Here is a 57671-nt window from a genome sequence, read left to right as displayed (position 1 = left end):
TCCTGCTGGAAAACGATTCGATTCCGGTTCCGAAAATCAGACGTCAGTCGCTGCACCATTTACAAATCAAAGGCGCACGGGAAAATAATCTCAAAGAACTCGATGTTACCATTCCACTGAACACGTTAACGGTCGTTACGGGCGTCAGCGGCTCGGGGAAATCAACATTGATCCGTAAAATCCTTTATCCTGCGCTAATGCGTATGAAGGGAGAATTCAGCGAGGAAGTTGGGAAGTTCGACGAGCTCACGGGCAGCATTGACCGCATTGAAGCCGTGGAAATGATTGACCAAAATCCAATTGGAAAATCATCCCGTTCTAACCCCGTTACATACATTAAGGCTTACGATTATATCCGTCAGATGATGGCCGATCTGCCATTGTCGAAAGCACGGAGCTATAAACCTTCCCATTTCTCTTTTAATGTGGATGGCGGGCGCTGTGAAATTTGCCAGGGCGAAGGCCAGGTAAAGATTGAAATGCAGTTTATGGCCGACATTTACCTTAAATGTGAAGGCTGTAATGGCAAAAGATTTAAGCAGGAAATCCAGGAAGTGCGTTACCATGATAAAGACGTGGCCGAAATCCTGGATATGACCGTGGATGAAGCCATTGAATTTTTCAAGCCTACTGAGCCAAAGTTGGTTGAAAAACTAATGCCTTTGCAGGAAGTAGGGCTGGGTTATGTAGGGTTGGGACAATCTTCGAACACATTATCGGGTGGGGAAGCGCAGCGTGTGAAGCTGGCGTCGTTCCTGGGAAAAGGCTCTTCCAACAAAGGAAAAACCCTTTTCATCTTTGACGAACCCACAACCGGTCTGCATTTTCATGACATTAAGAAGCTTCTGAAAGCCATTAATGCATTGGTAGACCAGGGCGATAGCGTGATCATCATCGAGCACAATATGGAAGTGATCAAAAGCGCCGACTGGATCCTTGATCTTGGTCCGGAAGGCGGCGATGGCGGAGGTTACCTTACATTTGCCGGAACGCCGGAGGAAATGGCTAAGATCGACGACAATTACACAGCCACATTCCTGAAAGACAAAATCTGATCAAATAGCCTGATTACAGCGAAGAATCGTAGATTATGCAGTAAAGACAATAGGGAAAAGCCTTATTGAACCGAAACCAAATGCGATTCTTATGAAGTTATATAAAACAGAAAACGGCATCCTGCTGGAAAGGGACGATCTTTTTTATCGTTTGCATGAAACCGACTGGGACGTTGCTGTGAACCGCGACGATCTGTACGATTGGCTTGAAATACAAATTGAAAGCCTCATTCCGATCACTTTTACAGACGATCTTCCCATGCCCGAAATCCTGGCGCCCATTGGTTCGCAGGAAGTTTGGGCTTCGGGCGTAACCTATTTCAGAAGCCGCACGGCCCGCATGGAAGAATCCGAAAAAGCAGGCGGCGGAAGCTTCTACGATCGCGTTTACGAAGCCGAAAGACCCGAGCTTTTCTTCAAATCGACCGCTTGGCGGGTTGTAGGCAACCACGGAACCGTCCGCATCCGCCGGGATTCTACCTGGGATGTGCCCGAGCCAGAACTCACATTATTTGCTTCCTCGTCGGGAACATTGGTGGGTTACACCATTGGAAATGATATGAGTTCCAGAAGCATTGAAGGCGAAAACCCGTTGTATTTGCCTCAGGCTAAGTCTTATACGGGAAGCGCAGCCATTGGTCCGTGCCTGTATGTGCCGGAATTTCCGCTTGGCGAGAACACGGTGATCGACATTGCCATTGTCCGCTCTGGAGAAGAAGTTTTCAGCGGCGAAGTGACATTATCCCAGATGAAACGCAAGCCCGACGAACTGCTTCGTTACCTTTTCCTCGAAATGGCTTTCCCGCACGGCGCTTACCTCATGACCGGCACCGGCATCATCCCCCCATCCGATTTTACATTACAACAAGGCGATATTATTCACATTTCCATCGAGCCCATCGGCACATTGACCAATGTGGTCGGCTGAAAACGAGAAAAGCTGCAACCTTACCAGTTGCAGCTTTTTAATTCATGGTGAATATTAGGTCGGATCAGCTTGGCAATCCGATGAATGCGTAAATCGTGCAGCGAACGAATGAGATCAGTTTTGTAACAATTGAATCATCGGCATCACTGTTTTGCTCACTTGAAAAGAACGAAGAAGGACCTGCTTCCAGGATTCTTTCATTCAATGTCATCGGCTCGGAATTGCTTGTAAACTGAGCAGTAATTGCCGTAACGCGTTTCACACTTGCGTGGTGCTTCACAACATTTGCCGGTTTTGCCTTTTTCGCAACAATGCGTTCGCTTGGCTGCACGCACTCTTTGCCTGCCTGTAACTTTTTGTGGGCTACAAACATGTTGTGCGAGTAGCCGGTTGCGCCAGCTTGCAAGCTGAACAAAACTAGGAGTGTTACTATTTTAAGTGTTTTCATGGCTATGTTTCGGTCGTTCAGAAGAAAAATCAGGATGCGATTTCGATGTAACTAATTGACTGTACAAATATATATGTTTTCCTAGGTATCTTGCAATACATAGTACCTTGTTTTTAACAATTTTTAGCAAATATTTTTTACAGACTAAAAATGTTGAACGGCAGATGCTTCGTATTAACAGATGTAAAGGTAATTCAAAAGGTTGCAGCGGCTGACCAAAAAAAGACGAAACGCGTATTTTACCGGCTGAAATGTAGTAGTTACCCGATAAAACAAAAACGCCGGACTCGAAGGCCCGGCGTTTTTCATATAACATTCTGATTCTCTTACTTCTCTCTGAAAAAGATTGTAATAGGAACCCCTGAAAAATCGAAGTTCTCGCGCATCCTGTTTTCCAGGTAACGCAGGTAAGGTTCTTTCACGTGCTTCGGATTGCTGCTGAAAAACACGAACGTCGGCGACGGCGTGGGCAGCTGGATCATATATTTGATGTTAATATACTTGCCTCTATCAGCCGGCGGCGGATATCTTTCAATTTCAGCCTGCATCACCTCGTTCAATTTCGAAGTCGTGATTTTCTTGGTTTTGTTTTTGTAAACCTCCATCGCCTTCTCCATCACCTGGTGAATGCGCTGCTTTTCAACAACGGAAGCGAAAATGATAGGCATGTAGTTCATCGGCGCCAGTCTTTCCAAAAGCGCTTTTTTGAATGTATCGGCCGTTTTGGAATCCTTTTCAACCAAGTCCCACTTATTCACCATGATCACAATGCCCTTCTTCGCCTTATCAGCTTGACCGATAATGTTCATATCCTGACCTTCGAGGCCTAATGTCGCATCCAAAAGAATGATACAAACATCCGATTCCTCCATCGCCTTCACCGAACGCAATGTAGAATAATATTCAATGTCTTCGTTAACGCGTGATTTGCGGCGAAGTCCGGCAGTATCCGTCAAGATAAACTCCATTCCAAAAGCATTATAATGCGTGTGAATGGCGTCGCGCGTTGTGCCCGCAATGTCCGTCACGATGCTTCTGTCCGTGCCTGTAAGCACATTCAGGAAGGAAGATTTACCTACATTCGGCCTTCCCATGATCGCAATACGCGGGATTCCAGCCTCGGGATCTTCAATGCCCGGCGTTTCGAAATGTGTGATCACCTGATCCAGCAATTCACCCGTTCCGAAACCAGTTTGTGCGGAAATAGCGAAAATCTGATCGCCAAGCCCTAACTCGTAAAATTCAGCCGCAGACTGGTAACGCTCCTGCGTTTCGGCTTTGTTAGCAACCAGATAAACCGGCTTCTTAACGCGTCTAAGCACATTTGCGAAATCTTTGTCCAGATCCGTAAGTCCCGTCATCGTGTCCACCATGAACAAAACCACCGTGGATTCTTCCAGTGCAAGCTCAACCTGCTCGCGAATTGCGCCTTCAAAAATATCTTCTGAACCAACGACATAACCGCCGGTGTCGATTACCGTAAAATATTGATCGGTCCATTCACCGTAACCATAATGACGGTCACGGGTAACGCCGCTCTGGTTGTCCATAATAGCCTTACGACTTTCCGTAAGGCGGTTAAATAATGTGGATTTGCCCACATTCGGACGCCCAACAATTGAAATAATATTTGCCATTTTGTATTAATTAATGTGGTCCAAACGGTTCGCAATCAACCGTCCTTCTTTCTTTTATTATAAATTATTCGTCGTAGCCAAACTGTCGCAGCTTGTTTTCCTTGCTTCTCCAATCCGGCTCAACCCGCACATGTTGTTCCAGAAACACTTTTTTACCAAAAAACGCTTCCATATCAATCCTCGCCTGCGTCCCGATTTTTTTCAGCATTTCGCCTTTTTCTCCTATAATGATCCCTTTCTGGCTTTTGCGTTCCACAAGGATTTCCGCGCGGATGACGATCATGTCGTCCCGTTCTTTAAATTCTGTAATTAAAACTTCGGAGCTGTATGGAATTTCCTGGCGATAATTAAGGAAGATCTTTTCGCGGATCATTTCGGAAGCAAAGAAACGCTCCGGCTTATCGGTTAGTTCATCCTCGCCAAAATACGGCGGATGGAATGGTAATCTGGTAATCACTGCGTCAAAAAGCGTCGCAATGTTCGCCTGGTGCAAGGCCGAAATAGGCACAATCGCATCCGGTTCAAGCGCCGCCTGCCATTCCGCCATTTTCGCATCAACGTGCTCCTGATCCGATAAATCTATTTTATTCAAAACCAGCACCACCGGCGCATCGGCACGTTTCAGCAACGGCAAAACCTCATGATCAGCCACTTTCTCTCCGATCTCGGCCACGAACAAAACCACGTCTGCATCTTCCAATGAGCCCTTTACAAAAGTCATCATCGAATCGTGCAGCTTATAGGCCGGCTTGATGACACCCGGTGTATCCGAGTAAACCAGCTGAAACGGGATATCTTCATGCTTACCATTCAGAATGCCCATAATGCGATGCCGCGTGGTCTGGGCTTTCGAGGTTATAATTGACATCCTTTCGCCCACCAGAACGTTCATTAATGTGGATTTACCAACATTTGGCTTACCAATAATGCTGACGAAACCGGCGCGGTGGTTGCGGAAAGGAACTGCTATTTCTGTCTTTTCTTCCATGTGTTACTTAAAAATCACACAAAAGTACGGTTTTCCGCCCATGAAATTGCTATAAAAGGTTGTGAAGGAGGGTAATTACAAAAAAACTTCAATTATTTATCGGTCAAAAGTTGCGTCATATCCAGTATAGTCGTATGTTTGCACTCCAATTCAACAACACCGCGGGATGGAGCAGTTGGTAGCTCGTTGGGCTCATAACCCAAAGGTCGCTGGTTCGAGTCCAGCTCCCGCTACAAGAAAAAGGTCGCAAACGAAAGTTCGCGGCCTTTTTGCGTTTTCGGGGCAGTTGGTAATTCGCTGGGGTCGAACGCGACTCCGATCATAACCCAAACGTCGCTGGTTCGAGCGGCAGGCGTCCCTGTCCAGCTCCCGCTACAAGAAAAAGGTCGCAAACGTGAGTTCGCGGCCTTTTTGCGTTTTTGGGCAGTTGGAGATCTTCAACACAAGGATCTTCCCAAAATTTAAATCAAAACATTACCAGGCAAATAAGCAGAAAACGGCTGTCCGTGTCTTTTATCATTACGCCATGATAAAGTCGGATTTCCTGAGGGTTGATCCGTTTTCGTACACGTTTCAATAGGTGTTTTCAATGAGGTTCGTTGCCAGCAATATTCAAAAAGAGCAGAAAGAGATTGCTTTGTGGCATGAGATGCTGGCTGGGAATGTTGCGGCTTTTGAAATGCTGATTGATGTTACCTATGATCTTTTGTTTCAATATGGAAATAAATTCTGCCGGGATAGGGAGCTGATTAAGGATTGCATTCAGGATGTGTTTCTAGAAATTTGGGAGAAAAAAGGCAGTCTTAATCCTGATATTCCGCCCAAAGCCTACCTGCTGGCTTCATTAAGGCGCCGACTGCACCGGATGGTTCAGAAAAACCGGATGCTATTTCTTGACCATTTGCTGCCTGACGAAGGTTTCGACATTGGTTTTTATGCAGAACATTCATTTATAGAGTCCGAGCACGACCAGCAGCTTGCTTCCCAAATCACGCATATGCTCAACGGATTGCCCAAAAGGCAAAAAGAGGCGGTTTACCTGAAATTTTTTGAAGATATGGACCGGGATGAGATCGCTGCCATTATGGAAATTCACCCGCAGTCGGTGTCTAACCTGCTGCAAACTGCCTTTAAATTCCTCAAAACACAATGGCGGTCCGTTGTATCGCTATTCCTTCTGCTTCGGTTTATCGTTTAATCAGACCCAAGCTTTCGCCTTCCCAATAAATTTTTAAAAAAAGATAAAAAAATACAGTATCAGATCCTGTGTGTTGTCTAATGCTATTTAAATGACAACATTTTGACATGGATCAATACCATAATTTTACTTTGGAGGATTTTCTTTGGGACCCGGCTTTTCGGAACTGGGTGCTGAAACCGACCAGAGAAGATGAGGAAAACTGGCAAAACTGGTTGGCAGCCCATCCCAACAAAACGGAAATGGTCCGCAGCGCCCGCGATCTGGTGCTTGCAATTGCACCAACTTCGGCTCTTCTGTCAAATTTTGAAAAGGAAAATGCAGTTCGCCAGATCATTGGAAATATCAAAAGCGAAGACGAATTTGTTGAGACTTCCCGGAAAATACGCCTATTCCAGCCCTTAATGAGCATTGCCGCCGTGCTGATGGTCGTAGCCGGTCTGAGTTACACTTTCTGGACTTACAGCCACAAGCAGCAAATCAATTACGACGAGCTGGTCTCAACGGCAGCCGACCCGCTCATTGAAAAGACAAATCTGACCCAAAAGCCTTTATTGATCTCACTAGCGGACGGTAGCAGCCTGCAACTTGATCCGGGCAGCAAAGTGAGTTATCCCGCAGATTTTAAAACAGGAAAAAGAGAAGTTTACCTTTCCGGAAAAGCGTTTTTTGACATTGCTAAAGATCCATCCCGGCCGTTTTTTGTATATGCTAATGAAGTGATTACCAAAGTTTTGGGCACGAGCTTTACTGTGCGGTCCTATGCAAACGAAAAGGAAGTTTCGGTGGCAGTGAAAACCGGGCGCGTTGCCGTTTTCACGCGGAAAGATCCGGAAATCAATGAAAAAAAGCATTCCAGGGAACTGACGGGCGTGGTGATCGAGCCTAATCAGCAAATTGTGGTGGTACGTGAATCGGTAAAAATCACCAAAAGCCTCATTCCCAGCCCGGAATTGGTGGATAGCAATGTTAGCCCTCACAATTTTGAATTTGATGAAACACCCGTTTCCAATGTCTTCGCGGAATTGCAGAAGGCTTATGGCATTGAAATCATTTTTGACAAAAACGTCATGAACGGCTGCCCTATCACGGCGCGGCTTACGGAAATGACATTATACGAAAAATTAGACCTTGTATGCAAGGCAGTTGGCGCACGTTACGAGCTCATCGACGGCCGCATTATCATTGAAGGAGAAGGTTGTAAGGATCATTAAAAAAATGGCCGGTAATGGTGGAACATTACCGGCTGTGTAAGTAACCCCCGAAGTTTTGCCGACTGTCATCCTTGGAAAGATGCGGGGGAAAGTTTTTGCCAATAATCAATTAACAAAACTGTTCAAAACTATGAAAATACCAGTACAGTTCAATCGTAAACTGTTGTTTCTTATGCGGATAAGTTTGGTTCAGCTCGTGATTTCACTGTGGTTCATCGGGACGGCCACGGCTGTGGACGTGCGCGCCCAGGAGTTGCTGACCAAGAAAATCAGTTTGCAAGCGCAGGAGCAGGATGTAAAAAAAGTGCTCAGCCTCATCGAAAAGCAGGCTGGCGTCCGGTTTATTTTCAGCTCAAAAGTGATCCAGTCAAGCAGGAAAGTGACGGTTCAGCAATCGAACCAGGAGCTTTCCAAAGTGCTTAATGATTTCCTGGTTCCGCTGGGGCTTACTTATGAAGTTTCGGGAAAAAATATTGTGATCCGGCCATCGGAAGCGCCAAAACCGGCGACGGATAATGCGGAAGCCTCGCTAAAACCGGAATTTTCAAAACCTGCCGAGATCACCATTAAGGGGAAAATCACCGATTCGGAAACGAAGGAGCCTTTGCCGGGTGTAAACATTCTGATCAAGGGTACGCAATCGGGCACGTCCACGGACGCTACGGGAAGTTATACATTATCTGTGCCGGATGCCAACACAGTTTTAGTGCTAAGCTTTGTGGGTTACGAGCCGCAGGAAGTGAAAGTTGGCAGCCGCACGGAGATCGACATTATGTTGAAAACGGATCAGAAATCACTCGAAGAAGTGCTTGTCGTGGGTTATGGAACAGTAAAGAAAAGTGACGTTACGGGTTCTGTTTCTTCTGTAAAATCCCAGGAATTGACGGCATATCCCGCATTAGGAACGGTTCAGGCATTGCAGGGACGCGCGGCCGGGGTTCAGATCCAGTCAAATAATGGTGAGCCGGGGTCCAATTTCAAAGTGCGGATCAGGGGCGGGACTTCTATCAATGCGAGCAGCGATCCTATTTATGTGGTGGACGGCTTTGTGGGCGGCGCCATTCCGCCTCCGGAAGACATTGAATCGATTGAAATATTAAAAGATGCTTCTGCCACAGCCATTTATGGTTCGAGGGGAGCGAATGGGGTGATTATGGTTACGACTAAAAAAGGTCAGTCGGGTAAGCCAAAGATTGAGTTTAACACTTCATTTTCTACGCAAAAAGAAATCAACAGGCTGGACCTGCTCAATGCGAGCCAGTTTCTGGATTACGTAAAAGAAGTGCGGCCCAATGTGGTTGACCAGGGTGCGGACACGGATTGGCAGGATGAAGTTTTCCGTCGCGGCGGGATTCAAAACCATCAGCTTTCGGTGGCTGGCGGAAGCGAGGCTGTGAAATATTATGTATCTGGGGCCTATTATGATCAGAAAGGCGTCATTCTGAATTCGGATTACAACCGGTTTTCGATCACGAGTAACATTGACATTCAGGCTGCCAAGCGTTTGAAACTGGGACTTAACATGTTTGCACAACGCGTTTCACGCAATCAGTCGCGTACGCAGGAAGGTTCGAGCGGACTTACGCCGGGAGTAACTTCCTCTGCATTCAAATTTGAACCCGATCAGCCGATCATGGGTGCTAACGGCCGTTTTACGGTGGCGCGCTTAAACGACCCGATCGATAACCCTTACGCCATCGCCACGCAATTGCAGAATGAATCACTCAGTGACCGCGTGCAGGGCAACCTTTATGCAGAATACAGCTTTTGGGACGATTTGAAATTCCGCATCACATTAGGCGCGACTACAAACAGTGGCAGAGCGGGCGAATTCACCCCTACAACATTGAACGACGGTCGTAATGTAGGCGGGTCGGCATCTGTTATCGGCACAAAAAGCACATTGCTGCTCAACGAAAACTATTTGACCTACACCAAAAAAATAGGCACGAACCATGACCTTTCGGCCATGCTCGGCTATTCCTATCAAACGTCTTCGAGCGAAAGATGGGGCGGAACGGGCCAGTCATTCATTACGGATGCGGTTTCTTACTGGAACCTCGGCGGCGCTTCGGTGTGGCAGAGTCCGGTTTCCAGCCTTACCGAATGGCAGCTGGCTTCCTATTATGCGCGGTTGACTTACGGCTTGCTGGACCGTTATCTTTTCACGGCCAACATTCGTCAGGACGGTTCTTCGAATTTTAGTAAAAATCACAAATGGGCAACATTCCCTTCGGGCGCATTCGCATGGAAAATTTCCAGCGAGCCTTTTATGCAGAATGTAACGACAATCAGTCAGTGGAAATGGCGTGTGAGTTATGGATTGACTGGTAATCAGGCTATTGAGCCCTATCAGACCATGTCGCGGTTCTCGAATGTGTACACCATTATCAATGGCGTGCCGGTCAATGCCGTGCGTCCTACCACCGTTGCTAACGACGACCTGACCTGGGAAACCACACACCAGTTCGACATCGGAACCGATTTCAGCATGCTGAACAACCGACTGAACATTACCGCAGATTACTATCGCCGCGTGACCAAGGATCTGCTTTTCAGTGTTCAACTGCCGCAATATTCTGGTTACAGCAACCAATTGCAGAACATTGGATCGGTGGAAAACAAAGGATTTGAACTTACTGTTAACACGCGAAATCTGGTGGGCGAGTTCAAGTGGAATACGGACATTAACTTCTCCCTGAACCGCAACAAAGTTTTGTCCTTACCAAACGGAACGGACATTCTGTATGCGTCGGGACCAGGGCATTTGGTGGGATTAGGTCAAACACAAATCCTGCGTGAAGGCCAGCCGGTGGGCGCTTTTTATGGATGGATTTATGACGGCGTGTATCAGGAAGGCGACAGCTTTGTTCCGGGTGGTGGTTTTGAAACGGCTGCCGGTGGTGAAAAATTCAGGGATATTGATGGCAAAAAAGATGGCCAGCTGACCGGCCAGCCCGATGGCACGCTGAACAGCGACGACCGCACGATCATTGGTAACCCGCATCCGAAATATACGTGGGGATTGAGCAACGATTTCAGCTGGAAAGGCATCGATCTTAACATATTTTTCCAGGCATCGCAGGGCAATGATATGCTTAATTATACACTGATGGAGCTGAATCTCTTGTCAGGGATTAATAATGCGACGACAGAAGCATTGAACCGCTGGACACCAACAAACACGAATACCAATGTTCCAAAAGCTATGGCAGGCCGCACAAGACGTGTGTCAACGCGCTGGGTAGAAGATGGAAGTTTTGTCCGTTTGAAAAACATTGCATTGGGCTACAACATTCCAAAATCGGTGACGGACAAGCTGCATATCAGTAAGTTGCGCATTTATGCGAGTGCACAAAATATCCTGACTTTCACGAAATACAAAGGTTTTGATCCGGAGGTGAACTACTCGTCGGACGGAAATACGGACAGTAACCGTAACCTGGGACTGGATTATGGCAGTTATCCAAATGCCAAGTCTTACACGATTGGCTTGAATGTTGGTTTCTAATTCCTGACTCTTAATTCGATTTAAAATGAAGCATTTAACAAATAAATTATTCCTTTTTATTCTCACCGCAAGCTTCTCGCTGGGCTGCGCCGATCTGGACGAAAAACCAGTGGGCTTGCTCGCGCCTGAATCTTTATTCCGAACTGCCAAGGATGTTGAAACGGCTGTTTTCGGCGCTTATGGCTGGATCGCGACGGAGCGGCTTTATGGCCGGCAGTTTGTTTCCGCATTGATGTTGCGCAGTGATATGGTCGACATTGGCGACCGTGGAACGCCGGCCGAGCGGCAGCAGGTGAATGATTTCAATATGGATGATAACAACAACATGGTCAACCAGTTCTGGCCATATTGGTATCAGACAATCAGTGCTGCTAATGCAGCCATTTCTGGTGGAGAGCAGCTTGGGCTTCCGGAGGCTGAAATCAATCCGCTGATCGCGGAAGCGCGTTTCGTGCGTGCATTTGCATATTTCAATCTGGTGCAGGTTTTTGGCGACGTTCCCTACATTGATTATTTTATCAGCAATCCCGAGGCCGTTAAGGAAATTTCCAGAACACCGGCCGCGACGGTTTACGCAAGCATTATTGCCGATCTTGAATTTGCCAAACAATGGCTGCCCGAAAAACAGCCTTCGGAAGTACGAAGCCGCGCTTCGAAGGGAACTGCCGCTTCGTATCTGGCCTCGGTGCATCTGACTTTGGCGGATTATGCCAAAGCGTACGCAGAAGCTAAATATGTGATTGATAATAAGGACAAATTCGGCTATGCCCTGGAAGCCGATTTCCAGACATTGTTCGTCGCGCCGCAAGCACCTAACATGAAAGAGCACATTTTCGATATTGATTTCCTCGGTTTAAAAAATGGGGAAGGCGGAGCTAATGACGACATTATGGCGCCTATGACGGGCGTGCGCGGCGGTGACGCGCCACGCAGCGGATGGAGCGTACTTGTGCCTTCCATGAATGTGTTCAACACCTGGGACAACCGCGATTATCGTAAAGAAGTTAGCTTCGACGATTCACTCCTCATCGGAGGCAAGCTCGTCCCATACACCGAATTCCCAAATACAAAAAGGCCACACATTGCCAAATACGCGCGTTTTGCCGGAACATCCAATTCCGAAGGGCGCTATTCCGACCACAACTACGCCGCCATGCGCTACGCCGAAATTCTGCTAATCGCCGCCGAAGCGTCCGTAGAAGTAAACGGCCCTAACGCAGAAGCGCTGACCTACATCAACGAAATTCGCGCAAGAGCCAGAAACTGGGCCGGCAAACAAACCGCCTTCCCAGCTAATGTCACAGCAGGTCTATCCAAAGCCGCCCTCATCGAGCTCATCATGGAAGAAAGACGTATCGAGCTGGCATTCGAATACAAGCGCTGGTTCGACATTAAGCGCCGTAATATGGGCGAAACGGTGTTTTCAGGGCCAAAATCACTGGAACCGCATACGAGCTTCAACCCGGCAAGGGACTATCTGATGCCGATACCAAGGGTCGAGTTGCAGGTGAACCCCAATTTAGGGCCGCAAAACCCAGGTTACTAAGCAAATCCAAGGTTGCTAAGCAAATCCCGGAGGGATATAATATCGGTAGCAGGAGAATATTTAAAACATTAAAATCCCGGAGGGATGCAACGACATGCACATCGTTACATCCCTCCGGGATTTTTTTAATGTATTAATTCACCGAATTGCTACCAATATTATATCCCTCCGGGATTTGGCCTGTTTTGGATATTATTTGTCCTAAACTCCCACAAACACAACCTATACAGTCTGGGGAAATAGGTGCACGAGGGGTAACTTATAATACTTATTCAAGCCTGGAACAGGGTTTTTAGCTTTGTCTTGAAACTTGATGAACACAAAGATGGAAGAGAACCCTCGTAAAGGAAATATATTCAGATATATCGCTTATGCCCTGATCGCTGCTGCTGTGGTGGGTTTTGGTATATACTTTTTGACGCCTAAAAAACTGACGGCTGCGGAAGGAAAGAATATGGTTTTGTTTATTGATAATCAAATTATTGACATTGACCGGAACATGAAAAGCGACATGTCGAAGGCGGATATTGCGACCCGGCTTTCATGGCATAAATCGAACACTTCGCTTTATAACGAGGTCAAAGGCAGTAAGGATAAGGTCATTAAGCCCAAGGTGGATACATTGGAAACAAAGATCATTCAGATCCAAACTAAGGAATTTCCGTCAATGCGAAAAGCTTATGCTGATTCCAAAAAAGAAGTGCTCGGAACCCAGCAGATTACCATTGCAACGTCCGGCCCGAAAAACGATACATTGATTTTGAACGGTGCATTGTTTGGCTCGGAAAAAAGCAAGGACGCGTTTTTAGATAATATTAAGCCTATTATCCAGGACCTTCGCTTCAAAAAGGTTATTTACAAATGGTCGGATAAAGATTCATCAGACTATAAGGTCAGGGCGAAACAGGACGCGGAAATCTAAAGTTACTCCACGGGCGGGCTTTCTTTCTCGGGCGTGTTCGGGAAAAGATATTTAGTGACGACCAGGAAGAATGTGGTAATATTGACCGTCGCTGTCGTGATCAAAGCAATAAGGACAGCATCAGAAAGCTGGAACTTGAAACTAATGTATTTAACTCCGGTGCGCAGGATGGGGTCAAGGAAATTGTAGCAATACACTTCACCAAGGCCATTTAACCATACAATGAGAATCACCATCACCAGCCACACGGAAACCATCCAGAAAATATATTCGGCGTATTTTTTCCGCTCCCGTATATTCTGGGATAAGCCTTCCAGACTTACCTGTTGAAGCAGCGTAAGGAAGGTTTTTTCACTAATATCTTGTTCTGTTGATTCCGGCGATGCAGCGGTTACCCAGTTGCGTAACGTATTTCTGTCGACCGACAGCTTTGACTCAGACAGCCGGGATTGGGGATTTGATTTGCTGCTCAAAATAATTTCTAATCAGGTTATCGTCAATTACACCATTCTCTCCAACCTTCTTATAAGTAACATCCCAGGGCGAATTCGTCGCGTGGGACCAGTTTGATAACGTGATGGCATCAACGTCTTTTGTAATTTCCCAGGTGTTGTTAATCGCTTCAATGGCCGAGGGCGACAGTTCAGAAAAATTGGCCAGTGGCTGCGAATTAACAGTAATCGAAGTTTTCTCTATTATAGGCGAATTGCCCCATTTTTTGTAAAGCTGATAGATCGTCGGCACAACCGGCCCGAATTTCCACGCCAGAAATTTCTCCCGGATCAGCGGATCTCCATTATTCAATGCCAGATGCAGCCCATGCGCGAAAAAGACCATTTTCTGCAACTTCATCTGCGTCACAGGATTATTTTCCTTTACGCCAAGGTTTACAAATTGCCCGGCTATTAAAACAGACGAATACATAGTGAATACGAGGTTATTAAAATCATATTGAATATACGCAATGTACACAGTATCAGCACAAATAAACGCACCAAACTTGAAAAAAAGTTTATTTAAATGCTGCAACGGACATTCCTAAGTCACTATTAGAATCGAAACGGGAAGGAAAAGTGACCTTTTCTTAACCATTAATTTTAGTTTTTGATGAAATGTTTACTAATATAATTTTTTTGTCTTACCTTCGCAAGCCCAAATTAGGGGTAGACAGAGATTTATAGCGCAATAATTTGATAATGAGATGAAACGTACCTTTCAACCATCGAATCGCAAGAGGAGAAACAAACACGGTTTCCGTGAAAGAATGTCCACTGCAAATGGGCGTAAAGTAGTAGCTGGCCGCCGCAAGAAAGGCCGTTGGAAACTGACAGTATCAGACGAAAAACGTCATAAGCAATAATTCAGGTTCGAGAACTTGAAAAATACATTTGGTAAAAATGAACGCTTATGTAGCCCCCGGGTAATCGGACGGCTGTTTCAAAGAGGTAGCACGGAAGTCAACACGTTCTACCTTTTTCCTTTTAGGGTGCTTTATATTATTGAAAAAGAGGCGCCTACTCCCCTTCCGCAGGTTTTATTTTCTGTTTCCAAAAAGTCTTTCAAACGGGCGGTCGACCGGAATCTCATCCGTCGCCGCTGCCGCGAAGCTTACCGCCTGAACAAGGCGTCGCTCCTCGCATTATCCACGGAATCAAGACCTTCCTACATTGCTTTTTTGTATCTTGCAAAAGAAATAACATCTTACGACGTTATTGAAACGGCCATGAAGCAATCGCTCAAAAGACTCGAAAAGTTGCCCCGGCCCGTTCAAAAAAATCAAAATTCCTGAACATACATGAAAAAGTATTTTCGCTCCTTCTGGCTGGCCATTCCGGTGGTGGCAGGGATTGCCTTTTTTTCGTTTAAAAAAGACGACCGCTTATTCGAAATCGCGCGCAACCTAGACATTTACGCCACATTGTTCAAGGAATTGAATGCTTATTATGTGGACGAAATCAATCCCAACCAGCTCATTAAGACCAGCATAGACAATATGCTCCGCTCGCTGGACCCTTACACGGTGTATTACGCCGAGGACGACATTGAGGATTACATGACGATGACCACCGGAAAATACAACGGCATCGGCGCGATCATCAGTTCGGCGGAAGGCAAGCATACGGTGATGATGGTTTATGAAGATACACCCGCACAAAAAGCAGGTTTGCAACTCGGCGATGAAATCGTAAAAATCAACGGCGTGGACCTTTCAGCGCGTGAGGACTTTGACACTGGAAAATTGCTGAAAGGACAAACGCAGTCCAACGTAACCCTTACATTAAAACGATACGGCGCCACCAAGCCGCTCGAAGTTTCCCTTAACCGCGATATTGTAAAAGTGACCAATGTGCCTTATTACGGCATGATCAGCGAAGATGTGGGTTACATTGATCTGAAAGATTTCACAGCAACGGCCTCCCGCGAAGTGCGCAATGCATTTCAGGAATTGAAAGGAAAAGGAATGAAATCCGTCGTGCTGGATTTGCGCGACAACCCGGGTGGTTTGCTGAATATGGCAATTGAAATCTCTAATATTTTTATTGCCAAAGGCGAAGAGATCGTTTCCACAAAAGGGAAAGTAAGCGAATGGAACAAAACTTACACCGCATATAATCCTGCACTGGACACCGAAATACCAGTCATCGTGCTCACCAACAACCGCAGCGCTTCGGCCGCGGAGATCGTTTCCGGCGTGATCCAGGATTACGACCGCGGCGTGTTAATCGGCCAGCGGACTTATGGAAAAGGGTTGGTGCAAACCACGCGTGATCTTTCTTTCAATACCAAAATGAAGATCACAACCGCCAAATATTACATCCCCAGCGGCCGGTGCATTCAAGCGATCGATTACAGCCACAGAAATGACGATGGAAGCGTTGGTAAAATCGCGGATTCGCTCATGACCGAGTTCAAAACCAAAAACGGACGTTCTGTTTTCGACGGCGGCGGGATTTTGCCAGACATTTTAACTGAAAAAGAAACTTACTCGCCACTAGCCACTTCCCTGGGCCGCAATCGTCTTTTCTTCGATTACGCAGTAAAATTCCACTTCGAGCACCCGACTATTAAACCAGCCAAAGAATTCAGTCTTTCCGATGCGGATTACGCTGCATTTACCAAATGGCTAGGTGATAAAGAATACGATTACACCACGCAGGTTGAGCGTGATCTGAATGATCTGGAAGCTTCTGCGAAGAAAGAAAAATCTTTGGAAGTAATTGAAGATCAGCTTAAAGCATTGAAATCAAAGCTGTCACATAGCAAGGATAATGATTTGCAAATCTTCAAACCAGAAATCAAAAAGATCCTGGAAGAAGAAATCATCAAGCATTATTATCTTGAAAAAGGTTTAAGAGAAGCCTCATTCAAAGAAGATCCGGAAGTGAAGGCAGCATTGGCATTGTTTAAAGAGCCGGCCCGTTACAATGATCTTTTGAAGAAGAAATAAGTTGCTTGTCCTGTCACCCTGAGCGGAGCCGAAGGGGGCGCTACTACCCAGGTGTAACGCCCCCTTCGGCTCCGCTCAGGGTGACAGAGGCTTGAAGTGATAGAGGCTGAGGGCGACAGTGGCCTCGGCACGCTCGGGGCGATAGGACTAGTGACGTCCTACTCCTCTTTGTTTTAATAAATCATATGCTCCTACTTAGTATCGACACCTCCATCCGCGGCTGCTCCGTGGCAGTTCACGAGAATTCAGTTTTACTTGCCAGCGCCGACCTGCATACAGATCGTTCATCCTCTTCCATGCTCACCACGCTCATGGAAAGTGCCGTGACTCATGCAGGTTTTACATTAAATGATCTTGACGCTATTGCTGTTGCCAAAGGCCCCGGCTCCTATACAGGGCTACGCGTCGGCGTCTCGTCTGTGAAAGGGCTTTGTTATGCCTTGGATAAGCCAATGATTGCCATTAACACATTGGAAGCGATGGCTTTGCAGTTGAGTGCATTTTATTCTGAACATTTACTTTGTCCAATGATTGATGCGCGCAGGATGGAAGTTTATGCGGCTATTTTTGACTCGACGAATAGTTTCGTACAAGAAACGCGTGCCATAATTATGGATGAAAATTCATTTCAGGAGCTGCTTGCTGAGCATAAGGTTGTGTTTTTTGGCGATGGTGCGACTAAATGTGAAGCGTTGCTGGGAGATCATCCTAATGCTGTTTTTCCTAAGAGAGACATTCGACCTTCTGCGGTGACAATCGGTGAATTGGCGGTAAAGGCTTTTGAGAATGCGCAGTTTGAAGATGTGGCTGCCTTTGAGCCGTATTATTTGAAGGATTTTATGTCTCCACCTTCGAAAAAAACCAGCTTGCAAGCTTAGTGAAGATTGATTTCTGTTTGATTAAATAAACAAACTGCGCTTTTTTCGTGTTAGCCATTTAAGCAAAGTAACATGAAGATGGAAACTGAAGAAATTGTAAATCGGGTTGCGGTTAGTGGCATTGTTTCACTGGATTTGGAAGAATTGTATCATCCTGGCGAACGCGTTTTATACGATATCAAAGACAATTTGTGGCAGGGAATGATCCTTAAAGAAAAGGACTTCCGTGAATTCCTGAAGGCGCACGACTGGACCCAATATCAGGGTAAGAATGTGGCGATCATTTGTTCGGAAGATGCCATTGTGCCTACCTGGGCTTATATGTTGCTGGCTGTGCAAATGGAGCCTTATGCGAATGCGGTTATTTTTGGCGATCTGAATGCTTTGGAAGACAAATTGTTTGCTGACGCCATCCGTAAGCTTGATATTAGCGAATTTAAAGGCAAAAGGGTTGTTGTGAAAGGTTGCAGCAAGGTTAATGTTCCGATTTCGGCTTACGTTGAAATCAGCCGGTTGCTCAAACCAATCGTTCAAAGCCTGATGTTCGGGGAGCCCTGCAGCACGGTTCCTCTTTATAAAAAGCCTAAATCTTCCATTTCTTCCTCCATTGCCTGATCGCACTCGGGTTTCAATAATTTGAATGTCATGCGGTGATACGGGCATGGGCCGTGCAGGCCGATCGCTTTCCGGTGGTGAATGGTCGGGTAACCTACATTCGTTTCCCAGCCGTAATGCGGGAACTGGCCCGAAAGTCTGGACATGAGCTCGTCCCTGTAATTCTTTGCCAAGACCGAAGCGGCTGCAATGGAAAAGTAATGTGCGTCGCCTTTAATAATGCAGGTGTGCGGGATCATCGGGTAAGGCGTGAAACGGTTGCCGTCTACGAGCAAATGTTCGGGTTTTGTGTGCATCTTATCCACTGCCCGGTGCATAGCCAGAAAACTGGCTTTCAGTATATTAATCCTGTCAATTTCCAAATTATCGACCTCTGCGACGGCCCAGCAAATGGCTTCGCGGATGATGTCTTTTTCGAGTTCGAGGCGCTGAATTTTGGTCAATTGCTTGGAATCGGTGAGATAGGAATGCGTAAAATCTCTTGGTAAAATTACCGCTGCGGCCACCACCGGGCCAGCCAGACAACCTCTGCCCACCTCGTCCAGTCCAGCCTCAATCGCGTCAGAATTGTAATATGCTTTCAGCATTAATCTTCAAGGATATTTGCCATAAATGTACTCTTTGTCCCGATTGCAATCAGCAGGAACAACACTGCCCAATATAAATAAATCCGGTAAAAATCGGTTACGTCGCGTGAAACCACGTCGCGGGATTTAACCTTTTCCAGCTGATCGATTTGTTTAAAAACGCCTGCGAGCGCGCTGTTATCGGAAGCACGAAAATATTTCCCATTTCCCAAACCTGCAATATTTTTCAGCTCTGTTTCATCTACTAACGCATTCGAAACCCCTGCACTGTCTGTACGCGTTGATTTTTTTTGCTTACCCACCGAAATCGTGTAAACCTTCACCCCAAATGCATGCGCTAATTGCGCAGACGTTGCCGGCCCGAGATTTCCGGACGTGTTATCGCCATCGCTGATTAGGATCGCCACTTTGCTTTCTCCCGGCGTTTCGCGCATCCGGTTTACAGCAACAGCAAGCGCACTGCCGATCGCGGTTCCCGCAGTAGGCACCATAGCAGGACTTATTTCATCCAAAAACCCGTAAAGAAGCTCATAATCAGTTGTTAAGGGACAAAGGGAAACGGCTTCTCCTGCAAAAACAATCAACCCGATGCGATCCTGCAAACGCCCTTTAATAAATTCCCTCGCAACCAGCTTGGCGGCTTCTAGTCGGTTCGGGCTCAAATCTTTTTCCATCATGGAATCCGAAATGTCCAGCAACAGCATAATGTCAATCCCTTCCGAATATTGATCTGTTCTTTCCGAAATCACTTGCGGCCGGGCTAATGCGACCAGAATGAGGCAAATGCCGAGTCCCACGGAAACGGGCTGCACAAAGCGCAGCAATGTTTGCCAATCCCGCGCGCCTCTTACCGGGCTGTACGTGATTACCAGACGCTGCTTGTGCTTCCGGTGCAGCGCATTGCGGAGCCAGAAAAGGATCGGTACGAAAGGCAACAGATATAAAAAATACGGATACACCCATTCGTAAGACCGAAAGACCTCATAACCAAACCATTTCAATGAAAACCACTTTTCCATAAGTCAGATCAGGCGATGGGGCTGTCGAGGATGAATCTTCTTTTGTTGCGGTAAATCCGCGTCGCGCCGCTTTTAAGGACCTCGAGCGATTCGGCCATGTTTTTGGAAATCACTTGTCCGTATATAATGCTGTCCATGTTTTTCAATGCTTCGGCCAGTGCTTCGTCAGGCATGTTGTCCACGATTTCACGCGTTGTATAGGTTGCAAAAGGCTTTTTTTCCAATCGTTCCAAATAGTTTTTCCAAACGATAATGGCCTTTTCTGCGTCCTTAATATTGTTTTTTTCCCTGGCATTCCGCATCAGACGGTTGAATGAGCGCACATATTCCAGATGCCGCCGCTGCAACTTGATGAGCTGCCATTGTTTATAAATATCCTGTCCAAAAACCCAGTAAATGCTGCCTACAACGCCAATAATGAGTGCAATGCTGCCTAATAAAATAGAAAAGTTAAACTCACTGCTCAGTGGCAAAAGCGAGGTTTCGGGTACGAGCTTTGCCGTTTTCATCGCTTCAACAACATTGCTTTTGATTAGAAAAACAGAATCAGGTTTTGTAAAAACAGCCGTACAATCTTTCTTATTAAAAACATAAACAGGCATTTTCAAGGATTGCGAACGCGCTACGTCGAAGGAAATGAGCTGGTAAACCGCGCTGTCCAGACTGCCCCGGTCGTCTGTGCTGGATGTGAATGCTCTTTTGGAAATGATTTCAAAAGGCGAGAAATCATATAAGGTGTCCGGGAAAAAAATCTCTGTTTTGGGATCGTGGCGGACGCTTAATGAGAAATAAACGGGCTTGCCTACTTCAATGCTGTCGTTCAGGAAAAGGCCCAACGGCTTTATTTTTTGACCAAAACCTGCTGTTGGCAAGAGGTTAAGGAGCAAAAACAGGGTGAAAGACGCTATGACGGATCTGACCATTTTACGACGAAGAACTGCTTTTCGTATAACGTCTCACCTTGAACAAATGGATCAGCGCAGGCACATAATCTTCCTGGGTGTTGATGGAAATATAATCCGCGCGGTTTTGGTGGCAGAGCCTTTCGAGTTCGGAACTTCGCTTGCTGAACCGGCTCGCCATTTCCTCCTTATACTGCTTGGACGACGTGTTGACCCAAACCGTGCTCTGCTTTTCGGCATCATATAAAGGAATAATTCCCAATCCCGGCAAATTTACTTCTCTCGAATCGTACAAATGAATGACGATCAAATCGTGCTTACGGGCTAATGCTTTGAGGTTATGCTGGTAATTATTGTCGATGAAATCCGAGATCAGAAATATCAGGCTTCGTCTTTTAACAACATTTAACGTTACCAGAATTGCCTCCGCAATGTTGGTTTTTCCGGATTCCGGAACGAGTTTGTAAAGCTCCGAAATCACGCCATAACCATGCTTCATGCCATCTGAAGGACGAATGTAGCGCTCATTTTTATCCGAAAAACAAAGCAAACCAACCCGCGACGCTTCCTGAATGGCTGATAATGTGAGCACGCCGCAAATCTCTTTGGCAATGTCAATTTTCAACTTTTTGAGCTCTCCTACTTGCTGTGAGGCACTTACATCAAGCATGAAGAAGGCCGTCTGCTCTTTGTCTTCCTTGAAAATTTTAACGAATGTTCCGTGTCCTTTGGCAGAAGTGTTCCAGTCGATGGCGCGGACATCGTCGCCGTATTGGTAAAGCCGCAGGTCGTCAAATTCAAGACCTGAGCCTTTGAAAACGGAGTGAAAATTGCCGTAACGCTCGCTGGTCACCGCTTTCCGCATGCGGATTTCATACTTTCTTAGCTTTCCAAGAAACTGTTCAAACATTAGTTTTGCGAAAAAATTATCACCTTTGCTACCCGGCGTATCTAAACAAAGATATACATTTTGCGTTTTATGAGGTGTCCGACAGTTAATTTCCCGAACGGATTGATCCACTTTTTGCTTGCTATGCTGCTTTTTACAAGCTGTGTAAGTGACGAAAAGCCGCCCAAGGACACATTGAGCGAGGAGGAAATGGCAAAGATCCTGACAGACATCCATCTGGCCGAGTCGCGGATCAACCGCTTGCAGCTGAGATCGCTGGATTCGTCGCTGATGATCTTCAACAAGCTCAAAAGCGATATTTGGAAAAAACACAAAGTGGACACCGTGGCTTACCGCAAAAGCTACGATTATTACATGACCCGCCCGGAAACGATGACGCGGATCTATGAAAAAGTGAACAAGAATGTGGAGATCCGGGAGAAAACAAATAATATTAAGCTCTGAAAATCACACATTTAATTTAACCCTATCACCAGTTGTGAATAACAGTATTGTAGTAATCCCTACCTACAACGAGATTGAAAATGTCGAGGCAATCATACGAAAAGTATTTAGCTTAAGTCAGCCATTTCACGTGCTTATCATCGACGACGGCTCGCCCGACGGCACTGCGGCTGTGGTGAAAGAGCTCATGAAAACGTATGAAGGTCAACTTCACCTGGTTGAAAGAAAGGGAAAATTAGGATTGGGAACAGCCTACATTCACGGCTTCAAATGGGCCATGGAGCGCGGTTACGAGTATATTTTTGAAATGGATGCGGATTTTTCTCATCCGCCGGAAGATTTGATCCGCCTGCATCACGCATGCGCCGTGGAAGGTCACGACGTGGCGATAGGTTCGCGTTACATTACGGGGGTTAATGTGGTTAACTGGCCCATTAACAGGGTGTTAATGTCCTATTTTGCAGGATATTATGTGAGAATGATCACAGGAATGCAGATCATGGACCCGACTGCCGGGTTCATCTGCTACACGAGCAAAGTTTTGAAAACCATCAACCTGGACAACATTCGCTTCATCGGTTATGCCTTCCAGATTGAGATGAAATTCAATTCCTGGAAATACGGTTTCGACATTGTGGAAGTGCCCATCATTTTCACAGACAGGACCAAAGGCGCTTCCAAAATGTCAAAAGGCATTTTTAAGGAAGCGATCCTTGGCGTGATAACATTGAAAGTCAACAGCTTTTTTAAGCGTTATATCCCGCATGGCCAAGTTCAGAAATAGCCAGCCAGGACATTAATCCGGTTGAAATTTCCAATGCGCTTTCGTCAATGTCAAATGTAGGCGTGTGCACGCCGGAAATGATTCCGCGTTCTTCATTGCGGGTTCCTAATCTGTAAAAACACGAATCCACAACTTGCGAATAGAATGCGAAATCCTCGCCAGCCATCCAAAGATCGAGGTCAATAACGTTTTCAGCTCCCATGTAATCTGTGGCTGAATTTCTGACGCGTCTGGTAAGCTCAGGATGGTTTTTCAGGAATGGATAGCCGTGTACAATTTCAAATTCGCAGCTTCCGCCCATGGCTTCGGCGATGTTCTCAGCCATTTTTTTCATTCTTTTCAAACCATCTGCCCGCCATTCTTCATCCATGCAACGCCACGTTCCCTGAATGGTCACTTCGTTTGGAATCACATTGGTAACGCCGTCGGCAATAAACCTTCCAAAAGAAAGCACGGCTGGATTTGCAGGATTTCTATTCCGACTAATAATCTGCTGCAACGCAACAATGATATGCGAAGCCATTAAAACCGGATCCACCAATTGATGCGGAGCCGCTGCGTGGCCGCCTTTTCCTCTTACAGTTAAATAAAGTTCGTCGGTGCTGGCCATGTACATGCCTTCGCGGAAGCCAATTTTTCCAACCGGAACGTTCGGTGCAACGTGCTGGCCGACCATACTTGCTGGTTTCGGGTTTTCCAAAACACCTTCTTTGATCATTAACGAAGCTCCACCCGGCGCTTTTTCCTCGGCAGGCTGAAAAACCAGCTTAATTGTTCCTTCAAATTCTTCCTTTAATTGATTCAAAATCCTCGCCGTTCCCAGCAAAGAAGAAGTGTGCACATCGTGTCCGCAAGCATGCATTACGCCCGGAACGGTTGATTTGTAAGGAACATCATTAGCCTCAAAGATCGGCAGCGCATCCATATCTGCACGCAGGCCAACCACACGTTTTTCAGGATTCCTGCCTTCAATGATCGCCACAACGCCCGTTCCGGCAACGCCTTCTTCGGGTTGTAAGCCAATGGCCTTCAGTTCAGCAGCAACATATTTCGCCGTTTTATATTCTTCAAAAGACAATTCGGGATTGCTGTGCAAATGACGGCGGTGCGCTATAATGTCGGCGGATTGATCTTTGGCGAGGGCTTTTATTTTTTCTTGCAGCTGAGACATAATTCAATTAAAATCTATTCTGAGAGACTGATATCGATACAAATCATTCAAAGGTAACAATAAATATTGTGCAGCCCTTTTGCTAATAAGCGGCTTGATATTGAATGTTGTTCAAAAGAAAAAAGTAATTTTGACCAGATATATATCAATCAGCCAAGCACAAATGAATCAAAAGGAATTTCTAGAATCGTTGGTTTGTCCGCTTACAGGAACCGCACTAACAATCGCAGAAGACGGAAAATCACTGAAAAGTGAAGACGGAACAATATATGAAGTTGGCGATACGGGCATTGTTAACATGCTTTATCCCAAAGAGTTGTTGCCAGAAGATGCGCGTGAGCAATATTTATACGACCAAGCGTTCCTTCGCTACGACAAAGGCGTATCCTGGGTTTTTGAAACATTGAACCATTCCGACGAAGCATCGACAAGAAAATTCTTCATCGACCTGATGGAATTGAAACCTGGCATGAAAGCATTGGAAGTTGGTGCCGGAACGGGTAAAGACTCATCATTGATTTTAGACCGCGTAAGACCAGGCGGAACAGCAGTTCTATCCGATCTTTCTCCTAATATGTTGAAGCTAGCACAAGAAAAACTCTCAACGGAGGACGTTAATGTGCATTATTTCCTTGGAAACGGTTCTTATCTGCCATTCCCTGATGATACTTTTGACGCTGTTTTCCATTTCGGAGGCATTAATACATTTTCTGAAAGAAAACGTGCATTTGATGAGCTTACCCGTGTGGTTCGCCCGGGTGGAAAAGTGGTTGTGGGTGACGAAAGCATTGCGCCTTGGTTGCGGAACACGCCTACTTACGCTACATTATTAAAAGCCAACCCGCTCTTCCGTGCCGAAGTGCCTTTGGAAGACGTTCCTGCGAACATTGAGAATTTCAAGTTACATTATGTGTTTGGAAATGCTTTTTATGTGATGGAATACAGGGTTACCGCGAAGGCTCCGGAAGTGGACATTGACCTGCCGATCCCGGGCAAAGATTTCGTGGATAACTGGCGTTTGCGCGCTGAAAAGGCGGTTGATTAATCAATAACATTATCATTTCATGTGGGTTAAAAAAGGAGTTATATATAAGCCGGACGGAACATTGCCGCACAGTTTGTCGCACGCGCAGGTTCCGTTTGCATATAAGCACGAAGATTTTTTACGCATATATTTTTCGTCAAGAGACAAAGACGGCCAATCGCGCCCGACGTTCATCGATGTAGATTACGACGATCCCAAAAAGATCCTTTACATCCACGATAAGCCGATTTTAGAACTTGGTGGACCGGGTGAATATGACGAAACCGGCGCGATGCCTTCCTGGTTTGTAAACCGTCCGAATGGCGACATCTGGCTTTATTACACCGGCTGGAACCGCACCTGGAATTCTTACCGACTTTCCATGGGACTCGCAGTGAGCACCGACGGCGGCATATCATTCAAAAAAATGTTTGTAGGCCCGATCATGGACCGCAGCATTCAAAACCCGCTTTGGGCAGCACAGCCTTCGGTAATGATTGATGAGGATGGCACCTGGCGGATGTGGTATATTTCCGGCCACAAATGTGAATACATTCACGATTATCCCGAGCCTTTTTACAGAGGTCAGTCTGCTACGAGCAAAGACGGGATTCATTGGGATATCAGCGACATTCCAGCGCTTGATTTTGACGATTTTTTGCATGCAGTTGGCCGTCCGAGCGTTTTTAAAGAGGATGGGATTTACAAAATGTACTATTCTTACCGTCACACGCGTGACTATCGGACGGATCGTAACCAGAGTTACAGACTGGGTTATGCGGAATCATTGGATGGCACGAATTGGGAGCGGAAGGATAATTTGGTAGGAATTGCGAAATCGGATAATCCGGAGGATTTTGATTACCAAATGATCGATTATGCCAATTTTTACCAGCATAACGGCAAGAAATATCTGCTTTACAATGGCAATGGCTTTGGCGCTGCCGGATTTGCGTATGCAGTCTGGGAGGACTAAGATCTTATTAAAAGGCGGCAAAAGTCATTTATTTGATTTCAATAGAAACATAAATTTGAGAACTTATTCAGAGCCGGTTACATTATCTGACTGATTAGGTTCTCAATTTTTTTCAAACCACATAAAGTGTCATACAATGAGCACACTTCAAGAGCAATTCAATAATGACGGTTATGTCCTTTTAAGAGATTTTTTGGACAAAGACGTTGTCAATAACATTTACACGGACGCCCGAAAAATATTCGCTACCCAAATCAAGCACGTCACTGGCAAAACGCCGGATATCGACAACCGCGACGAGTTTGAGAATGCAATGTTTGAGTTTTTTGAAAAAGACTTCAATGCATTCGTCAACACAGGCAAAACCGTTCAGCATACATTCTCGCTGCACAGACTGGGCCTTGATCCGAAGATTGAAGACATTCTAAAACAAGTTGGTCTTTCCAGCCCGATCATCGGCGCACGCGCTGCGATGCAATTCAACAGCCGTTTCTTGTCAAAAGACGGCAGCAAACACTGGAAACTCGACGCACACCAAGACTGGCGCACAGGCCAGGGCTCATTGGACAGCACCGTAATCTGGTTCCCAATGGTTGACGCCGGCGCGGACATTGGTGCTTTGCAAGTGATTCCAGGCAGCCACAAAATCGGTTTGCAGGAATCAAATACATCCGGTTACCAAGGCGGGATCACAGCCACATTAAAGGAAGAAGATTTCGTTCAAACCGAATTCAAAGTAGGTGACATCCTCGTCTTCTCCGCATTCCTGATCCACCAATCCGGCAACAACATTACCAACAACATCCGCTGGTCTGTACAGCTCCGCTACAACAACCTCGACGAGCCAACATTCATAGAAAGAGGCTATCCGATGGCATACATTTACAAGCCAGAAACTGAGTTGGTAACGCCTAATTTTCCAAGCGTGGAGCAATTGAAAGAGGTTTTTAGCTAAGATTTAGCTTTGACCTTTTATGAAACACACACAATATTTCTTGTTTACAAGAGAACGAAGCGATCGTCAGGGGATAAAAGATGAATGGATTGAACAAGTGTTTCATTTTCCGGAAAAAGAGGAAATTCAGGCGGACGGTCGGATAAGGCGCTGGGCAAAAATCGAGGAGAACCAAAAATATTTACGCATTGTTCTGCTCGACGACGGTGAAACCGTCCACAACGCCTTTTTCGACCGCTCATTTAAAACCGAAAACTAGTTATGGATATCAGGTATTTTCAAGACACGGATACGCTTTTACTGGTTTTTAATCAGAATGAGGTTGTATCGACTGATGATGTAAATGAGAATATGCTGGTCGATCTGGATGTGAACGGGAATCCTGTTTCTCTGACCATTGAGCATGCTCAGCATATGACAAATGTGCATGGATTATCCTTCCAGCAGATCAGCCAAGGTTCTGTTAAACAACTCGTTAATATCTAGTTCCCGTTGAAACTTTCCGTTTGCGTTCCTACATATAATCATGAGCGATACATTGGGCAGATGCTTGATGGTGCTTTGATGCAGGTTACGGATTTTGAGTTTGAGATTGTGATTGGGGATGATGCTTCTACGGATGCGACGCCTGCGATCATTCGCGAATATCAAGAGAAGAATCCGGGACGGATTCGGGCTTTTTTACATTCGGAGAACCAGGGACCCAAGGAGCCGCGGGAGTTTGCTGGGCGGAATAATGTGCTGCAATTGCTGAAAGCTTGCAAAGGCGAATATGTGGCCATGTGCGAGGGCGATGATTACTGGACTGATCCGCTGAAATTACAGAAGCAAGTTGATTTTCTGGATGCTAATCCGGATTTTGCTATATCCCACCATAATGTTCTGGTGACCTACGAAGACGGGTCGCCAGAACATTTTTTTAATGCCCCTGATCAGAAGGCTGTTTCAACCATTGAGGACATTCTGGAAGATAAATGGTTTATGGCCACCGCAAGCTGGGTTTACAGAAATCATTTTCTGCAAAATAACTTTGCGGATTGGCATGCAAAAGCCGCGGCCGGCGATTGGGCTGTGATCATCCAATTGGCTGCGCAGGGTAAGATTGGCTATTTTCCCGAGCCTATGGGCGTTTATCGCAAGCATAGCGCGGGGTTGAGTAATGTTCATGCCAACACGAATCAAAAGTTTTGGCAGAACCGGCGGGATATGTTTGAAAATGTTGGTAAATGGCTGGGCAACAGATATGATGGGGTGATCTCAAAGACATTGGCGCGCTACGACGAGCAACTATCCTTATTTGAAAAAATTGGCAGTTAGAATTAATAATCTTTAATTTGTACTGTTTTCAACAATTGCAATCCATGAAGCTAAGCGTCGTAATACCAGCATATAATGAGGAGGAATCAATTACACACACTCTGACATCCCTGCACCAAACATTAAATAAATACAATATTCCTCACGAAATATGCGTCACAAACGATAATTCCAAAGACGGAACACTTCGTGTACTGGACGAGCTTTCACTTCAAATTCCAACATTAGTTTACTACACAAATCCCGGCCCCAATGGCTTCGGGTATGCAGTAAGATATGGTTTAGAGCGTTTTAAAGGAGATTGCGTGGCCGTGTTTATGGCCGATATGTCAGATGATCCTGAGGATTTGGTAAAATATTATTACAAAATGCTCGATGGCGATTACGACTGCGTTTTTGGATCGCGTTGGGAAAAGGGTGGAAAGGTCATTGACTATCCTGCATTGAAAAAAGTCATCAACCGCGTTGCCAATTTTATTGTAAAAGTGGTGATGGGGATCAAATACAATGATACGACCAACGCATTTAAGCTTTATAAAAGAGAAACCATTGAAGGCATTAAGCCATTTTTAGCTCCACATTTTAACCTTACCATTGAACTTCCATTAAAAGCAATGGTGCGCGGTTACAATTATGCCGTTGTCCCAAATAGCTGGACAAACCGAAAATACGGTGAATCTAAGCTGAAAATTAAGGAAATGGGAAGCCGCTATTTCTTTATCTTAATGTATTGCCTTATCGAAAAATACTTCTCGCAAGGCGATTTTATGAAGAAATCCACTGCGCCTAAAAAGGAAGTCAGCCGCTAATAGTATCATTACTTGCAAATTGACCGGGAGTTACCTTAATCCGCCGGCCGTCAGCATCACTTTCTTGAACATTTACTTAATCCATTCCTGGACGAATGTCATTTTGTGCGCAATGTAGGAAATGGCGAGTCCCCAGATGATCGCGCTTGCGGACATCCACAGGAAAATAGCCGGACGCGGTACTTTGAAGGCGACGGCGAGGATGGGACCGAAAAGCGGCGTAAATAATGGTGGCGTCAGAAATGCGATGCCGATGATCCCAAAACGTTTCCAGATATTGACCGCAATGCGATTGGTCCGGCTGAACTTTTTTGGCGGTGTTTTTCTGCGTTTTTTGATAAAATCCTGAATCGCGCCGCCTACATATGTAAGTACGAACACGCTGAACATCATGCCGATAGCCGAGCAAATAGCAGTTTCAAGCCACGTTAGTTTCAGGACAACCCCTGCGATGGGCCCTCCGAAAAATTTGAGCGTACTGGCAAGGGCAACTGAGAAATATTTTAGTAGGGTGGTTTTCATTTAAACTTTTACCTGTATCAGTTCTGAAGCAAAACGCCTTGTCGCCTCATTGGTTTGAACGTAGTCATAATACGTCGGGGCGGAAATGTAGGACATTTTGGCAAGGCTTTCAATGATCAGGTCCGAAATATCCAGAAATCCGATCTTATCCTGAAGAAACGCTTCTACCGCAATTTCATTGGCTGCATTGATAATACAAGCTGCATTTCCGCCTTTTTCCAAAACTTCATAAGCAATGGCGAGATTCCTGAAAGTGCCCAGATCGGGCTTTTCGAAGGTTAAGGAAGGGTAATCCATAAAATTAAACCTCGGAAAAGTCGATTTCAGACGCGCCGGATAACGCAATGCATACTGAATTGGCAATTTCATATCGGGCAAGCCCATTTGTGCCTTAATGCTGCCATCCTCAAATTGCACAAGCGAGTGCACAATGCTTTGCGGGTGAACGATGACGTCTATTTGTGAAGCTTCAAGATCAAATAGCCATTTGGCCTCGATCACTTCCAGGCCTTTGTTCATGAGCGTGGCCGAATCAATCGTGATCTTGGCGCCCATGCTCCAATTGGGATGCTTTAATGCTTGTGCCTTGGTAACATTAGCCAAAAACGCCCGATCCTTGCCGCGGAAAGGACCGCCCGAAGCCGTTAGTATGATCTTTTCAATCTTGTTTTCCTCTTCCCCAACCAGACATTGAAAAATGGCAGAATGCTCGGAATCGACCGGGTAAATCTTTACGCCGTATTGTTTGGCTAGTGCGGTAATAAGCTCGCCGGCCACAACAAGTGTTTCTTTGTTTGCTAATGCAATGTCCTTTCCAGCCTTAATGGCGTGAATGGTAGGCAAAAGTCCGGCATAACCCACCATCGCCGTAAGCACCGTGTCAATTTCTTCCGATTCCACGACGGAAACCAGTGCTTCGATGCCGCTGTAAACCTTTATATTGAATGCGGAAAGAGCTGATTTAACCTTATCAAAATGCTTTTCATTTCCGATAACGACCTCTTTGGGCAGAAATTTCGCTGCCTGCTTAATCAGCAGATCCGCATTATCCTGGGCAGTAAGAACGGCTACCGAAAAAATCTCGGGATTCACCTCAATCACTTCCAGCGCCTGCGTCCCGATCGAACCTGTTGATCCAAGAATTGCTATATTTTTTTTCATTCTGATGCTGAGGTTAATTTACTGCCGGTTGATTTTGATCAGTTCATCTGCGATTTTCCGGTCGTTGGACAATCGGGGCACTTTGTTCTGGCCGCCTAGTTTGCCATTCGCGCGCATGTAATCAATAAACGAGTTTTTGCGCAATGGCACCAGTTCCAGTGTTTTCAAAATGCTGCCTTTGATCAGATCTTTGTAATAGATGTTGAGTTCGATAAGCTTTCTGTCGACGTCGGCCACGAATTGTTCTTTATTGTTAGGCTCGACGGCAAATTCCACCAACCATTCATGATAAGGAAGTCCGCCATTTTCGGAATTTACCATTGGCGCAACCGTAAACTCGACAACTTCAACCTCAGGATGGCGTTCCATGGCATAACGCAATGCTTTTTCTATCTCCTCCCCGATCACATGTTCGCCGAATGCGGATATAAAATGCTTGATCCGGCCCGTTACCAGGATTTTGTACGGGTTTACAGAGACAAACCGCACCGTATCACCCAAAGAATAGCCCCATAACCCCGCATTATTATTCACGATCACCGCATAATTCTGCCCAACCTGCACTTCTCCGATGGATAATCGCCGGGGATTTTCGTCGAAGTAGTTTTCAACGGGAATGAACTCATAGAAGATGCCCGTGTCCAAAAGCAGCAGCAAACCGTCGTCTTTTTGAGAATCCTGGTAGGCGAAAAAGCCTTCCGAAGCAGGATATAGCTCAATCGAATCGATCTTCTTTCCAATAGATTCAAAGAGTTTGGCGCGGTAAGGCTCGAAATTGACCCCGCCATATATGAACAGCGAAAAGTCCGGAAAGACGTCTTTGATCTTTTTTCCGGTCCTTTCGATAATCTTGTCAAAATACATTTGTACCCACGGCGGAATGCCTGAAATCAGCGACATGCGCTGGTCGAGCGTTTCGTCGATGATCTTGTCCAGCTTCGTTTCCCAATCTTCAATGCAGTTCGTTTCGTAGCTCGGCATCTGGTTGGATCTGAGGTAACCCGGAACGTGGTGATTGGAAATACCTGACAAGCGGCCTGTCAGTACACCGCCTGTTTCCGTCAGGACTGGGCTTCCGGATAAGAAAATGAGCTTATTATCAAGAAATTGGGCTTTTTTGGTTTCTGCTATATACGTCAAAATGGCATTGCGGGCAGAATCAATGTGGTTGGAAATCGAGTCGCGGGAAATCGGAATGTACTTGGTTCCCGAAGTTGTGCCTGACGTTTTGGCAAAATATAAGGGCTTGCCGGGCCAGAGAATGTCTTCATCCCCGTTCTTTACCTTATCAATATACTTGTGAAGGTCTTCATAATCGTGGACGGGGACCGCTTCTTTGAAGTCGGAATAGCTGTGGATGTCCTTAAAAAAATGATCTTTTCCAAACTCCGTTTGAAGCGCTTTACGGACCAGATCACCCCTCCATTTTTCCTGCACTTCGACGCTCCGCGAGATCCAATCCTGTTGCTGCTGTACAATGTATCGAGCCAGCGGCTCACTCAATAGTGCTCTGATTCCCATAGTAAAAACAAAGGTACACAGGTTTTGTAAATTCTATTCTACAAGGCCGCCTAACAGGCTTTTTTGAGGCCAAAACGGCCATTAGCCGAAATTTTTTAAATGCCTTTGTTTGTGGTTATTTATCTGTAATTTTGCCATCCTGAAATCAAAGTGAGCGAAAATTTTAAAAAAATATATGGGATTGTTTGATTTTTTGACGAGCGATATAGCGATCGATTTGGGGACCGCAAATACCCTGATCATCCATAAAGATACAGTAGTTGTTGACGAGCCTTCTATCATTGCCATGGACAAAACCACAGGCAAAGTTTTAGCCATCGGACACACAGCTATGCAAATGCATGAGAAGACCAACGAGAATATCAAAACGATCCGCCCACTTAAAGATGGTGTAATTGCTGACTTTACTGCTGCCGAAATGATGATCCGTGGTATGATCAAAATGATCGATACCGGCAGCCGTTTTTTTACACCTTCCCACCGCATGGTGGTTTGCATTCCTTCCGGGATTACAGAAGTTGAAAAACGTGCCGTGAAAGACTCATGCGAGCATGCAGGCGCGAAAGAAGTATATATGGTGCACGAGCCGATCGCAGCTGCTATCGGGATCGGCATTGACATTACGCAGCCGAATGGTGTGATGATCGTTGACATTGGCGGTGGAACTACGGAAATCGCGGTTATAGCGTTGTCAGGGATTGTTTGCGAGCAGTCTGTACGCATTGCGGGTGATGTATTTACAAGAGACATTGTTGATTATATGCGCCGCGAGCACAATCTTTTGATCGGTGAGCGCTCTGCGGAATTGATTAAAATGGCCATCGGCTCTGCTTCTCCTGAACTGGAAATTCCATTGGACGATTATCAGATCCGCGGCCGTGACTTAATGACCGGGATTCCAAAGGAAATCCGTGTTACGTATAGTGAAATCGCTTATTCTCTCGATAAATCAATCTCTAAAATTGAGGAAGGTGTCATGAAGGCACTTGAAATTTCTCCTCCTGAACTTTCTGCGGATATATTTAAGAATGGTATTTATCTGACAGGCGGCGGGGCACTTATCCATGGCCTCGACCGACGCATCGCTCAGAAAACCAAGCTTCCCGTTCACATTGCGGATGATCCTTTAAAAGCCGTAGTGAAAGGAACAGGCGAAGTCCTTAAAAATCTTGAATTGTACAAGCCGGTACTGATTTCGTAGTATTGGATCGTTCACGATGTGAACACTTTAGCCCATGCTCCAACTCGTTGATTTCGTTGTCCGGAATCGTTTCTTTTTGGTATTTATTTTGCTGGAAGTTCTCAGTGTATGGTTAATCGTGCGCAGTAACACTTACTGGGGCGCAACTTATTTCAACACTTCGAATTATTATGTCGCCAAAACATTGGCTTTTTCTAATTCAGCAAAGGAATACACGAAACTGGACGAGGTGAACTCCGCATTAGCGAATGAAAATGCGCGGCTTCGTGCCACTGTTACGGCATTAACGCAGACAAAACCCATCGATTCGCCGGCTGGCTACGTTCCGGACTCATCATTTGCATCACGCTTCACATTTACCGTGGCAAAAGTGGTTGATAATGAGACCAACAAGACCAACAATGTGCTGACGATCGATAAGGGGAGCTCTGACGGGATCAAACCCGGGATGGGCGTTATTTCAGCGACCGGGGTAGTTGGGAAGGTCAGGTTTTGTTCAGAGAACTTTTCTGTGGTTACTTCCATCCTGCATTCGCAGTTCATGGTGTCGTCGAAGCTTGTCAGGAGCAAGGAAATTGGTTATGCCAAATGGCCTGGAAAGGATCCTAATTTCATTGATATGATCGATGTTTCGAAGTATACCAAGATCTTCAAGGGGGACTCCGCGGTTACTTCCGATCAAAATTCTGTTTTTCCTCCCGGCATTATGGTGGGTAGGGTGGAGACGGTAAGTGTGCATCCCAATCAGACCTTTTACAACATTGTATTGCGGCTTGCAACCGATTTCAGGAACCTCTCTTATGTTTATGTGGTACAAAATCAACAACTTGGGGAGCAGGATAGTCTTAAACTACGTACGATAAATACCAAATGAGTTTACGAGAGGCAATACAATATTCCCTGATGATCCTGTTGTATCTGTTCCTGCAGATCTTCTTCATGCGGAATGTCGTGTTGTTCAACTACGCTTTCTGTTTTATATACATTGCCGGTGTCTTGTTACTTCCTGCTGATGTAGACCGAATGTATCTTTTGCTGATTGCTTTCGGCATTGGCTTCACCGTAGACGTGTTTTCCAACACATTCGGGATGCACGCTTCGGCCACCGTCTTGATCGCTTACCTGAGACCTTTCCTTATCCATTACCAGATGAAATCCCGCGGCGCGGAACGTGCCGAGGTGGGAATAAGGGCGCAAGGTCTGGGCGCATTTCTTGGTTATGTCTTACCGCTCATCCTGCTGCATCATTCCATGCTCTTTTTAATGGAGATCAATCATTTTGGAATGATCCTTTACACACTGATCCGCATAGGCGCCAGTGTGCTGTTTACTACCCTTCTAATCATACTCCTGGAACTTTTTTCCAAACGTTAATATGACATTTTGACACGAAACCTTCGTGGCTCGAAATTTGATGTTGATACATTAAATACGGCAGGAGGCAATTCAATTTGGAATATTTTAGGATGCGGTTCCCGGTTGATTTATTTTTTATCGTGAAAAGATGGCTGTTAAGTAGCTTCAATAAGCCATTCATCAAATTTTAATTTGTACGATTTGGAGCTGTTGTTAATCTTTGTAAATTCAGCATTCCTATGTTAGTTGCCATGTCAGAAACGCTCACGACTAATGAATACACGGATGACCTTCGTTATGAAGTTTTTAACCGTGAGTTCATGCCACACATTGACTCCATGTATAATTTCGCCTTTCGCCTTACTATGGACGAAGACGATGCAAATGACCTGGTTCAGGACACATATTTAAAGGCTTTCCGTTTTATTTCTTCTTTTGAACAAGGCACCAATGCAAAAGCATGGCTTTTCCGGATTCTCAAGAATAGTTTTATAAATGATTACCGCAAGAAAAGTAAGGAGCCTTCCAAAGTAGATTATCAGGAAGTCGAAACTACTTACAACTCTGAGGAAGCTTCTGATACAACTTACACGGTCGATCTTCGGGCGGATGCAGTTCAGGAATTAATAGGTGATGAGGTTGCAAATGCATTAAATGCACTGCCGGTGGACTTCCGGACGGTGATCATTTTATGTGATATTGAAGGTTTTACATACGAAGAAATGGCCAAGATCCTGGACATTCCGATCGGTACTGTAAGGTCCAGATTGCACCGTGCGCGTAACTTATTGAAAGAAAAATTAAAGAGTTACGCGAGCTCGATGGGATATGATTCATAGGTTGTGAAACTTTTTTTGTAACCTCTTCGGTTATAGGGTACAACTGTACATATATTCCATTATTCCTTATTTTTCATTTTAATAATGAATGCATCCCCTACCACGCCTTCAATTAGTGAAGAAGCGCAAAAACAACCCATGAAGCAGAAATGCGAGCATCATCTTGAATGCATGAAGGTAATTCAGGCTATTCTTGACGATGAAGCAACCGAGGCCGAGAAGGATCATTTTCGTGAAAACATGGATAAATGCTTGCCTTGCATCGAGTCTTACAGACTGGAAAAATGCATCAAAGAATCCCTTAATTTTAAGATCGAAAAGAAGCCTTGCCCTGAGAGCATTCTAAAGACAATTATTTCAAAAATAAACAGTTAATGCTGTTCGTGTGAAAGGTAAGCTTATCATATTTTCCGCTCCGTCCGGTTCCGGAAAGACTACAATAGTAAGGCATCTTCTTAAAAAATATCCCGACCTTCTGGCTTTCTCTGTTTCTGCATCTACAAGGGAACAGCGCGACCATGAGGTGAACGGAAAAGATTATTATTTCATCCCGAAAAAGGAATTTCGGGAGCGCATTGCCAACAACGAGTTTGCGGAGTGGGAAGAGGTTTATGCGGGAAATTATTATGGCACATTCAAAACGGAAATTGAGCGGCTTTGGAATGAGGGGAAACAGGTTTTGTTTGATGTAGATGTAAAGGGCGGTCTCAAATTGAAAGAAATTTACCGTGACAATGCATTGGCCGTTTTTGTAAAAGTCTCTTCCGAAGCCGAAATCATCCGCCGTCTCAGCGAACGCGGCACAGAAACCGAAAAATCACTGGAAACCCGCCTTGGCAAAGTCCGTTACGAACTTAGCTTTGAAGATAAGTTTGACGTTGTGCTCGTTAATGATGATCTTGACGAAACACTCAAAAAAGCGGAAGCATTGGTTCTGGATTTTATTCAATGAAAATCGGGCTCTTTTTCGGATCATTCAATCCTATTCATGTCGGGCACCTGATCATTGCCAACACCATGGCCACATCGACTGATCTGGAACAGGTATGGTTCGTTGTCAGCCCGCAGAACCCATTTAAGAAAAACAGCAGCTTACTGCACGAATTTGACCGCTATGACCTCGTTCAGCGCGCCATTTCCGATAATGCTGCATTCCGGGCCACAGACGTGGAATTTCACATGCCCAGGCCCAGTTTCACCATTGACACATTGATCCGTTTGCAGGAGAAATTTCCGCAGCATGAATTTAGGCTGATCATGGGAGAAGACAATCTGGCACAGTTTCCAAACTGGAAAAACCACGACAAAATACTGGAATATACCGGCCTATACGTATATCCACGCCCGAATTCAAAACCGCATGCATTTGGCAATCATCCGGCTGTAAAATTTGTCGAAGCGCCTTTGCTGGACATATCTGCCACCTACATTCGCGCCAGTTTGCAGCATGGCAAATCCATCCGTTATCTCGTTCCGGAGCCTGTGGAACAACTCATTAAGATCAAAAAATTCTATCTCTGATCACAAAGGACGCGATTGGTAAGTAATCTCGCTCAGCAATCCCACTGCATTGAATTTCAGGATCACTTTCGGAGCATTTGATTTTGCCTTAATGTCATCGCATTGCTCGCCTTTGGAAAGAAAATAAACGTAGAACTTCTGATTTCTTTCGCCAAGTTGGTGAATGTCCGGACGGCCCAGTAAATCGCCTATATCGTCTGCAAATTTACCTTTTAGCTGCGGTTCAACGGTTTTAAAATCCTTTTCCAGCCCTGCGCGCACATCATTGCAGCCGCCTCTGTCGCCGCGCCATTTTACAAGGTCCAGGCTTCCGAGCTTATCGGGTGGTGAAGAGCAGGCAGCAAAGCCCAAAAGCATTGCAAACACCAAATACCTGGAAATCAACTTATTCATTACACTATCCTGATTTATTCCAAAACAAGGACGAATCTAATCATATAATTTCAGGAGGTGAATTTGTTTTGATACTTTTAGCGATACACCATACACGTCGCTGCATGAAAACATTTGCATTCATCATCCTTGGATTCGCTTTTTCTTTCCTATCACAAGCCCAGACAACCCCTGTGCAGCCCCGGGACGGAATGGACTGCTCCAATTTGTTTTTTCAGGCATTGCTGGACGAAGATGCCAAAGCTTTGGAAAGCCTGGTTTCAAACGATTTCAGCGTGGTAGGCTTGCAGGGACAGCCGATTGAAGGCCGCGCTTTGATACAAGCCGTTTCCCAAGGCATGATCGTCGTGGACTCGGGCATGCTTTCCGGTGCACGCACGCGTACATACGGGGATGTAACGCTAGTGAACGGAATGTGGGATGTGCGCGCACGCATTGAAAACAATGGGTTCCAGGGAACGCTTTCCTATATGTCGGTTTGTGTGAAGTCCGGCGGGCGCTGGAAAGTGGTTGCTGTGCAGTTTACGCCGGTTCAGTGACTAATAGAAACAAAAAAGAGAACCGGTGTGGTTCTCTTTCTCATTTTATCAAATCTCTGATTACTATACGTTCATCAATGATTCACGGCGGCGCATTTTGCCGGCTGGAATTCCGAACATCATTTTAAAGCGACGACAGAAATAAGCGGTGTCTTTGTAACCCACATCCGAGCCGATCGCACGAATGCTTTTCTTGGATGTACGCAGCAAATCAACGGCTTTTTCCATGCGCTGATATTCGATATAATCCTGTGGGTTGATTCCGGTAAGCATTTTGAAATATTGTCCTACGTAATCTTCGGACACGTTCGCAACATTAGCCAAAACCTTATTAGAAAGATCGCCACCCAGATTATCCTTGATGTAAGCGAAAATGTCGATCAAACGAGGATCTTTGAAATACGTGCTGTTTGTTACAAGTTGCTCAACAAACAATTTGTTTTTCAAGATGTAGCGAATGATCTCGATCACCACCTCTTCCGTCTTGATTTTGATGATACGGCCTTTTCCCGGTGTATCAAGCATATCTTCTGTCAGGATCTGGTTAATTGTGATCGCGATCTGATCGTCTCTTTTGATCAAAAACGGCGGAACGTCCAGAGAAGTGAAAAAGTTTACTGTATCAAAAACCTTGGCTTCAAAAGATATCAAACCAAATGAGTTAGGCAATTTTCCGATCAATGCCGGATCGTGGCCCGCCTCAATGTAATTATCACGGTTGGTCATGAACTCCTCATTCGAAACGGTCTTGGCAGTTTGCCCATTGCCATATGTCACCGTGGCATGCTTACCACCCGGAATGAAAAGCATATCGCCCTCCTCAACTCTTTGCGACTCTTCAGAACCAAAAGAAACCTCCCCGTCGTATAAAATTGTTAACGAATTCTGGACGTCGTAAAAGTTTTTGATGGTTATCGGTTGCAAAATTCTGATGTGACGCGCTTTCACAAACTTTACCCCCAGCGACTCAATAATCTTATTATAGTCTTCCATACTTGTTTATAATTAAGGGTCCTTTTGACCGTTGTTCCAAATTTTGTACAAATCTAATAAATTGTACAAAACTAATACAAGTATATATTGACAAAAAACTAAAAAAAAGTGATATTTCTGTATCATTTAAATCCAAGATTTCGAATAAATCGGCCAGGATGCCCTAAATCAAATTATTTCAGGAGCTCACGGGCGATTATAAGTTTTTGGATTTCAGAGGTACCCTCATAAATCTGGGTGATTTTTGCGTCGCGCATCAGGCGCTCAACATGATATTCTTTCACATAACCATAACCGCCATGAATCTGGACCGCTTCCGTAGTCAGCCACATGGCGGTTTCAGAGGCATATAGTTTCGCCATCGCCGAAGCTTGAATGTAATCTTTGCCTTCATCTTTGAGTCGGGCTGCTTTATAAACAAGTAAGCGTGCTGCTTCGAGCCTGGTCGCCATTTCCGACAATTTGAATTGAATGGCCTGGTGCTCGCTGATCGGTTTGCCGAAAGTCTTTCTTTGTTTGGAATATTGAAGGGATAACTCAAACGCGCCTGCCGCAATGCCAAGTGCCTGCGCCGCAATGCCGATCCGGCCACCATTCAATGTACTCATCGCAAACTTGAAGCCGAACCCATCCTCTCCAATCCTGTTTTCCTTAGGCACTTTCACGTCTGTAAAAAGCAACGAAGTGGTGTCGGATGCCCTGATGCCCATTTTGTTTTCTTTTTTACCAACCACAAAACCTTCAAGTCCCTTCTCTGCAATCAGCACATTGATTCCCTTATGCCCCTTTTCAGGATCGGTTTGCGCCATAACGAGGCAAATGTCGGAAGTGGCGCCGTTCGTGATCCAGTTTTTAGTGCCGTTCAATAAATAATAGTCGCCCATATCCACGGCAGTCGTGTGCTGGGAAGTGGCATCGGATCCCGCTTCCGGCTCCGACAAGCAGAATGCACCGATCATTTCGCCCGTAGCAAGCTTGGTGAGATATTTCGCTTTCTGTTCAGGCGATCCGAACATTTGCAGTCCCCAGCAAACCAGCGAATTGTTGACCGACATAATCACGCCTGCGGACGCATCCACCTTGGAAATTTCCTCCATAGCGATCACATAGGAAAGCGTGTCCATGCCTCCGCCGCCATATTCCGGCGAAACCATCATGCCCAGAAACCCCAGCTCGCCCATTTGCCGGAGGAGACCTTTGTCAAATTTTTGCTCATCATCCCGCTCAATGACGCCGGGGAATAAATGATTTACAGCAAAATCGCGGGCTGCTTCCTGAACGGCTACATGCTCTTCACTGAGGTTGAAATCCATTCCAAATAACTGTGCATGATATGGCATGACGTGATTATTTATGTTAAGTTTGCTCAAATTTTGCTGCAAAAAATGCCTGTTCTTACCGTTTTTTATACAAAACTCCTTCTTAACCTTCTGCTCACGTTTGGAATAATCTGGACGATCAGCAAGTCGGGGCTCTTCGCTAAATGGCAAAAAGAGAACGAAAAAGTGGTTTTAGGGATTGCTTTTGTTTTGCTTAGACTCATTCCCTGGATAGGCATTTTCCTGATCGTTAATGAAGATCCGAGAGGCGACATTCCTTTCTTTTTTTACAAAGCGGAAGCCGCAAAGGCAGGCGGCTTCGTGTATCGCGATTTCTGGTCTTACCATGCGCCGCTGTATGCTTACATTATAAGCATACCGGTCTGGATCTGGCATAATTCCCGTGCCATTGTGCTGTTTATGGTCCTTATGGAAAGCTTTATACTCTGGCTTACTTACAGCACTTATAAAAGCCGGATTAACAATGCTTTACAACTGGCTGTCATTTATTATATGCTTCCTGCCGGGTTTATGTACATTCTCGTGGATGGGCAGGAAGAGGTTTGGTTTTGGGGCGCTGCACTGATTATCTGGCGCTTTACCATTAAAAAACCCGTTAATTACGAAGTCGGCATTGGGCTGCTGTATGCTTTGGCGCTACTGACGATCAAGGTAACCTTTATTTTCTTATTGCCTGCACTTTTGCTGGTTGTCAAAAAACCAATCAAAATGCTTTTGGTGATGGCAGCGGTTGGGCTGCCGGCCGTTGGATTTCTTTACTGGCAGATCGGTGATCTGTTTTTAATGCCTATTCAGCATACGGAGCAGCTAATGACGCCTAATCTGTTTTCAATAACAAGGCCGTTTGTTGAGCTGTTTTATACCGTGGATGAGAAAAAATCAACTATGATCAACTGGATTGGGCTGCTGTTCACGGTTTTCGTTCCTGCATTTATGGCTTATAAAGCGCGGCACCGGCATATTAATGAAGTGCTTCCCGGCATTTTCATTGCCTGTTTTGTGTGTATGATGATTTTCCAGGCAAGTGCTATGGGTGCTTATCTGATCGCTTACTTAATGGCCGTTCTTTTTGAGATCATTGATGTCCGGAAAACATTCCACGTCGTGGTTTTACTGGCAGTGAACTGGCTTACGGTGGTGCAGCCGTTTGTTTGGGTTTATATCAAACAGCCTGCCTACACGTCTCTGGGCATGTTCAGCAACATTTCCTACTTATTCGAATATTGCCTGCAAATCCTCAATGTGCTGTGCTTTTTCTGGATCCTGCGAGAAACTTACCGCAAAGTGGTTTCTGAAAAACTGACAACTGCATGAGCATCGTCCTGGCAAAATTAGGCATCAGCCTGATTTGTATCTTACTGGTTGGGATTGTTCTTTTCAAAAAGGATGCGCTTACAAAATGGCTGGAAAATAAGTCTGTTAATATAATGTTAGCCGCTGGCTGGGCTCTTTTCCGGCTTGCACCTTTCATATTAATCTATCTTATTGCCGGCCTCGAACCTACTTCCGACGTCAATGGCTTTTGGGACGAAGGCAGCAAAGCATCATTAGGGCAAATCGTTTACCGCGATTTCTGGTCGCCCTACTCGCCTCTTTATCCCTACTCTTTGGGTGCATTCCTGAAAATCTGGTATCATCCCAAAATGATCGTGTTAACCATGGCGATCATGGATGGCGTTGCGTTGTGGGCTTCTTACCATTTTTTCCGTCCGTTTCAGTCGCGCGGCATTTTCCTTTTCAAATCGCTGCTTTATTATCTTTTACCGGGCGGCCTGGTGCTTTGCATTATCGGTGCTCAGGAAGATGTTTGGATGTGGCTGTTTGTGATCCTGGCTTATCTCGTACGCGAGCGGACATTGCGGGTTGAATGGTATGCATTGGTTTTAGCATTGGGATTGCTGATGACGAAGGCCATTTTTGTGCTCATTCTGGTGCCTTTGTTTATTTTGGAAAAACATAAACTAAGGCTGGTTATTCCCATGGCCATTGTGGGCGTGATTTCGCTTGCTATTCTTTATCCGCTGGTGGGCTGGGAGTTTACCCAACCGCTGGACGAAGCCAAAACCTTGCGTGCGCCAAACATTCCGGCCATCATCAACCCCTGGTTTTTCAATCACATTGGTGTCGGCGAGAAGTTCTGGAACTGGATCGGGCTTGTTATTTCGGTTGGATTGGCCTGTCTGGCAGCATTAAGGCTTCAAAAAGCTGATTTTCGGGTCATGTTATCCCGCGTCTGGATTGTGCTTTATGCAACCATGATGATCGTCCAGCAAAGCGCTTACAGCAACTACATTTTCCTGTTCCTGATCCCGCTGGTTTTTTATGTAATTGATTGGAAAAGCCCGATTCAGGTTACATTATTGCTCATTTTCAATGTGCTGTGCGTGGTGCATCCTTCCTATTGGTGGCGGCTTGGTATGCCTTGCTATATGACGCCGTTTGATACATTTGCGTCGTTGGAACTATTTGTCGATTACGCTATGCAGGTTTGCATTGTGTTGCTGACAGGTTATTTTATATGGGTAGCATTCCCTAAGAGAGAGGCGGCCTTGTATCATTCAAAATCATAAGCTTCTTATACATTACAAAAAAGCCTTCGCTATGAACGAAGGCTTTTTGCATTGGAAAGGATAGTAATGCTATTCTATCTTATCAAAACCGCAGTAGGGAACCAGCGCAGCGGGAATTTTAACTGTTCCGTCGGCTTGCTGATTGTTTTCCAGCAATGCGGCTACAATCCGCGGCAATGCGAGTGCAGAGCCGTTTAATGTGTGCAGCAGCTGCGTTTTCTTGTCGGCAGTTTTGTATCTCAGTTTCAACCTGTTGGCCTGGTAAGTTTCGAAATTGGAAACAGAACTGCATTCCAGCCAGCGCTCCTGCCCGGCAGACCAGACCTCAAAGTCGTACGTAAGAGCCGATGTAAAGCCCATATCTCCTCCGCAAAGCCGCAGAATGCGGTAAGGCAATTCCAGCTTGGTCAAAAGACCTTTCACGTGCTCCACCATTTCATCCAAAGCTTTATAAGACTCCTCGGCTTTATTGATTTGAACAATTTCAACTTTATCAAACTGGTGCAAACGGTTCAAGCCTCGCACGTGGGCGCCCCAGCTGCCCGCTTCCCTGCGGAAACAGGGTGTATAAGCAACATTCTTCACCGGAAGCTCGTTTTCCGTAACGATCACGTCGCGATACAGGTTGGTAACCGGCACTTCTGCTGTTGGAATCAGGTAAAGGTCGTCCTGCGCATCGTGATACATCTGGCCTTCCTTATCCGGCAACTGGCCCGTAGCAAAACCTGAATCTGCATTGACTACAATTGGCGGCTGCACTTCTGTATAACCCGCCTTTCCCGCTTCGTCCAGGAAAAAAGCGATCATTGCTCTTTGGAGCCTGGCTGCTTTTCCTTTATAGACTGGAAATCCGGCACCTGAAATTTTGTTTCCTAATTTAAAATCAATGATTGGCGCCTGGTTTTTTCCAAGTTTTTCAATCAGCTCCCAATGGGGCAATGCGCCTTGTGGCAATACGGGCTTTTCACCTGCTTCAAGCACATTCACATTGTCTTCGGCTGTTCTTCCTTCCGGCACGCTCTCATGCGGCAAATTAGGCAGCTTAACGAGCTCTTGAAGCAACCTGGCCTCAACTTCCTTATGCGATTCATCCAATGACCTGGAACGCTCTTTCAAGACTGCGGTTTCGGCTTTCGCAGCTTCCGCTTCCGCGGTTGCTCCGGCTTTCATGAGTCCACCGATTTCCTTGGCTTTTGCATTGGACCGGGCCAATGTCTCGTCCAGGTTCTGCTGTAAACCTCTGCGCTTTTTATCTAATTCTATAATCAGGTCCACAGCTTCTGCTGCGTCTTTGAAATGCTTTTTTGTTAATCCGGCAATTGTGAAGTCACGGTTCTCGCGGATGAAATTCGTTTGTAACATATCAGGGTGCTGTAAAAATGTCCTTCATTGCATCTTCGTAGTAAAACAGGCGCTCATTAAGCACATTCAATGCTTCTGCCTTGTATTTGGAATGAATGAGCAGCGATAAGTTATGTTCTGATGCACCATACGAAATCATTCGTATAGGAATGTTTTTCATCGCATCCAGCACTTTTAAAGCAATTCCTTCTTTGTCTGCACTGAAATTTCCTACAATACAAATGATATTCTGATCGCGATCATGTTCCTCCAAATCAGCAAATTCCCGGAGCTCCGCAGTGATCTGTTCCAGATTTTCAGAATTGTCGATCGTCACTGAAACCGAGACTTCGGAAGTGGTGATCATATCGACAGGTGTTTTGTATTTTTCAAAAATTTCAAACACCCTACGAAGGAAGCCGTAGGCATTCAGCATACGGGTCGAATGAATGTAAATCGCGGTAATGTTATCTTTTGCCGCAATTGCCTTAATGTCGCGGTCCGAAGTCTGGTTTGCGATCAACGTGCCGGGCGCTTCGGGCTGCATGGTGTTTTTCAACCTTACCGGAACACCACGAAGCTTCGCTGGCGTGATCGTGCTTGGATGTAAAATCTTCGCTCCGAAATAGGCCAGTTCTGCCGCTTCTTCAAATGTCAGCTCGCGAATCGGGAAAGTTCTTTTTACAATGCGCGGATCATTATTATGCATTCCGTCAATGTCGGTCCAGATCTGGATTTCATCGGCACGGATCGCGCCACCAATAAGAGAAGCTGTGTAATCGGAGCCTCCCCTTTTCAGGTTATCCACTTCTTCTCGCGGGTTCCGGCAAATGAAACCCTGGGTAATGATGGTCTGCTTGTCTGTATATTGATTTAAAATCGTTACCAACTTATCTTCAATAGTTGCCAGTTCCGGCTCGCCGTCTGCATCGATGCGCATAAAATCAAGCGCAGGCAGCAATACTGACTTTTCTCCTTTTTCTTCCAAATAAGCCTGGAACATTTTGGTGCTCAGGATTTCGCCTTCTGCAACCAGTTCCTTTTCCTGCTTAATCGTGAAAGGCTTGATGCCGATGAGCGACTTGATAAAGCCGAATTCCGTCTCCACAATGTTCGTTCCCTCTTCCAAACCCTGCTCTGTGGCATACAACTCTTTGATAAAAAGCTGGTAATGTGCTTTCAAATCATCCATAAGCGAATTTGCCTTGGCATCATCATAAGCTTTTGCAGCCTCACCGATGGCGATAAGCGCATTGGTAGAACCCGATAATGCGGACAAAACAACGATTTTACGATTTGGATCGCTGTTAAGAAGTTCGCGGATTGAATGCATGCGTTCCGGCTTTCCTACCGAAGTCCCGCCAAATTTCCAGACTTGCATATTTAATGATTGAATGAGAGAATGAGTGAATGACTGAATGATTTAAAAACTTAATGATCTAACGATCTATAATCCCTTAGTAAGCGCCCGCCGTGGCGATCTGATTGTTTAAGCCTAGCATTTTAATCGCTGTAATTGCGGCTTCGTCGCCTTTGTTTCCGTGGACGCCGCCTGCGCGGTCCAGGGCTTGTTCCATATTATTGGGCGTCAGGACTCCGAAGATAACGGGCTTGCCGGATTTCAGACTTACATTGGTAATCCCTTGTGCCACAGCGTGATTAATATAATCGTTGTGCTTGGTTTCACCCTGGATGACTACGCCTAGTGCGATCACCGCGTCAATGTCCCTGCGCTCTGCGAACCATTGTGCACCTAATGTGAGTTCAAAGCTGCCCGGCACATTGCCTCTTTCAATGTTCTCCGGAGAAGCTCCGTTATTGATCAATGTTTGGTAAGCTCCTTCAAAAAGCTTCTCGGTCACCTCAGTATTCCATTCGGCAACGAGAATCCCAAACTTTTTTGAACTAATGTCCGGCAGGCCTTCCGTTTTGAAAACACTTAAATTCTTATCAGCACTCGACATAATGAATCAGCGGATTATTGGATGTAAATGATTGATTGGGCAAATAAAAAAAGGATAAAACCTTTGTCGGCTTTATCCTTTTCAGAAACAGTAATGGTTAACCATTATTTGCCGACCTGTCCCTCTAATACTCCCATGTATTTCTTCGCGTTTACCACTTCCGAGGAAAGAGGAAACTCGTCGATAACACGTTTATATGTGGACACCGCGTCAGCAGGCTGGTTTGCTTTTTCTTGTGCGATAGCTAATTTCATTAAATAAACCGGCGTGAAATATTCGTTTTTCTCATAGTCGGCAGCCTTTTTGTAAAAAGAAATAGCCTCAGCAGGTTGATTTTTTTCAAGATATGCGTCGCCGATCAATGATTGTGCACGCGCGTGGACCAAAAGATCAGATGAGCTGAATGATTGAAGATGCTTGATCGCATCATCATATTTTCCTTGCTTCAATAATGCCACACCGGCATAGAAATTGGCCAGGTTACTAGCATCAGTTCCTTTATAAGAATCAGCGATAGACAAAAGTCCTTCATTGCCACCGCTTCCGTTTAATGCTTTTTGTAATGAGTCAGCTTCAAAATCGTAAACGACATTTGCAAGTGCATCCTGGGCCGTGCCTTCCTGACCATCGATGTAAAAACGATATCCGGCAAAAGCGACAACTGCTAGCACAACCGCCCCTGCTATCCCTAAAACTATCTTGCGATTTTTAATAAAAAAAACCTCCGCTTTATTGATCTGGCCAGCTAATGCTTCCGGAGTTTCAATAATTTCAAGCCCGGATTCGTCCGTGTTTTTCTTGCTCATATCAATTAATTCGATTTTGGAGTGCAAAGTTATGAAAACTAAACGAAATTTTATTGCTAAAAAACATCGGAATAAACAAAAAAAACAGCACACCGGATAACCGATGCGCTGTCGCTATTTGAAAAGCTAAATATCAGATATACAAAGGAAATTGTTTCATCCAGTTATTGATCTCACCTTTCACGGCTGCGATCTTGGCATCCTGATCGTGATTAACAAGCACAGTATCAATGAAATCTACAATGCGTTCCATATCAGTTTCGACCATTCCACGCGTAGTTACCGCAGCAGTTCCAACGCGGATCCCGGATGTGATCATCGGTGATTTGTCATCGAAAGGCACCATGTTCTTATTAATGGTAATGTCTGCCTTAATCAATGTATTTTCTGCCAGTTTACCTGTTAAGCCTGGGTTCTGACCATTTTTCGTCCGAAGGTCGATCAGCATCAAATGGTTATCTGTTCCGCCGGAGATAATGCCGTAACCTTTATCCACAAATGCTTTGGCCATCGCCTGCGCATTCTTTTTCACCTGAACTGCGTAGTTATAGTATCCTTCGCTCAATGCTTCACCGAATGCAATCGCCTTAGCAGCAATGATATGCTCCAAAGGTCCGCCCTGTGTTCCAGGAAATACACCGGAATCCAAAAGCGAAGACATTGTGCGCAGCTGGCCTTTTGGCGTTTTGATACCAAATGGGTTTTCAAAATCATTACGCATCATGATCACACCACCACGAGGGCCGCGAAGTGTTTTGTGCGTTGTGGTTGTTACGATGTGGCAATGATCAAACGGATCATTCAATAAACCTTTGGCGATCAAGCCGGCAGGGTGAGCGATATCCGCCATCAATAATGCACCAATCTGATCCGCGATCGAGCGCAAACGTGCGTAATCCCAGTCGCGGCTATATGCGGAAGCTCCGCAGATCAAAAGTTTTGGACGCTCTCTTACAGCCGTTTCCTCTACTTTATCCCAATCTATTAATCCTGTTTCGGCTTCTACACCGTAAAATATAGGCTGAAAATATTTACCTGAAATGTTAACCGGCGAGCCGTGCGTCAGGTGACCACCATGCGAAAGGTTAAAACCCATGATTTTATCGCCTGGATTCAGGCATGCAAGAAACACAGCTGTATTCGCCTGTGCGCCAGAATGCGGCTGAACATTTGCCCAGGTTGCTCCAAAAAGCTCCTTCAGACGGTCAATTGCAATTTGTTCTATCTCATCTACAACCTCACAGCCACCATAGTAACGCTTACCTGGCAATCCTTCTGCATATTTGTTTGTCAACACGCTTCCAGCTGCTTCCATAACCTGCCTGGACGTGAAGTTCTCAGAGGCGATGAGCTCGATGCCAGATTCCTGACGATGTTTTTCTCTATTAATAAGATCAAAAATGGTGGTGTCACGTTCAACGCTTGTGAGTGTAGACATGGGTTGTATTGGGAAAATGGTGTGATGATTTCGTAGATTTGGGTGCAAAAATAAGAATATTTCTGGATGCGTTTATTTTTTAAATTATTTTAATAATATTCGTTTTGAGTTGTATTTTTGCTCTCCATTTCCTACCCTGTCTATTCATAAACTCTTATAAATAAATTCAAGCATAATATGAGCCAGCAATCGGTGAATTCACAAACAATTTTGATGCAAGCTTCCAACAACGGGAAGGGAACACCCGGAACGATCGGACAGCCAATCACCTACGAAAAAATACCGACTCAAATTTTCGCCGATTCCAAAGAGGCTTCCAATGCAGTGGCAAAGGAAATTGCAGACTTGATCCGCCAGAAGCAGAAAGAGGGTAAGAAATGTGTTTTGGGCTTAGCGACTGGATCATCACCGAAAACGGTTTATGCAATTCTCGTGCGCATGCACCGGGAAGAGGGTTTGAGTTTTAAAAACGTAATTTCATTCAACCTGGATGAATATTACCAAATGGAGCCGGAATCGATTTACAGTTACCACCGGTTCATGAAAGAGCAGCTGTTTGATCATGTAGACATTCCGAAAGAAAACTATTTCCTTCCGGATGGCACCGTTCCTCCTGCATTGCTACGTGATTACTGCACATCTTATGAAAACAAAATAAATGCTGTGGGCGGCCTGGACTTCCAGCTTTTGGGGATCGGGGGAAATGGTCACATTGGTTTCAACGAACCAGGATCGCTGATTAATTCACGCACAAGGCTGATCACACTCGATCATTCTACGCGTGTGGCGGCCGGGATGGAATTTGGCGGGCTGCATAATGTTCCCCGTAAAGCGATCACATTGGGTGTTGCGCCGATTTTGAACGCGCGCCGCATTGTGCTGCTGGCCTGGGGTGAGAGAAAAGCTTCGGTGATCCGCGGAGCGGTGGAAGGACCTGTTACAGAGCTAAATCCTGCTTCCTATTTGCAGGCGCATCCGGACGTTTCTTTCGTTGTGGATGAAAGCGCGGCTTCTGAACTTACCCGCATTAAAACGCCTTGGGCAGTTGATTCGGTGGTTTGGGATAATAAAATGATCAAAAAGGCGATCACGCATTTGTCGAGCTCGCTCAATAAGCCGATTCTTAAACTGACAGATAAGGATTATAACGATAATGGTATGAGCGATTTGCTGGCGCAATATGGTTCCGGCTATGAGATCAATATCAATGTATTTAATCAATTACAACATACTATTACCGGATGGCCGGGCGGTAAGCCAAATGCAGACGACACGCACCGTCCCGAAAGAGCGCAGCCATCTAAAAAACGCGTATTGATTTTCAGCCCGCACCCGGATGACGACATTATCTCCATGGGTGGAACATTCCAGCGATTGGTGGATCAGGGACATGAGGTGCATGTGGCTTACCAAACTTCCGGTAACATTGCCGTTGCCGATGATGAAGCATTGCGTTTTATCGATTTCGTAGTTGACTTCAATAAAGGATTCGGAATCGACAGCCCGCAAGCGAATCAGATGTTCCTGGATGCGAAGGAGTTTTTGAAACATACAAAAGACAGCGAAATTGACACGCCTGAGATCAGGAAGGTAAAAGGATTGCTTCGCCAGGGTGAAGCCAAGGCAACTTGCCGTTTTGTTGGCATCCCTACAAGCCAGGCGCACTTCCTCAACATGCCTTTTTACGAAACAGGGACCGTTCAGAAAAAACCGATCGGTGAAGAGGACATTAAGATCATTGAAAACCTGATCGAAGAAATAAAACCGCATCAAATCTATGCAGCCGGTGACTTCGCCGATCCGCACGGAACGCATAAAGTGTGCTGGGACGCTATTGAGGCAGCATTACAGCGCTCGAAACATAAAAACTTCATGAAGGACTGCTGGGTATGGTTGTACCGCGGCGCATGGGCTGAATGGGATATTTATGAAATCGAAATGGCTGTTCCAATGAGCCCGGATCAGGTTTTGAAAAAACGTCAGGGGATTTTCAAACACCAGTCTCAAAAAGACGGTGTGGTGTTCCAGGGCGAAGATTCGAGGGAATTCTGGCAGCGGGCGGAAGAGCGTAACCGCGCTACCGCACACTTGTATGATGAGCTTGGCTTAGCAGAATACGAGGCGATGGAAGCTTTTGTGAGGTGGAAATTCTAAGATTTTAATATATAAAGTAAAAGCCCGATGTGAGAACACCGGGCTTTTACTTTATATATCTTTTTGCATTTATAATTCCATATCCATCCACATTCGCTGGGCCATTTTTTCGACCATTTTGACAACGCCTTCGATGGCGCCGAAGATTATGCAGAGCGGCAGAATAATTGGCAAAAATATGAGCCACTGCAATGCCATCGTAAAGTTAAATCGTTTTGAAATTGGCGTTTTCATATCAGGTTCAGGTTATTAACATAGGAGTTTGATATCCCAAGTTAGCGTTTTTATTTATTGCCAACAAAGTAATTCTCCAAAAACGTTCGAAAAATGTAGAAAATTTTTATAAACAATGTAATTATTCTATTGTAGATTCTACTAAAAGCAAGTGCTACAAGGTTGCTACCCGCCGAAATTGAACCCGCTCTTAAAAAATTTTTGTTTATTTGTTATAGTTAAATAAATCAAAATTCCGACATGCCGTCTTCCGACATCATACAATTATTACCAGATTCCATAGCCAATCAAATTGCCGCCGGCGAGGTTGTTCAGCGACCTGCATCGGTGGTGAAGGAGCTTATGGAAAATGCAATTGATGCGAAGGCGAGTCATGTACAGGTTATTTTGAAAGAAGCTGGCAGAACATTGATCCAGATCATCGACGACGGCTCCGGAATGTCTGAAACGGATGCCCGGATGAGCTTTGAGCGGCATGCTACTTCGAAGATACGGCAGTCGGAAGATTTGTTCAGGATCCGAACAATGGGCTTCCGGGGCGAGGCGCTTGCTTCCATTGCCGCTATTGCACAGGTCGAGCTCAGGACACGTCAGGAATTTGATGAGCTGGGCACAATGATCCGGATCGACGGTTCGGAAATTAAGGCCCAGGAAGCAGTTGCTTGTCTGAAAGGCACCAATCTTTCGGTTAAGAACCTGTTTTTCAATGTTCCTGCACGACGCAATTTCCTGAAATCCAATTCGGTTGAAATGCGTCATGTCCTGGATGAATTTCAGCGCGTTGCGCTCGCACACCCGCAGGTTGCCTTTACATTACATCATAATGATACGGAGGTTTTCAACCTGCAATCGGGCAAGCTGGTTAAGAGAATTGTTGACATTTACGGAAAGAGTTATCGCGAGCAACTTGCTTTTTGTCAGGAAGATACGTCCTATATCAGCGTTCGGGGATACATTGGCAAGCCTGAATTTGCCAGAAAAACACGCGGCGAGCAGTTCTTTTTTGTAAACGACCGCTATGTGAAGCATAGTTACATGCACCATGCGGTTATCAGTGCATTTGACGGCACTATACCAGAAGGGAGCCATCCATTTTACGTCCTCTTCATTGAAATTGATCCTTCACACATTGATATAAACATTCATCCGACGAAAACGGAGATCAAATTTGATGATGAAAAGTCGGTGTATGCCATTGTAATGGCCGCCGTGAAGAAAGCTGTGGGCGTTTATAATTTATCTCAATCCATTGATTTTGATGATAACATTAATTTTCTGAACCCAACATCATCAGATCAAAACCATAATTTAATTCCAAGAACAGTAATGCCTGACTGGGCAGCCCAATCTAAAAAAGGCGAAAGCGGACAGTCCAGATCGAACCTTACCAATTGGAATAAACTCTTCGAAGGATTACAGAATACCGAAGACCGTAACCGTGAGCTGGCTGCATTTGAAACCAATGAAAGCACAGTTTCGAGACCATCATTCCAGGAGCAGCCAAAAACCATTGCCAGCAAGATCAACAGAATGGCCTCGGAGGTTATTTCTGCGCCGGAAAGCGATGCGGTGCTTTTTCAGCTTCATAACAGATACATTCTTTCACAGGTTAAAGACGGCATTATGCTGATCGACCAGAAGGCGGCTTATGAGAGGATCCTCTACGAACGATATCGTAAGATGCTTACAAACCGGAATGGAGCGTGTCAACAGTTGCTTTTTCCGAAAACGATCAGGCTGACACATTCGGATATGCAGCTTGTGAATGAGACGAAAAAGGAGATAAGAAGCCTGGGTTTTGAATTTGATGAGTTTGGATCCAATGAACTGATCATTCGGGGAATTCCGGCGGATTTACCGGAAGAGAGTGAGCAAGATCTTTTTGAAGAGCTTATCGAGCAACTAAAACAAAGCTATTCCGACCTTAAACTGAATAAACCCGAAAGCCTTTCGCGCTCACTGGCCAGACGCTTTTCTGTTCGTTATGCAGTAAAACTTTCGTTTGTAGAAATCCACACTTTAATTGACCAGCTTTTTGCATCCACAGACCCCAACAGAACGCCCAGCGGAGAAGCAATCATCGTGTTGCTCACAATGGATAAACTTACCAGTATATTTAAAGCCTGACGAACAAAAATATAGGGTCATCAGTTATTGAATAAATCTTGATTAAACACAAAATATGTTATCCATAACCCCTACTGTCAAGAATTTACTTATTCTCAATATTCTCTTTTTCGTAGTTGATTCCTACATTTTTAATCTTACCAATGTCTTTGCGCTGCGGTCTGTGTTTTCCCCTGCGTTTCTGCCGTTTCAGTTTGTAACGTACATGTTCTTGCATGGGAGCTTTGGGCATTTGTTCAGTAATATGTTCGGGTTATTTATGTTCGGACCATTGCTTGAGCGAGGCTGGGGGCCAAAGAAATTTTTGTTCTTTTACTTTTTTACGGGCATAGGGGCAGGAATGCTGTTCTCCGGGATTGATTATTTTGAAAACAGTCAGGTTAGGCAGGCTGTTGAAATATTTACTCAAAATCCGACGCCGGATGGACTCGTGGATTTTATGAGTAAACATGCTGAAAGAATTTACGAAGCCAACCTTGATTTTTTAAATAAGTTTGAAGAAAATCCAACAAATTCTGGCTACATTCAACAAAGTGTAGCGTTCGTAAATAGTTATTATCAAAGTTTGATCAATACGCCGCTGGTTGGTGCTTCGGGAGCAATTTTCGGCATCCTAATGGCGTTTGGTTTATTGTTTCCGAATACTGAGCTTTTCCTCCTTTTTGTTCCGTTTCCGATTAAGGCTAAATATTTTGTCGCTTTTTACGGGTTGTACGAATTATATGCTGGATTTCAGAATGCTCAGTCAGACAATGTCGCGCATTTCGCGCACATCGGAGGAATGCTATTTGCCTATATATTATTGCGTTACTGGAATACGCAAAGAACAAATTTCTATTGAGAGATGAGCAATATTGTTGATGACGTAAAGAGGGAGTTTGCCAAATCAGAGAATGCACTTGTAAAGATAATCCTTGTTAATGTTGCGGTCTTCTTGACTTTGCTGCTATTAAAGATTATTCTGACTCTTTCTCAATCCGCAAATGTTTACACTGCAGTGATTAATACGCTGCAACTTCCCGCAGCAACCAATGAGTTTTTGTACAGGCCCTGGACGCTGATCACTTATTTTTTCACACACGATGATATTTTCCATATCCTCTTTAATATGCTGTTCCTCTATTGGTTTGGGAAGCTAATTGATGAGTATTTGGGCGCAAAGCGTGTTATAGCGCTGTATATGCTTGGCGGGATAGCAGGCGGGCTGATTTACATTGTCCTTTACAATGCATTACCTTACTTCCAGGCTCACGTCGAAGGATCGAGAATGCTTGGCGCTTCGGCAGCTGCATTCTCTGTAGCAGTAGGTGCTTCTACTTTACTTCCCAACTACACCTTCAACCTTATATTCTTAGGTCCGATCAGGATTAAATTTATTGCTCTTTTTTACATTATCCTTTCTCTTGCGCAAACCGTTGGCCCTAACGCCGGAGGAAATTTAGCGCATTTGGGAGGTGCTTTTGTAGGATATGTTTTTATAAAATTATTACAAAGCGGAACAGACCTTGGCAAGCCGTTATATGCTGTGATGAATGTATGGTCCAGATTATTCCGCAAACGTCCTTCTATGCAGGTTACTTACCGCGAAAGACAAGTTTACCGAAGCACAAGTGTTTACTCCTCAGCATCGTCATCCGGAACAATTGAAATGCCAGATCAAACGGAAATTGATTCCATATTGGATAAAATTTCAAAATCGGGCTACGAAAGTTTGACGAGAGAAGAAAAGCAAAAGCTGTTCAAGGCAAGCCAGCAAAAATAAAGTCGGACTTAATGTCCTTATTTGCTTAATTTTGTCTGCATTTATTCCGCAAAAATTTGATTTCAAAAGCTTGAATATGCTTATAAAACCTGGGAAGTTATTAGCTAAGATTGATTCCCCTGAGGACCTACGAAAGTTAGACAGTTCCCAGCTTCCACAAGTATGTAACGAATTACGTCAGTTTATCATTGATAACGTTTCCGTCTATGGCGGGCATTTTGGTGCAAGTCTGGGCGTAGTTGAGTTAAGTGTTGCACTTCATTATGTGTTCAATACACCGGATGATCAGTTGGTTTGGGATGTGGGCCACCAGGCTTATGGTCATAAAATATTAACTGGCAGGCGGGATAATTTCCATTCCAACCGCACATATGGAGGCCTTTCAGGTTTCCCGAGACGCAGCGAAAGTATTTACGATGCCTTTGGGGTAGGACATTCTTCTACATCCATTTCGTCGGCATTAGGAATGGCTGTTGCATCTGCATTAGAGAAAAATTTCGAAAGACAACATATTGCCATTATAGGAGACGGCGCGATGACCGCGGGGATGGCCTTTGAAGGCATGAACCATGCCGGAGCAACAGATTCCAACCTGCTTATCATCTTGAATGATAACTGTATGGCTATCGATCCTAATGTCGGCGCGCTGAAAGAATATCTTACCGATATTACCACTTCTCAAACCTATAATAAGTTCAGGGACGAGGTTTGGAATATGCTCGGTAAGATGAGCAATTTCGGTAAGAGTGCCCAGGAGATCGTTTCGAAAGTGGAAACGGTGATGAAAACTGCTATCCTTCGTCAGAGCAATCTTTTTGAATCACTAGGGCTAAGATATTTCGGTCCTATTGACGGCAATGACATCAGCCATCTTACTGAGGTTTTAAAAGACTTAAAAAGCATTCCGGGACCAAAGTTGTTACACTGCCTTACTGTAAAAGGTAAAGGTTATGGTCCCGCTGAAAAAGACCAAACGAAATGGCATTCCCCTGGTATTTTTGATAAGATCACAGGAGAAATTAAAATAAAGGTTTACGATCAGCCACAAGCACCAAAATATCAGGATGTTTTTGGCAACACCATTGTAGAGCTCGCGGAGCAAAATCCTAAGATTGTTGGTGTAACGCCAGCCATGCCATCCGGTTCATCATTGAACATTATGATGGACGTTATGCCCAAAAGAGCATTTGATGTCGGTATCGCTGAACAGCATGCTGTAACATTCTCCGCAGGAATGGCGACGCGGGGTGAAGTTGTTTATTGCAATATATATTCAACCTTCATGCAACGGGCCTATGATCAGGTCATTCACGATGTCTGCATTCAGGAGCTGCCTGTGATCTTCTGTCTCGACAGAGCAGGCTTGGTAGGCGCAGATGGCCCTACCCATCATGGGCTTTATGACATTGCCTTTATGCGTTGCATCCCTAATATGGTTGTTGCTTCGCCTATGAATGAACAGGAGCTGAGAAATTTGATGTACACGGCGCAGCTAGATTCGTTTCAGTCAGGAAAGCAAGCATTCACAATTAGATATCCCCGGGGTTCGGGCGTAATGCCTAACTGGAAAACACCGTTTGAAGAAATTCAGATTGGCAAAGGAAGAAAACTGAGAAGTGGTGAAGACATTGCAATTCTCTCATTCGGGCCTCTTGGAAACTTTGCACTGAAAGCTTGTGAAGGGTTGGAACTGCACGGCATTTCGGCAGGACTGTATGATATGCGTTTTACAAAGCCATTAGACGAGGCTCTGCTGCACGAAGTATTCAAATCCTATGACAGGGTCATTACACTAGAAGATGGCTGCTTACAAGGAGGATTTGGCAGCGCTATCATAGAATTCATGGCCGACAACGGATATTCTTCCATCGTAAAGCGGTTGGGCATTCCAGACAATATCGTAGAGCACGGCGAACCAAATGAACTTTACCGCGAATGTGGAGTCGATTCAGAAGGCATCATCAAGGCAGTTCAAGAGTTTTTAAATGCCAGGTCTAATGCTAAGACTGTTGTTTTGAATTAAGGATTGCCTTGATAAGTTTGAATGTGGCTGCTTGGAAACTAAGCAGCCATTTTTGTTTTAACTAGCTAATGGAAAGATAGAACAGTGCGTTTTTCCATCAATTGCTGTGTAGAATATAGTATCAGCGTTGTACGCTTGCTATTTACACGACTTGTGAAATGAACAAGCCCCAGAAAAACGAGCGTACTAAGCACTGAAAACCTGTCATTGTGAGAATAGTCTGTCATTGGTATAGTGGGGGCCAGGCTGCACGCCTTTGATGATGCGATCTGCCAACTTTATCTGGTCGGACCGCGCAGGTTTGAACGAAGCGTGCAGGCCAAGCTTCGCAGCGCGGTATCGTCGGCCGTGCCTTAACAACCACAAAAAAGACCATCCTTATGAGACGGTCCTATTCACATTACGCGATTCCCTCAGGCACAAAAAAAGACCATCCTTATGAGATGGTCTTTAAATGGTATTGTGGCGGCTACCTACTTTACCAGGTTTGATCCAAGTATCATCGGCGGTTCTGGGCTTAACTTCTCTGTTCGGGATGGGAAGAGGTGAACACCAGGCCAATAGCCACCAACAAGGTCTT

General features: G+C 45.2%; 58 protein-coding genes, 1 tRNA gene and 1 rRNA gene (1 of these 60 running past the window's edge). 37 read left to right on the top strand and 23 right to left on the bottom strand.

All coding sequences use genetic code 11. The annotated features are described in order from the left end of the window. Nucleotides 1-1055, top strand: the end of a protein-coding gene (gene uvrA, locus LZG74_RS00300; RefSeq protein ID WP_233794678.1) for an excinuclease ABC subunit UvrA. Its footprint begins 1810 nt before the window's first position; the window shows 1055 of its 2865 coding nt (coding positions 1811-2865); the start codon falls outside the window, past its left edge; its stop codon occupies nucleotides 1053-1055. A 91-nt stretch (nucleotides 1056-1146) separates the two neighbouring features. Then, nucleotides 1147-1983: a fumarylacetoacetate hydrolase family protein gene (locus LZG74_RS00295; protein ID WP_233794677.1), complete on the top strand. Its 837-nt coding sequence runs from the start codon at nucleotides 1147-1149 to the stop codon at nucleotides 1981-1983. A 64-nt stretch (nucleotides 1984-2047) separates the two neighbouring features. On the opposite strand, the gene LZG74_RS00290 is transcribed toward LZG74_RS00295, so the two are convergent. From LZG74_RS00290 to era, 3 genes are all read right to left on the bottom strand, one after another. Beyond that, nucleotides 2048-2431, bottom strand: a complete 384-nt coding sequence (locus LZG74_RS00290; protein ID WP_233794676.1) for a hypothetical protein — start codon at nucleotides 2429-2431, stop codon at nucleotides 2048-2050. A 326-nt stretch (nucleotides 2432-2757) separates the two neighbouring features. Then, a complete protein-coding gene (gene der / locus LZG74_RS00285) occupies nucleotides 2758-4068 on the bottom strand; it encodes a ribosome biogenesis GTPase Der (protein ID WP_233794675.1) in 1311 nt (436 codons plus the stop codon). 64 nt (nucleotides 4069-4132) lie between these two features. After that, nucleotides 4133-5056, bottom strand: a complete 924-nt coding sequence (gene era / locus LZG74_RS00280) for a GTPase Era (protein ID WP_233794674.1) — start codon at nucleotides 5054-5056, stop codon at nucleotides 4133-4135. Between the two features lie 160 nt (nucleotides 5057-5216). Here era and LZG74_RS00275 point away from each other — a divergent pair. The 6 genes from LZG74_RS00275 (at nucleotide 5217) to LZG74_RS00250 (ending at nucleotide 13447) form a co-directional block, all read left to right on the top strand. Next, nucleotides 5217-5289 (top strand) — tRNA-Met (locus LZG74_RS00275). Between the two features lie 356 nt (nucleotides 5290-5645). Then, nucleotides 5646-6254, top strand: coding sequence for an RNA polymerase sigma factor (locus LZG74_RS00270; RefSeq protein WP_233794673.1), 609 nt, complete (start codon nucleotides 5646-5648; stop codon nucleotides 6252-6254). Nucleotides 6255-6361: 107 nt separating this feature from the next. Then, nucleotides 6362-7468: a FecR family protein gene (locus LZG74_RS00265; RefSeq protein WP_233794672.1), complete on the top strand. Its 1107-nt coding sequence runs from the start codon at nucleotides 6362-6364 to the stop codon at nucleotides 7466-7468. Nucleotides 7469-7640: 172 nt separating this feature from the next. After that, nucleotides 7641-10979 carry a TonB-dependent receptor gene (locus tag LZG74_RS00260; RefSeq protein ID WP_233794671.1) on the top strand — a complete coding sequence of 1113 codons (3339 nt, stop codon included), beginning with the start codon at nucleotides 7641-7643 and terminating at the stop codon, nucleotides 10977-10979. A 25-nt stretch (nucleotides 10980-11004) separates the two neighbouring features. Next, nucleotides 11005-12525, top strand: a complete 1521-nt coding sequence (locus LZG74_RS00255) for a RagB/SusD family nutrient uptake outer membrane protein (protein WP_233794670.1) — start codon at nucleotides 11005-11007, stop codon at nucleotides 12523-12525. A gap of 313 nt (nucleotides 12526-12838) precedes the next feature. Further along, a complete protein-coding gene (locus tag LZG74_RS00250; RefSeq protein WP_233794669.1) occupies nucleotides 12839-13447 on the top strand; it encodes a hypothetical protein in 609 nt (202 codons plus the stop codon). Between the two features lie 2 nt (nucleotides 13448-13449). On the opposite strand, the gene LZG74_RS00245 is transcribed toward LZG74_RS00250, so the two are convergent. Both LZG74_RS00245 and LZG74_RS00240 read right to left on the bottom strand, forming a co-directional pair. Continuing rightward, nucleotides 13450-13920 carry a hypothetical protein gene (locus LZG74_RS00245; RefSeq protein WP_233794668.1) on the bottom strand — a complete coding sequence of 157 codons (471 nt, stop codon included), beginning with the start codon at nucleotides 13918-13920 and terminating at the stop codon, nucleotides 13450-13452. Beyond that, nucleotides 13883-14371 (bottom strand): Panacea domain-containing protein, encoded by a 489-nt coding sequence (locus tag LZG74_RS00240; RefSeq protein WP_051350060.1) that lies wholly within the window; start codon nucleotides 14369-14371, stop codon nucleotides 13883-13885. Before LZG74_RS00240 ends, LZG74_RS00245 begins: the two co-directional genes overlap by 38 nt. Nucleotides 14372-14648: 277 nt before the next feature. On the opposite strand from LZG74_RS00240, the gene rpmH reads away from it, so the two are divergent. From rpmH to LZG74_RS00215, 5 genes are all read left to right on the top strand, one after another. Beyond that, nucleotides 14649-14807, top strand: coding sequence for a 50S ribosomal protein L34 (rpmH, locus tag LZG74_RS00235; protein WP_015813300.1), 159 nt, complete (start codon nucleotides 14649-14651; stop codon nucleotides 14805-14807). 15 nt (nucleotides 14808-14822) lie between these two features. Further along, a complete protein-coding gene (gene rnpA / locus LZG74_RS00230; protein WP_035360648.1) occupies nucleotides 14823-15236 on the top strand; it encodes a ribonuclease P protein component in 414 nt (137 codons plus the stop codon). Between the two features lie 6 nt (nucleotides 15237-15242). Further along, nucleotides 15243-16895, top strand: a complete 1653-nt coding sequence (locus tag LZG74_RS00225; protein WP_233794667.1) for a S41 family peptidase — start codon at nucleotides 15243-15245, stop codon at nucleotides 16893-16895. A gap of 185 nt (nucleotides 16896-17080) precedes the next feature. Beyond that, nucleotides 17081-17773 (top strand): tRNA (adenosine(37)-N6)-threonylcarbamoyltransferase complex dimerization subunit type 1 TsaB, encoded by a 693-nt coding sequence (gene tsaB, locus LZG74_RS00220; protein WP_233794666.1) that lies wholly within the window; start codon nucleotides 17081-17083, stop codon nucleotides 17771-17773. 78 nt (nucleotides 17774-17851) lie between these two features. Continuing rightward, nucleotides 17852-18388 carry a DUF2480 family protein gene (locus LZG74_RS00215; protein ID WP_233796318.1) on the top strand — a complete coding sequence of 179 codons (537 nt, stop codon included), beginning with the start codon at nucleotides 17852-17854 and terminating at the stop codon, nucleotides 18386-18388. On the opposite strand, the gene LZG74_RS00210 is transcribed toward LZG74_RS00215, so the two are convergent. Genes LZG74_RS00210 through LZG74_RS00195 form a run of 4 tightly spaced genes read right to left on the bottom strand, consistent with a single transcriptional unit; the run spans nucleotide 18346 to nucleotide 21806 of the window. After that, the gene (locus LZG74_RS00210; protein WP_233794665.1) at nucleotides 18346-18975 is read right to left on the bottom strand and encodes a ribonuclease HII; all 630 of its coding nucleotides are present in this window, start codon (nucleotides 18973-18975) and stop codon (nucleotides 18346-18348) included. The genes LZG74_RS00215 and LZG74_RS00210 overlap by 43 nt on opposite strands. Further along, the gene (locus tag LZG74_RS00205) at nucleotides 18975-19994 is read right to left on the bottom strand and encodes a VWA domain-containing protein (protein WP_233794664.1); all 1020 of its coding nucleotides are present in this window, start codon (nucleotides 19992-19994) and stop codon (nucleotides 18975-18977) included. The genes LZG74_RS00210 and LZG74_RS00205 overlap by 1 nt, the downstream gene beginning before the upstream one ends. 8 nt (nucleotides 19995-20002) lie before the next feature. Continuing rightward, nucleotides 20003-20917 carry a hypothetical protein gene (locus LZG74_RS00200; RefSeq protein WP_233794663.1) on the bottom strand — a complete coding sequence of 305 codons (915 nt, stop codon included), beginning with the start codon at nucleotides 20915-20917 and terminating at the stop codon, nucleotides 20003-20005. A gap of 1 nt (nucleotide 20918) precedes the next feature. Further along, nucleotides 20919-21806, bottom strand: coding sequence for a DUF58 domain-containing protein (locus tag LZG74_RS00195; protein WP_233794662.1), 888 nt, complete (start codon nucleotides 21804-21806; stop codon nucleotides 20919-20921). A gap of 69 nt (nucleotides 21807-21875) precedes the next feature. Here LZG74_RS00195 and LZG74_RS00190 point away from each other — a divergent pair, with 69 nt between their 5' ends. Both LZG74_RS00190 and LZG74_RS00185 read left to right on the top strand, forming a co-directional pair. After that, the gene (locus LZG74_RS00190) at nucleotides 21876-22250 is read left to right on the top strand and encodes a DUF4296 domain-containing protein (RefSeq protein WP_233794661.1); all 375 of its coding nucleotides are present in this window, start codon (nucleotides 21876-21878) and stop codon (nucleotides 22248-22250) included. A 34-nt stretch (nucleotides 22251-22284) separates the two neighbouring features. Further along, the gene (locus LZG74_RS00185; RefSeq protein WP_233794660.1) at nucleotides 22285-23034 is read left to right on the top strand and encodes a polyprenol monophosphomannose synthase; all 750 of its coding nucleotides are present in this window, start codon (nucleotides 22285-22287) and stop codon (nucleotides 23032-23034) included. Here LZG74_RS00185 and LZG74_RS00180 read toward each other — a convergent pair. Further along, the gene (locus LZG74_RS00180) at nucleotides 22997-24205 is read right to left on the bottom strand and encodes a M20 family metallopeptidase (RefSeq protein ID WP_233794659.1); all 1209 of its coding nucleotides are present in this window, start codon (nucleotides 24203-24205) and stop codon (nucleotides 22997-22999) included. The genes LZG74_RS00185 and LZG74_RS00180 overlap by 38 nt on opposite strands. A 163-nt stretch (nucleotides 24206-24368) precedes the next feature. On the opposite strand from LZG74_RS00180, the gene LZG74_RS00175 reads away from it, so the two are divergent. From LZG74_RS00175 to LZG74_RS00145, 7 genes are all read left to right on the top strand, one after another. After that, nucleotides 24369-25250 (top strand): class I SAM-dependent methyltransferase, encoded by an 882-nt coding sequence (locus LZG74_RS00175; protein WP_233794658.1) that lies wholly within the window; start codon nucleotides 24369-24371, stop codon nucleotides 25248-25250. Nucleotides 25251-25269: 19 nt separating this feature from the next. Next, a complete protein-coding gene (locus tag LZG74_RS00170) occupies nucleotides 25270-26205 on the top strand; it encodes a hypothetical protein (RefSeq protein WP_233794657.1) in 936 nt (311 codons plus the stop codon). A gap of 136 nt (nucleotides 26206-26341) precedes the next feature. After that, nucleotides 26342-27160 (top strand): phytanoyl-CoA dioxygenase family protein, encoded by an 819-nt coding sequence (locus LZG74_RS00165; RefSeq protein ID WP_233794656.1) that lies wholly within the window; start codon nucleotides 26342-26344, stop codon nucleotides 27158-27160. A 19-nt stretch (nucleotides 27161-27179) separates the two neighbouring features. Continuing rightward, complete coding sequence (locus tag LZG74_RS00160) at nucleotides 27180-27419, top strand: hypothetical protein (RefSeq protein ID WP_233794655.1); 240 nt, start codon at nucleotides 27180-27182, stop codon at nucleotides 27417-27419. Nucleotides 27420-27421: 2 nt separating this feature from the next. Next, nucleotides 27422-27646, top strand: coding sequence for a DUF2283 domain-containing protein (locus LZG74_RS00155; RefSeq protein ID WP_233794654.1), 225 nt, complete (start codon nucleotides 27422-27424; stop codon nucleotides 27644-27646). Between the two features lie 6 nt (nucleotides 27647-27652). Further along, nucleotides 27653-28477, top strand: a complete 825-nt coding sequence (locus LZG74_RS00150) for a glycosyltransferase (protein ID WP_233794653.1) — start codon at nucleotides 27653-27655, stop codon at nucleotides 28475-28477. A gap of 44 nt (nucleotides 28478-28521) precedes the next feature. Continuing rightward, nucleotides 28522-29286 carry a glycosyltransferase family 2 protein gene (locus LZG74_RS00145; RefSeq protein WP_026629631.1) on the top strand — a complete coding sequence of 255 codons (765 nt, stop codon included), beginning with the start codon at nucleotides 28522-28524 and terminating at the stop codon, nucleotides 29284-29286. A 72-nt stretch (nucleotides 29287-29358) separates the two neighbouring features. Here LZG74_RS00145 and LZG74_RS00140 read toward each other — a convergent pair whose 3' ends face one another. The 3 genes from LZG74_RS00140 to LZG74_RS00130 are packed head-to-tail and all read right to left on the bottom strand — an operon-like array spanning nucleotide 29359 to nucleotide 32490. Further along, complete coding sequence (locus LZG74_RS00140) at nucleotides 29359-29808, bottom strand: hypothetical protein (RefSeq protein WP_233794652.1); 450 nt, start codon at nucleotides 29806-29808, stop codon at nucleotides 29359-29361. Continuing rightward, a complete protein-coding gene (locus LZG74_RS00135) occupies nucleotides 29809-30969 on the bottom strand; it encodes a 1-deoxy-D-xylulose-5-phosphate reductoisomerase (RefSeq protein WP_233794651.1) in 1161 nt (386 codons plus the stop codon). It abuts the gene before it with no gap. An 18-nt stretch (nucleotides 30970-30987) separates the two neighbouring features. Next, the gene (locus tag LZG74_RS00130) at nucleotides 30988-32490 is read right to left on the bottom strand and encodes a GH3 auxin-responsive promoter family protein (RefSeq protein WP_233794650.1); all 1503 of its coding nucleotides are present in this window, start codon (nucleotides 32488-32490) and stop codon (nucleotides 30988-30990) included. A 175-nt stretch (nucleotides 32491-32665) separates the two neighbouring features. Here LZG74_RS00130 and LZG74_RS00125 point away from each other — a divergent pair, with 175 nt between their 5' ends. From LZG74_RS00125 to nadD, 7 genes are all read left to right on the top strand, one after another. Continuing rightward, on the top strand, nucleotides 32666-33691 hold the full coding sequence (locus LZG74_RS00125) for a rod shape-determining protein (protein ID WP_019946014.1): 1026 nt from the start codon (nucleotides 32666-32668) through the stop codon (nucleotides 33689-33691). Between the two features lie 34 nt (nucleotides 33692-33725). After that, nucleotides 33726-34565 carry a rod shape-determining protein MreC gene (mreC, locus tag LZG74_RS00120; protein WP_026629635.1) on the top strand — a complete coding sequence of 280 codons (840 nt, stop codon included), beginning with the start codon at nucleotides 33726-33728 and terminating at the stop codon, nucleotides 34563-34565. Further along, nucleotides 34562-35065: a hypothetical protein gene (locus LZG74_RS00115; protein ID WP_026629636.1), complete on the top strand. Its 504-nt coding sequence runs from the start codon at nucleotides 34562-34564 to the stop codon at nucleotides 35063-35065. Before mreC ends, LZG74_RS00115 begins: the two co-directional genes overlap by 4 nt. A 221-nt stretch (nucleotides 35066-35286) precedes the next feature. After that, nucleotides 35287-35886: a sigma-70 family RNA polymerase sigma factor gene (locus LZG74_RS00110; protein WP_035360656.1), complete on the top strand. Its 600-nt coding sequence runs from the start codon at nucleotides 35287-35289 to the stop codon at nucleotides 35884-35886. A gap of 84 nt (nucleotides 35887-35970) precedes the next feature. Then, entirely contained in the window at nucleotides 35971-36261 is a 291-nt protein-coding gene (locus tag LZG74_RS00105) for a phosphohydrolase (RefSeq protein ID WP_233794649.1), read from the top strand. Between the two features lie 10 nt (nucleotides 36262-36271). After that, entirely contained in the window at nucleotides 36272-36838 is a 567-nt protein-coding gene (gene gmk / locus LZG74_RS00100; protein ID WP_026629639.1) for a guanylate kinase, read from the top strand. Then, nucleotides 36835-37407, top strand: a complete 573-nt coding sequence (nadD, locus tag LZG74_RS00095) for a nicotinate (nicotinamide) nucleotide adenylyltransferase (RefSeq protein ID WP_233794648.1) — start codon at nucleotides 36835-36837, stop codon at nucleotides 37405-37407. Before gmk ends, nadD begins: the two co-directional genes overlap by 4 nt. Here the strand turns inward: nadD and LZG74_RS00090 are convergent, their stop codons facing one another. Then, nucleotides 37408-37800 (bottom strand): hypothetical protein, encoded by a 393-nt coding sequence (locus LZG74_RS00090; protein WP_233794647.1) that lies wholly within the window; start codon nucleotides 37798-37800, stop codon nucleotides 37408-37410. A gap of 104 nt (nucleotides 37801-37904) precedes the next feature. On the opposite strand from LZG74_RS00090, the gene LZG74_RS00085 reads away from it, so the two are divergent. Next, complete coding sequence (locus LZG74_RS00085) at nucleotides 37905-38339, top strand: nuclear transport factor 2 family protein (RefSeq protein WP_233794646.1); 435 nt, start codon at nucleotides 37905-37907, stop codon at nucleotides 38337-38339. A 63-nt stretch (nucleotides 38340-38402) separates the two neighbouring features. Here the strand turns inward: LZG74_RS00085 and LZG74_RS00080 are convergent, their stop codons facing one another. Both LZG74_RS00080 and LZG74_RS00075 read right to left on the bottom strand, forming a co-directional pair. Further along, nucleotides 38403-39332, bottom strand: coding sequence for an AraC family transcriptional regulator (locus tag LZG74_RS00080; RefSeq protein ID WP_026629643.1), 930 nt, complete (start codon nucleotides 39330-39332; stop codon nucleotides 38403-38405). Between the two features lie 173 nt (nucleotides 39333-39505). Next, complete coding sequence (locus LZG74_RS00075; RefSeq protein WP_233796317.1) at nucleotides 39506-40645, bottom strand: acyl-CoA dehydrogenase; 1140 nt, start codon at nucleotides 40643-40645, stop codon at nucleotides 39506-39508. A gap of 72 nt (nucleotides 40646-40717) precedes the next feature. Between LZG74_RS00075 and LZG74_RS00070 the strand changes: the two genes are divergently transcribed. Beyond that, entirely contained in the window at nucleotides 40718-41986 is a 1269-nt protein-coding gene (locus LZG74_RS00070; protein WP_233794645.1) for a hypothetical protein, read from the top strand. Beyond that, on the top strand, nucleotides 41983-43242 hold the full coding sequence (locus LZG74_RS00065) for a hypothetical protein (RefSeq protein ID WP_233794644.1): 1260 nt from the start codon (nucleotides 41983-41985) through the stop codon (nucleotides 43240-43242). The genes LZG74_RS00070 and LZG74_RS00065 overlap by 4 nt, the downstream gene beginning before the upstream one ends. A 69-nt stretch (nucleotides 43243-43311) precedes the next feature. On the opposite strand, the gene serS is transcribed toward LZG74_RS00065, so the two are convergent. From serS to glyA, 5 genes are all read right to left on the bottom strand, one after another. After that, nucleotides 43312-44604, bottom strand: a complete 1293-nt coding sequence (serS, locus tag LZG74_RS00060) for a serine--tRNA ligase (RefSeq protein ID WP_233794643.1) — start codon at nucleotides 44602-44604, stop codon at nucleotides 43312-43314. Nucleotide 44605: 1 nt separating this feature from the next. Then, complete coding sequence (locus tag LZG74_RS00055; RefSeq protein ID WP_233794642.1) at nucleotides 44606-45964, bottom strand: aspartate kinase; 1359 nt, start codon at nucleotides 45962-45964, stop codon at nucleotides 44606-44608. A gap of 76 nt (nucleotides 45965-46040) precedes the next feature. After that, on the bottom strand, nucleotides 46041-46547 hold the full coding sequence (gene ribH / locus LZG74_RS00050) for a 6,7-dimethyl-8-ribityllumazine synthase (protein WP_233794641.1): 507 nt from the start codon (nucleotides 46545-46547) through the stop codon (nucleotides 46041-46043). A 104-nt stretch (nucleotides 46548-46651) separates the two neighbouring features. Continuing rightward, nucleotides 46652-47353 carry a tol-pal system YbgF family protein gene (locus LZG74_RS00045; RefSeq protein WP_026629650.1) on the bottom strand — a complete coding sequence of 234 codons (702 nt, stop codon included), beginning with the start codon at nucleotides 47351-47353 and terminating at the stop codon, nucleotides 46652-46654. A 133-nt stretch (nucleotides 47354-47486) separates the two neighbouring features. Beyond that, nucleotides 47487-48791 carry a serine hydroxymethyltransferase gene (gene glyA / locus LZG74_RS00040; RefSeq protein WP_233794640.1) on the bottom strand — a complete coding sequence of 435 codons (1305 nt, stop codon included), beginning with the start codon at nucleotides 48789-48791 and terminating at the stop codon, nucleotides 47487-47489. Between the two features lie 213 nt (nucleotides 48792-49004). Between glyA and nagB the strand changes: the two genes are divergently transcribed. Beyond that, entirely contained in the window at nucleotides 49005-50945 is a 1941-nt protein-coding gene (nagB, locus tag LZG74_RS00035) for a glucosamine-6-phosphate deaminase (RefSeq protein WP_026629652.1), read from the top strand. 69 nt (nucleotides 50946-51014) lie between these two features. Here the strand turns inward: nagB and LZG74_RS00030 are convergent, their stop codons facing one another. Further along, nucleotides 51015-51179 carry a hypothetical protein gene (locus LZG74_RS00030; RefSeq protein WP_169720018.1) on the bottom strand — a complete coding sequence of 55 codons (165 nt, stop codon included), beginning with the start codon at nucleotides 51177-51179 and terminating at the stop codon, nucleotides 51015-51017. A gap of 240 nt (nucleotides 51180-51419) precedes the next feature. Between LZG74_RS00030 and mutL the strand changes: the two genes are divergently transcribed. From mutL to dxs, 4 genes are all read left to right on the top strand, one after another. After that, nucleotides 51420-53306, top strand: coding sequence for a DNA mismatch repair endonuclease MutL (gene mutL, locus LZG74_RS00025; protein ID WP_233794639.1), 1887 nt, complete (start codon nucleotides 51420-51422; stop codon nucleotides 53304-53306). A 55-nt stretch (nucleotides 53307-53361) separates the two neighbouring features. Then, the gene (locus tag LZG74_RS00020; protein WP_233794638.1) at nucleotides 53362-54147 is read left to right on the top strand and encodes a rhomboid family intramembrane serine protease; all 786 of its coding nucleotides are present in this window, start codon (nucleotides 53362-53364) and stop codon (nucleotides 54145-54147) included. Between the two features lie 3 nt (nucleotides 54148-54150). After that, the gene (locus LZG74_RS00015) at nucleotides 54151-55068 is read left to right on the top strand and encodes a rhomboid family intramembrane serine protease (protein ID WP_233794637.1); all 918 of its coding nucleotides are present in this window, start codon (nucleotides 54151-54153) and stop codon (nucleotides 55066-55068) included. 76 nt (nucleotides 55069-55144) lie between these two features. Further along, a complete protein-coding gene (gene dxs, locus LZG74_RS00010; RefSeq protein WP_233794636.1) occupies nucleotides 55145-57091 on the top strand; it encodes a 1-deoxy-D-xylulose-5-phosphate synthase in 1947 nt (648 codons plus the stop codon). 460 nt (nucleotides 57092-57551) lie between these two features. Here the strand turns inward: dxs and rrf are convergent. Further along, nucleotides 57552-57663, bottom strand: a 5S ribosomal RNA gene (rrf, locus tag LZG74_RS00005). Nucleotides 57664-57671 lie beyond the last annotated feature (8 nt).

It is taken from the genome of Dyadobacter sp. CY327, from assembly GCF_021390415.1.
In the GTDB taxonomy this organism is placed as follows: Bacteria; Bacteroidota; Bacteroidia; order Cytophagales; family Spirosomataceae; genus Dyadobacter; species Dyadobacter chenhuakuii.
Note: the sequence above shows the minus strand (reverse complement) of the source record. Positions and strands in the feature narration are given on the sequence as shown.

Coding starts and splice junctions, on each gene's coding strand:
- LZG74_RS00295 (WP_233794677.1), top strand. CDS start 1,147: ATGAAGTTATATAAAACAGAAAACGGCATCCTGCTGGAAAGGGACGAT.
- LZG74_RS00290 (WP_233794676.1), bottom strand. CDS start 2,431: ATGAAAACACTTAAAATAGTAACACTCCTAGTTTTGTTCAGCTTGCAA.
- der (WP_233794675.1), bottom strand. CDS start 4,068: ATGGCAAATATTATTTCAATTGTTGGGCGTCCGAATGTGGGCAAATCC.
- era (WP_233794674.1), bottom strand. CDS start 5,056: ATGGAAGAAAAGACAGAAATAGCAGTTCCTTTCCGCAACCACCGCGCC.
- LZG74_RS00270 (WP_233794673.1), top strand. CDS start 5,646: ATGAGGTTCGTTGCCAGCAATATTCAAAAAGAGCAGAAAGAGATTGCT.
- LZG74_RS00265 (WP_233794672.1), top strand. CDS start 6,362: ATGGATCAATACCATAATTTTACTTTGGAGGATTTTCTTTGGGACCCG.
- LZG74_RS00260 (WP_233794671.1), top strand. CDS start 7,641: ATGCGGATAAGTTTGGTTCAGCTCGTGATTTCACTGTGGTTCATCGGG.
- LZG74_RS00255 (WP_233794670.1), top strand. CDS start 11,005: ATGAAGCATTTAACAAATAAATTATTCCTTTTTATTCTCACCGCAAGC.
- LZG74_RS00250 (WP_233794669.1), top strand. CDS start 12,839: ATGAACACAAAGATGGAAGAGAACCCTCGTAAAGGAAATATATTCAGA.
- LZG74_RS00240 (WP_051350060.1), bottom strand. CDS start 14,371: ATGTATTCGTCTGTTTTAATAGCCGGGCAATTTGTAAACCTTGGCGTA.
- rpmH (WP_015813300.1), top strand. CDS start 14,649: ATGAAACGTACCTTTCAACCATCGAATCGCAAGAGGAGAAACAAACAC.
- LZG74_RS00225 (WP_233794667.1), top strand. CDS start 15,243: ATGAAAAAGTATTTTCGCTCCTTCTGGCTGGCCATTCCGGTGGTGGCA.
- tsaB (WP_233794666.1), top strand. CDS start 17,081: ATGCTCCTACTTAGTATCGACACCTCCATCCGCGGCTGCTCCGTGGCA.
- LZG74_RS00215 (WP_233796318.1), top strand. CDS start 17,852: ATGGAAACTGAAGAAATTGTAAATCGGGTTGCGGTTAGTGGCATTGTT.
- LZG74_RS00210 (WP_233794665.1), bottom strand. CDS start 18,975: ATGCTGAAAGCATATTACAATTCTGACGCGATTGAGGCTGGACTGGAC.
- LZG74_RS00205 (WP_233794664.1), bottom strand. CDS start 19,994: ATGGAAAAGTGGTTTTCATTGAAATGGTTTGGTTATGAGGTCTTTCGG.
- LZG74_RS00200 (WP_233794663.1), bottom strand. CDS start 20,917: ATGGTCAGATCCGTCATAGCGTCTTTCACCCTGTTTTTGCTCCTTAAC.
- LZG74_RS00195 (WP_233794662.1), bottom strand. CDS start 21,806: ATGTTTGAACAGTTTCTTGGAAAGCTAAGAAAGTATGAAATCCGCATG.
- LZG74_RS00190 (WP_233794661.1), top strand. CDS start 21,876: ATGAGGTGTCCGACAGTTAATTTCCCGAACGGATTGATCCACTTTTTG.
- LZG74_RS00180 (WP_233794659.1), bottom strand. CDS start 24,205: ATGTCTCAGCTGCAAGAAAAAATAAAAGCCCTCGCCAAAGATCAATCC.
- LZG74_RS00175 (WP_233794658.1), top strand. CDS start 24,369: ATGAATCAAAAGGAATTTCTAGAATCGTTGGTTTGTCCGCTTACAGGA.
- LZG74_RS00170 (WP_233794657.1), top strand. CDS start 25,270: ATGTGGGTTAAAAAAGGAGTTATATATAAGCCGGACGGAACATTGCCG.
- LZG74_RS00165 (WP_233794656.1), top strand. CDS start 26,342: ATGAGCACACTTCAAGAGCAATTCAATAATGACGGTTATGTCCTTTTA.
- LZG74_RS00160 (WP_233794655.1), top strand. CDS start 27,180: ATGAAACACACACAATATTTCTTGTTTACAAGAGAACGAAGCGATCGT.
- LZG74_RS00155 (WP_233794654.1), top strand. CDS start 27,422: ATGGATATCAGGTATTTTCAAGACACGGATACGCTTTTACTGGTTTTT.
- LZG74_RS00145 (WP_026629631.1), top strand. CDS start 28,522: ATGAAGCTAAGCGTCGTAATACCAGCATATAATGAGGAGGAATCAATT.
- LZG74_RS00140 (WP_233794652.1), bottom strand. CDS start 29,808: ATGAAAACCACCCTACTAAAATATTTCTCAGTTGCCCTTGCCAGTACG.
- LZG74_RS00135 (WP_233794651.1), bottom strand. CDS start 30,969: ATGAAAAAAAATATAGCAATTCTTGGATCAACAGGTTCGATCGGGACG.
- LZG74_RS00130 (WP_233794650.1), bottom strand. CDS start 32,490: ATGGGAATCAGAGCACTATTGAGTGAGCCGCTGGCTCGATACATTGTA.
- LZG74_RS00125 (WP_019946014.1), top strand. CDS start 32,666: ATGGGATTGTTTGATTTTTTGACGAGCGATATAGCGATCGATTTGGGG.
- mreC (WP_026629635.1), top strand. CDS start 33,726: ATGCTCCAACTCGTTGATTTCGTTGTCCGGAATCGTTTCTTTTTGGTA.
- LZG74_RS00115 (WP_026629636.1), top strand. CDS start 34,562: ATGAGTTTACGAGAGGCAATACAATATTCCCTGATGATCCTGTTGTAT.
- LZG74_RS00110 (WP_035360656.1), top strand. CDS start 35,287: ATGTTAGTTGCCATGTCAGAAACGCTCACGACTAATGAATACACGGAT.
- LZG74_RS00105 (WP_233794649.1), top strand. CDS start 35,971: ATGAATGCATCCCCTACCACGCCTTCAATTAGTGAAGAAGCGCAAAAA.
- nadD (WP_233794648.1), top strand. CDS start 36,835: ATGAAAATCGGGCTCTTTTTCGGATCATTCAATCCTATTCATGTCGGG.
- LZG74_RS00090 (WP_233794647.1), bottom strand. CDS start 37,800: ATGAATAAGTTGATTTCCAGGTATTTGGTGTTTGCAATGCTTTTGGGC.
- LZG74_RS00085 (WP_233794646.1), top strand. CDS start 37,905: ATGAAAACATTTGCATTCATCATCCTTGGATTCGCTTTTTCTTTCCTA.
- LZG74_RS00080 (WP_026629643.1), bottom strand. CDS start 39,332: ATGGAAGACTATAATAAGATTATTGAGTCGCTGGGGGTAAAGTTTGTG.
- LZG74_RS00075 (WP_233796317.1), bottom strand. CDS start 40,645: ATGGATTTCAACCTCAGTGAAGAGCATGTAGCCGTTCAGGAAGCAGCC.
- LZG74_RS00070 (WP_233794645.1), top strand. CDS start 40,718: ATGCCTGTTCTTACCGTTTTTTATACAAAACTCCTTCTTAACCTTCTG.
- LZG74_RS00065 (WP_233794644.1), top strand. CDS start 41,983: ATGAGCATCGTCCTGGCAAAATTAGGCATCAGCCTGATTTGTATCTTA.
- serS (WP_233794643.1), bottom strand. CDS start 44,604: ATGTTACAAACGAATTTCATCCGCGAGAACCGTGACTTCACAATTGCC.
- LZG74_RS00055 (WP_233794642.1), bottom strand. CDS start 45,964: ATGCAAGTCTGGAAATTTGGCGGGACTTCGGTAGGAAAGCCGGAACGC.
- ribH (WP_233794641.1), bottom strand. CDS start 46,547: ATGTCGAGTGCTGATAAGAATTTAAGTGTTTTCAAAACGGAAGGCCTG.
- LZG74_RS00045 (WP_026629650.1), bottom strand. CDS start 47,353: ATGAGCAAGAAAAACACGGACGAATCCGGGCTTGAAATTATTGAAACT.
- glyA (WP_233794640.1), bottom strand. CDS start 48,791: ATGTCTACACTCACAAGCGTTGAACGTGACACCACCATTTTTGATCTT.
- nagB (WP_026629652.1), top strand. CDS start 49,005: ATGCAAGCTTCCAACAACGGGAAGGGAACACCCGGAACGATCGGACAG.
- LZG74_RS00030 (WP_169720018.1), bottom strand. CDS start 51,179: ATGAAAACGCCAATTTCAAAACGATTTAACTTTACGATGGCATTGCAG.
- mutL (WP_233794639.1), top strand. CDS start 51,420: ATGCCGTCTTCCGACATCATACAATTATTACCAGATTCCATAGCCAAT.
- LZG74_RS00020 (WP_233794638.1), top strand. CDS start 53,362: ATGTTATCCATAACCCCTACTGTCAAGAATTTACTTATTCTCAATATT.
- LZG74_RS00015 (WP_233794637.1), top strand. CDS start 54,151: ATGAGCAATATTGTTGATGACGTAAAGAGGGAGTTTGCCAAATCAGAG.
- dxs (WP_233794636.1), top strand. CDS start 55,145: ATGCTTATAAAACCTGGGAAGTTATTAGCTAAGATTGATTCCCCTGAG.